Below are 56,527 nucleotides of genomic sequence, written 5' to 3' on the forward strand. Positions count from 1 at the left end.
TCCGCTAGAATTACCGGAGCCTTGTGGGCTAAACCCGCGTTCCGACGCGGGTTTTTCTGTTATCCTCGGGCGCGAACCCACGGTTCGGCTGCCCGCCTACCCGGAGAAATTCCATGGCGCTGGAGCGCACCCTTTCCATCATCAAGCCCGACGCCGTCGCCAAGAACGTCATCGGTGAGATCTACACCCGCTTCGAGAAGGCCGGCCTGAAGGTCGTCGCCGCGAAGATGAAGCACCTGTCGAAGCAGGAAGCCGAAGGCTTCTACGCCGTGCACCGCGAGCGCCCGTTCTTCAGCGCGCTGGTCGAGTTCATGATCTCCGGTCCGGTGATGATCCAGGTCCTCGAAGGCGAGGGCGCCATGCTCAAGAACCGCGAGCTGATGGGCGCCACCAATCCGAAGGACGCCGCGCCGGGCACGATCCGCGCCGACTTCGCCGACAGCATCGACGCCAACGCCGTGCACGGTTCGGACAGCGTCGAGAATGCCGCCGTCGAAATCGCGTACTTCTTCCCGGCCACCAGCGTCTACGGCCGCTGATAGCGACATCGAAAAGGCCATGACCACGCAACGCGACACCATCGAACTCCACCTCGCTGACGCAGGCACCGCGGCGGCGACGGAGTCGGCTGTCGCGACTGCGCCGGTCGTCGCCGGCCGCGCGGTCGAGCCGGGCAAGGCGAATCCGGATCCGAATCCGAATCCGAATCCGGTCCCGACCGGATCGCGGACCAACCTGTTCGACCTCGACCGCGTCTCGCTCGAGCGTTTCTTCGAAGAGACGCTCGGCGAGAAGAAGTTCCGTGCGCACCAGGTGATGAAGTGGATCCATCACCGCTACGTCACCGACTTCAACGACATGACCGACCTGGGCAAGGCGCTGCGCGCCAAGCTCGAGCAGCACGCAGTCGTGCAGGTTCCGCAGGTCGTGTTCGACAAGGCGTCCACCGACGGCACCCACAAGTGGCTGCTGGGCATGGACCCGAAGAACGCCATCGAAACGGTGTTCATCCCCGACAAGGGGCGCGGCACGCTGTGCGTGTCCTCGCAGGTCGGCTGCGCGCTCAACTGCACCTTCTGCTCGACCGCGACCCAGGGTTTCAACCGCAACCTGTCGACCGCCGAGATCATTGGCCAGGTCTGGGTGGCGGCGCGCCACCTGGGCAACGTCCCGCACCAGCAGCGCAAGCTGACCAACGTGGTGATGATGGGCATGGGCGAGCCGCTGGCGAATTTCGACAACGTCGTGCGCGCCATGAGCATCATGCGCGACGACCTGGGCTACGGCCTGGCCAACAAGCGCGTGACCCTGTCGACCGCCGGCATGGTGCCGATGATCGATCGCCTCGGCGAGGAGAGTGACGTGTCGCTCGCGGTCTCGCTGCATGCGCCCAGCGACGAGCTGCGCAACGAACTCGTGCCGCTCAACAAGAAATACCCGATTGAGCAGCTGATGGAAGCCTGCGTGCGCTACGCGCTGCGCAAGCGCGGCAGTTCGGTCACGTTCGAATACACCCTGATGAAGGGCGTCAACGATCAGCCGCAGCATGCGCGCCAGCTGTTGCGCCTGTTGCGCCAGTTCGACAATGCGGTGCAGATGAAGGACGCCGCGAAGGTCAACCTCATCCCGTTCAACCCGTTCCCGGGCACGCGCTACGAGCGTCCGGACGAAGTGGCGATCCGCGCCTTCCAGAAACTGCTCAACGACGCCGGCGTGATCGCGCCGGTGCGCCGCACCCGCGGCGACGACATCGATGCCGCCTGCGGCCAGCTCAAGGGCCAGGTCATGGATCGCACGCGTCGCCAGGCCGAATTCCGCAAGCAACTGCAGGCGCAGGGGCTGGGCGATGAAGCAGCCTGACGTCCGACTCGTAGGCATCACCCGAGGCGGCAGTGGCCGCCGGACGCTTCGTTTTTGCCTGTTTGCCGTGACGGTGCTGGTAGCCTCCAGCGCCTGCAGCCGGCTGACGTTCGTCCGCCAGGACTTCAGTCGCGGCGACACTGAGCAGGTCGCCCGCACGGTCGAGGTGAGCGACGACAAGCGCGACAAGGCCTCCAATGCCCGCGTCTTCCTGCAGCGGGCCCAGGGGAAGTTGATTGCCGGCGACTACCCGGGCACCGAGCGCGATGCGCGCCAGGCCCTCAAGATCGATCCGCGTTCGGTCGACGCCTACACCCTGATGGGGGCTGCCGCCGAGCGCAGTGGCGCGACCGCGCAAGCAGGCGAGCATTACCGTCGGGCGGCCGAACTTGCGCCGACCAGCGGCGGAGCCCTCAACAACTATGGCGTCTGGCTGTGCGGCCAGGGCCAGGCGGCGGAATCGCTGAGCTGGTTCGACCGCGCGCTCGCCGACACCAGTTATCAGACTCCGGCGATGGCCTTGGCCAACGCCGGCAGCTGCGCACTCCGGGCAGGGCAGGACGCACGCGCTGCCCGCCACCTGCGTGACGCCATCGCCCTGGATCCGTCCAACCCGGTTGCATTGGGGGCCCTGGCCGAACTGGAATTCCGCCAGGGCAGGGCATTCGAGGCCCGGGCATTTTCCGAGCGCCGCCTGGCGGCAGCACCGGCAGACCGCAATGCGTTGTTGCTTGCGTCACAGATCGAGCAAAAACTCGGCGACACGGCAGCCGCCGCAAGATACGTTCAGCGAATGAGGGCGGAGTTCCCTGAGACGCAGGGCTCCGGCATGGGGGATGACGGAAGGCGATGATGGGCTCTTCTAATGACACTGCGCCCGAGATGGGCGCCAGCTGCGGCGTGCGCCTGAAACAGGCTCGCGAACAGGCGGGGCTTTCCCAGGAAGAAGTGGCCGCGAGCCTGAAGATTCCGCTGCGGGTGATCCGCCAGCTTGAATCGGGGGATCCGGGCCAGCTCGGGGCGCCGGTGTTCGTGCGCGGCCAGCTGCGCAGCTATGCACGCCTGCTGGGCATCGACCTGGAAGACCAGCTGCGCCAGAACACCGTCGTCGCGGTCGCTCCGTCCGAACTGGTCAGCCATACCTACACGCCGCGGTACCGCCACCTGTTCGAACAGGTCACGCGCCGTGCCATCTACATTGTCCTGACCGCGGCGATCGCCGTGCCGGTCTGGCTGGCGACCCGCTCGCCCCATCAGTCCACCGTCCAGTCGCTGGAAGTGCCGGTGACGCCGGCCTCGCAGGGCGAATTGCCGGCCGCCGCGCCCGCTCCCACGGGCGTGCAGCGCACCCCGCTGATCGCATCGATGGCGCCCATGCCCGCGGCGTCGGCGCAGGCGAACCTGTCGCTGAACTTCACCGGCGACAGCTGGGTTCAGGTGATTGGCAACAACGGCGCCACCCTGGAGCAGGGTTTGCTGGGTGCCGGGCAGCAGCGCAGTTACGGCGCCGGCGAGGTTTCCCGCGTCGTGCTGGGCAATTCCACTGCCGTGGAAGTGCGGCAGGCGGGCAGGACGGTCGATCTGACGCCGTTCAGCCGCGCGAACGTGGCGCGCTTTACGCTATCCTCTGACGGTTCCCTGACGCCGGTCGCTGACTGACTCGCGCGCGGGTCATCCCTCGTCACCGGTCCATGCGGGCCGGTGTTCCTCATTGGGTTCCCGCCGAAGGGCGGGGGCGACACAGCAGCTTTGGAATGGCAGCTCCCGAATGGCAATAGACGACCTTCTCGACGAACACGAACAAAGCGAGCGCGTCCTGCAGTGGCTGCGCAACAACGGAGCCGGCCTGATTGGCGGCATCGTGCTCGGACTGGCGGCCATCGGTGGCTGGAAGTGGTGGGAACATCGCGGCGAGCAGGCCCAGATGGATCTTTCCAACCAGTACCAGGCGGCCCTCGACGCGATCCAGGCGAAGGACAAGTCGGCGGAGGCCAAGGTCAAGGCGCTGGCAGACGGCACCTACCGCGACCTGGCTTCACTGGAACTCGCCCGTTCGCAGGTCGATGCGCGCCAGAACGACGCCGCGATCGCCACGCTGCGCACGATCAAGAGCAACGACCCGGCCATTGCCGAGGTCGTCAACCAGCGCCTGGCGCGGTTGCTGATCGAGGCCAAGCAGGCCGATGCCGCCCTCAAGCTCGTCGCCCAGGGCACCAGTGCCACGGCAATGGAAGTGCGTGGCGATGCGCATTTCGCGCTCGGCCAGCTGGACCAGGCACGTACCTCCTACTCGCAGGCGCTGGCGAAGCTTGATGTCGCCTCGCCGCAACGGCGCCTGATCGAACTCAAACTCAACCAGGCCGGCGGCGCGCCGGCCACGCCCGAGGCCAAGTCCTGATGAAGCACCGCTCGATGCTGCTGCGTACCTCCCTCGTGCTGCTGTGCGCGGCATCGCTCGCGGGCTGCTCGACGGTCAAGGGCTGGTTCGGCGGCGACAAGAAAAAGGACGATGGCAAGCCCAACGAGCCCACCGAACTGACCGACATCACCCCGTCGGTGACCGTCTCCAAGCTGTGGTCGGCCAACGCCGGCAAGGGCGAGGGACGGATGGGCGCGCGCCAGGGGCCGGTCGTCGCCGATGGTCGTGTCTACGCCGCCGCGATCGAAGGCGGCGTGCATGCCTTCGACCTGCAGAACGGCAAGTCGATCTGGGAATACCGCCCGGACAAGAAGGTCGAGCTGGGCGTGTCCGGTGGTCCTGGCGTCGGCGAAGGCCTGGTGGTTGTCGGCGGCCTCAATGGCGAAGTGATCGCGCTCGACGCGACGACCGGCGAGAAGAAGTGGGAGGCCAAGGTCCCCAACGAAGTCATCGCGGCGCCGGCGATCGGCATGGGCGCGGTGTTCGTGCGTTCCAATGACGGTCGGGTCACGGCCTTTGATGCCGCCAACGGCGAACGCCGCTGGTTCTGGGTGCAGGAAGTGCCGATGCTGTCAGTGCGCGGCAACGACGCTCCGCAGCTCGGCCCGGGTTTTGTCTTTATCGGCAACGACGACGGTTCGGTATCGGCGCTGTCGGCAACCGACGGGCGTCCGTTGTGGGAGCAGGCAGTGGGCCAGGGTGAAGGCCGCACCGAGCTCGACCGCATGGCCGACGTCGATGGCACGCCGGTGCTGGAAGGCACCACGCTGTACGCGACCAGCTTCAAGAAGCAGACGCTGGCCATCGATGCGCCGAGCGGCCGTCCGATGTGGCAGAGCGAGCACGGTGGCGCCGGTCGGATCGGCATGGGCAGCGACCGTCTGGTCGTGACCGATTCGGGCAGCATCGTATTCGGCCTCGACAAGTCCGGCGGCAGCGCCCTGTGGCAGCAGCCGGGCCTGGCCCGCCGCAATGTCACCGGCGCGGCGGTGCAGGGCGATTACGCCGTGGTCGCCGACTTCGACGGTTACGTCCACTGGCTCAAGCTCGACAATGGTGAGTTCGCCGCCCGCGAGCGCGTCGGCGGCAAGGCCGTGCGGGCCGCTCCGGTGGTGGCCGACGGCATCGCCATCATCCAGAACGTGTCGGGCGAACTGACGGCTTTCCGCCTCCAGTAAGGCCGACCCGCACCAGCTCGAACCCGGATCGGCCCAGCGCCAGGCGGCGCTGGGCCGTTTCCCTTTTTGCGACCGGGCGGTCATCATGCGCTGCGTACCGACCTGCCGCCGGCAGGCCCAGCAGCGGCGCACCGGCCCGGTATCGTCGCCCGCCTTCCCGGGCATGGCCAGGCCAAGCCATTCCAGGCACGGCCTGGTTGATTGATCGCTTTACCCATTCCATTCCCCATTCGGCTCTCGCCCATGCTTCCGCTAGTTGCCCTCGTTGGTCGCCCCAACGTCGGAAAATCGACCCTCTTCAATGCGCTCACGCGCAGCCGTGACGCCCTGGTCCATGACGAGCCGGGTGTGACCCGCGATCGCCACTACGGTGTCTGCCGGCCGGAGGGCAAGCAGTCGTTTGCCGTCGTCGATACCGGAGGCATCGCCGGCGAAGACGAGGGGCTGGCCGGCGCGACGGCGCGCCAGGCCCGGTCCGCGGCCGAGGAAGCCGACCTGGTGTTGTTCATCGTCGACGGCCGCGAAGGCGCCTCGGCCCTGGATGACGAGATCCTGGCCTGGCTGCGCAAGTCCGCGCGCCCGACCACGCTGGTGATCAACAAGATCGACGGCATCGATGCCCAGGCCGCCCGCAACGATTTCGCCCGCTATGGCTTCAGCGACGTCATCACCGTGTCGTCGGCACACCGCCAGGGCATCGACGAACTGATCGACCACAGCCTGCAGCGGCTGCCGGAAGAGGGTGCGGCGACCGAACTCGATTCCGATCCTTCGCGCATCCGCATCGCCTTCATCGGCCGCCCCAACGTGGGCAAGTCGACGCTGGTCAACCGCCTGCTGGGCGAGGAGCGGATGATCGCCTCCGAAGTGCCGGGCACCACCCGCGATTCGGTCGCCATCGACATGGAGCGCGACGGCCGCCTGTACCGCCTGATCGACACCGCCGGCCTGCGTCGCAAGTCGCGCGTCGACGAGGCGGTGGAGAAGTTCTCGATCATCAAGACCCTGCAGGCGATCGAGCAGTGCCAGGTCGCGGTGATCATGCTCGACGCCGGCGAAGGCGTGACGGACCAGGACGCCAGCGTGCTTGGTTACGCGCTCGACGCCGGCCGTGCCCTCGTCGTGGCGGTCAACAAGTGGGACAACCAGACCGACTACCAGCGCCAGCAGGCCGAGCAGTTGCTCGCCCGCAAACTGGGTTTTGTCGACTGGGCCGAGGCGGTGCGAATCAGCGCCAAGCATGGCTCGGGTCTGCGCGAACTGTTCAAGGCGATCCACCGCGCGCACGCTTCGGCAACGCACGAATTCAGCACCAGCGAAGTCAACAAGGCGCTGGAAGTGGCTTACGAGACCAACCCGCCGCCGGTCGTGCGCGGGCACGTCCCCAAGCTGCGCTACGCCCACCCGGCAGCCAACAATCCGCCGACGTTCGTCGTCCATGGCACGCGCCTGCGCACGCTCAGCGATTCCTACAAGCGCTACCTGGAGAACTTCTTCCGCAAGCGCTTCAAGCTGGTCGGCACGCCGGTGCGCTTCGTGTTCAAGGAAGGCACGAACCCGTACGAAGGCAAGAAGAACGTGCTCAGTGAGCGCCAGGTCGTCAAGAAGCGCCGCATGATCCGGCACGTCAAGCGCGGCAAGTGACGTTGTCGCCCGCGTGGCGCGGGTGCCACGTCCATGGATTGCCGCCTGCGGGGAATGACGGGCGAACGGCTTGACGGGTGTTCACGTGGATGCACGCCACAATAGGGCCTGATCCGCGCGCCACTGGTGGCCAATGAAACCTACGCTTGACCCCGCCCAGGTCACCCTCGGCATCCTTGCCGGTGGCCGTGCCACGCGGTTGGGTGGTGTCGACAAGGCATGGCTCGAGCGCGACGGATTGGCACAGGTGATCCGTTGGCAGCGCCGCTTCTCGGGCGAGACCGCCGCGGTCCTGGTCAGTGCCAATGGCGATACCGGGCGCTATGCCGAGGCCGGGCTGCGCGCTGTCACCGATCGGGTGGCGGGCGGATTGGGCCCGTTGGCCGGCATCGATGCGTTGGCCGCTGCCTGTTCGACGCCGTGGCTGCTCACCGTGCCGGTCGATCTGGTCGGCGTCAACGAATGCCTGCTGCCGACGCTGGCATCGGCGGCCGGCAACGTCGGCGCCTTTGCCGTGGACGACGACGGTCCGCAGCCGCTGGTTGCCCTGTGGTCGCTGGAGGCGCTGCAGCCCGCCGCCAGGGACGCCCTGGCACGCGGCGAGGTGGCGGTTCATGCGCTGCAGGCCTCGCTTGGCATGGCGGCGATACGACTGGACGGCGTACGCTTCGGCAATCTCAATACGCCCGATGACCTGGCCGCGGCCGGCATCAAGCCCCCCAGATGACATTCCCGATTGCATTGCTGTTCGACGACGCGCTCGCCATCGTCCGCGAGGTCGCGGCGGCGCACCGACTCGAAACCGAAACCCTCGCGCTTTCGCGTACGCATGGCCGTGTCCTCGCCAGTGACGTGCACGCGCCGCTGTCACTGCCGCCCTTCGACAACAGTGCGATGGACGGCTTTGCCCTGCGCCACCAGGACCTGCGCGATGGCGAGACGACCCTGCATCTGGCGGGCGAACAGTTCGCGGGACGGTCCCTGGGCCTGCAGGTCGATCCGGGCCAGTGCGTGCGCATCACCACCGGCGCACCGATGCCGGGCGGTGCGGACACGGTCGTGATCAAGGAGAACTGCCGGGTCGATGGCGATCGCATGACGGTTGTCGGCCACGCGGTCATCGGCTCCAACGTCCGCCGCGCAGGCGAGGACGTAGCGGCCGGTGACCAGGTGCTGCGCGCGGGCTCATTGCTGACGCCCGCGCGCGTGTCACTGGCTGCCTCGCTGGGGTTGGCGTCGTTGCCGGTGACGCGGCGACCGACCGTGGCGGTGTTCAGTTCCGGCGATGAGCTGGTCGAACCGGGCATGGCGCTGGCGCAGGGCGAGATCTACGACAGCAACCGTGAACTGCTGATGGGGCTCCTGCGCGCCGACGGCCTTGAGCCGACCGCCTGGCCGCGCCTGCCTGACGACCCCAGGCGGGTCGAGATTGCGCTGCGCGATGCTGCCTGTGCCTTCGATATCGTGATCACCTGTGGCGCGGTCTCGGCCGGCGAGAAGGACCACATCCCGGCGGTGCTGGCGCAGTTCGGCCAGACCCACTTCTGGAAGGTGCGGATGAAACCCGGCATGCCGTTGCTGTTCGGCAGCCTCGACCAGGCACGCGTGCTTGGCCTGCCGGGCAATCCGGTGTCGGTGTTCGCCACGTACCTCTCGTTCGGGCGCGCCCTGATCGACGCGCTGCAGGGGCGCAGCGACCCGCGGCCGGTCGAACGGGCCCAGCTCGTCGCGCCGATCGACAAAGAGCACCCGCGGCGTGAGTTCATGCGCGCGCGCGTGTTCTGCGATGACCATGGCGTGCTGCGTGCGGATCCGAACCCGGCAGTCGGCTCCCACCGCCTGCGCGCGGTGGCCGATTCCAATGCGCTGATCGTGATTCCCGACGGACCGCAGCGGCTGGCCGCAGGCGAGGTGGTCGAGGTGCTGCGCTATGCGTAGTGGCGCCAGTGCCCAGTGGAGCAATAATGCCGGCATGAACATCGAAGAGATCTCCCCGACCGAGGCGCTGCGCCGCCTGCGCGCCGGTGCGGTACTGATCGACGTGCGCGAGTCGCACGAGCGCGCCACCGGTTTTGCCGAGGGCGCCCGCGGTATCGCGAAAGCGGAGTTGGAGGCGAATCCGGGACAGGCACTTCCCGACCTGGATGCCCCCATCGTGCTGATCTGCCAGTCCGGTCGACGTTCGCTGCAGGCCGCGCAGGCGCTGCAGGAGGCGGGCTATGGCCGGCTGTCCTCGGTCGAAGGTGGCACCACGCGCTGGATCGCCGACGGCCTGCCGCTCACCAGGCCCGAGGGCGATTTCGACTTCTACGACCGCTACTCGCGCCACCTGCGCCTGCCGGAAGTGGGCGAGGCCGGACAGCGTCGATTGCAGGCGGCGCGCATCGCGATGGTCGGCGCCGGTGGACTTGGCTCGCCCGCGGCCTACTACCTGGCCGCGGCCGGCATCGGCACGCTGGTGCTGGCCGACGACGACGTGGTCGATCGCAGCAACCTGCAGCGACAGATCCTGCACACCGAGGACCGCATCGGCGTGGCCAAGGTGGAGTCGGCGCGCGTGGCACTGTCGGCGCTCAATCCGACGGTGACGATCGAGGCGTTCCCGGAACGCATCACGGCGGCCAACGTCGAGCGCCTGATCGCCGACGCCGACGTGGTGATCGACGGTGCCGACAACTTCCCGGTGCGCTACCTGATCAACGATGCCTGCGTGAAGCTGGCCAAGCCACTGGTCTACGGCGCCGTGCACCGTTTCGAAGGACAGGTCAGCGTGTTCGACGCCGGGCGCCATCGCGGCCATGCGCCGTGCTATCGCTGCCTGTTCCCCGAGCCGCCTCCGCCGGAGGCCGCACCGAACTGCTCCGAAGCCGGCGTGCTCGGCGTCCTGCCGGGCGTGATCGGCATGCTCCAGGCCACCGAGGCGATCAAGCTGGTGCTGGGGCTGGGCGATCCGCTGGCCGGTAGGCTGCTGAACTTCGACGCGCTGGCGATGAAGTTCCGCGAGACGCGCCTGTCGGCCGATCCGGAATGCCCGGTCTGTGCGGCAGGCCGCGAGTTCCCGGGGTACATCGACTACGTGCAGTTCTGCGCGGGCTAGCCCCGTGGTGGCGCTAGGGCATGAACTGCTGCAGAGCCTGCTCGAATCCCGGATCGGTACCGATCGTGTTGTGGTTGGCCTGGGGCAGGTCGACCACTTGCGGTGGTCGTCCGAGTGCAGCGATCAGGCGATTGGTGCTGGCGGCCGGAATGACCTGGTCGCGTCCGGCGCGAATGACCATCACATCGCCCTGGTAGCGATGCAGGTAGCTGGCTGAATCGAAGCGGTCCTTGACGATCCAGCGCACCGGGAAGATCCGGTAATGCGACTGCGCGACCGCGGCGAGGCTGTCGAACGGCGCCACCAGTACCAGCCGTGCCACCGGCCGCTGCGATGCGACATAGCTCGCAACGCCGCTGCCCAGGCTGGAGCCGATCACCGAGATGGCCTCGCCGGGATGGCGGGTCTGCACTTCGTCGAACACCGCCAGTGCGTCGGCAAACAGTGCCGATTCACTGGGCGCGCCATCGTTCGCGCCATAACCGCGATACGCGATCAGGTAGATGCTGCGCCCCGGCAGCACGCGCGCGAGTTGCTCGCGCCGGTTCTCGACACGCTCGGCATTGCCGCCGAAATAGATCACCGGCTCGTGGCGGGCGGGATTGACGACCCAGCCGCGCAGGCGCACGCCATCGCGCTCGATGGCGAAGTTGGTCTGCGCCGCGTCGACGCGCGTTTCCTGCGGCAGGTAGATCAGCTCGCGCTGCTTGGCGAACAGCCACGCGCAGATACCGGCGTATCCGATTACCGGCAGGGCCGCCCAGCCGAGCAGTTGTTTGCGCATGCTCAGCCCGCGTGCCTGCGCCGCGCCGCCTCGAATGCGGCCAGCTGTTCGGGAGTCGCCTCTTTCTGGTGCTCGGCCTTCCATTGAGCGAAGGGCATGCCGTAGATCGCCTCGCGTGCTTCGTCCTTGGTCATCGTGATGCCGCGTTGCTCGGCGGCCTCGCGGTACCAGTCGGACAGGCAGTTGCGGCAGAAGCCGGCATGGATCATCAGGTCGATGTTCTGCACGTCGGTGCGCTCGACCATCAAGTGCTGGAGAAGGCGCCGGAAGGCGGCGGCCTCGATCTGGGTGGTTTCGAAATCGGTGTCGGTCATGGGACCTCCGTCGGGGGCGGAGCGGGGTGGCTGGGTGCCGTCCAAGGGACGGCTGAAAATGCACGGCTGTCGAATAAGCGATAATGCGCGGCCTCGACTGTAACGCAGCGACCGCATGACCGCCTCGACCCCTACCGCCCGCATCCTCGACGGCAAGCGCATTGCCGACGACCTGCTCGACAACCTCAAGGCCCGGGTCGACGCGCGGGTCGCGGCCGGCAAGTCGCGCCCCGGCCTGGCGGTGGTGCTGGTCGGCAACGATCCGGCGTCCAGTGTCTATGTCCGCAACAAACGGCGGGCCGCGGAAAAAGTGGGCATCCGCGCCATCGACTACGACCTGCCGGCCGACACCGGCAACGACGAGCTGCTGGCCCTGATCGACCGGCTCAACGCCGACCCGGAGGTCCACGGCATCCTGGTCCAGCTGCCGCTGCCCGACCGCCGCGACGCAACCGGGCTGATCCACCGCATCGATCCGCGCAAGGACGTCGACGGCTTCCATCCCGAGAACGTCGGCCACCTGGCCCTGCGCCAGTTCGGCCTGCGCCCGTGCACGCCGCGCGGCATCACGACCCTGCTGGCCTATACCGACAAGGCCGTGCGCGGGCAGAGCGCGACGATCGTGGGCGTGTCCAACCATGTCGGCCGGCCTATGGCGCTGGAGCTGCTGATCGCCGGCTGCACCGTCACCAGTTGCCATAAGTTCACCCCGCCGGAAGTGCTGGAAGCCTCGATCCGCAACGCCGACATCCTGGTGGTCGCGGTCGGTCGCCCGGGCCTGATCCCGGGCGAATGGGTCAAGCCGGGCGCAGTGGTGATCGACGTCGGCATCAACCGCCTCGACGACGGCCGCCTCGTCGGCGACGTCGGCTTCGCCGCCGCGGCTGAACGCGCCAGCTGGATCACCCCGGTTCCCGGCGGCGTCGGCCCGATGACCGTGGCGACGTTGATGCAGAACACGCTGGAGGCCGCGGAGGCCGCCGATTCGGGTCGCGGCTGGTCGCCGGTGTCCTGAGTCGCCCACAGCGTTCCAGTCGCGACATGCGCATTAAGGTGGCCTTCCGGGTTACAATTCCTTGCTTCATCCTCCCGGCCCCTGCCCATGCTGCGCATCCAGGCTGAAGCACTGACCTACGACGACGTCTCGCTCGTCCCGGCCCACTCGGTCGTCCTGCCCAAGGACGTCTCGCTCTCCACCCGCCTTACCCGCGACCTCACCATACGTCTGCCGATCCTGTCGGCGGCGATGGACACGGTCAGCGAGGCACGCCTGGCCATTGCGATGGCTCAGCTGGGCGGAATCAGCATCATCCACAAGAACATGAGCGTGCAGGCGCAGGCGGCGCAGATCGCCTCGGTCAAGAAGTTCGAGGCCGGCGTGATCAAGGAACCGTTCACCGTCGGCCCCGACACCACCATCGCCGAAGTGCTCAAGCTCACCCGCGCCCGCAACATTTCCGGCGTGCCGGTGGTGGAGGGCGGTCATCTGCTCGGCATCGTCACCAGCCGTGACATGCGCTTCGAGAAGAAGCTCGACGATCCGGTCCGCCACATCATGACCAAGAAGGACCGCCTGATCACGGTGCGCGAAGGCGCCACCGACGAGGAAGTCCTGAACCTGCTGCACAAGCACCGCATCGAAAAGGTGCTGGTGGTCAACGACGGCTTCGAGCTGCGCGGCCTGATCACGGTCAAGGACATCCAGAAGAAGTCCGACAATCCCAACGCCGCCTACGACAGCAGCGAGCGCCTGCTGGTCGGCGCCGCGGTCGGCGTCGGTGGCGACACCGAAGCGCGCGTGGAAGCACTGGCTTCCGCCGGCGTGGACGTGGTCGTGGTCGATACCGCGCACGGACACTCGCAGGGCGTGCTCGACCGCGTGAAGTGGGTGAAGAAGAACTTCCCGCAGCTGCAGGTCATCGGCGGCAACATCGTCACCGGCGATGCCGCGCTGGCGCTGATGGACAACGGCGCCGACGCGGTCAAGGTCGGCGTCGGCCCGGGCTCGATCTGCACCACGCGGATTGTCGCCGGCGTCGGCGTGCCGCAGGTCACCGCGGTGGCGATGGTGGCCGAGGCGCTGCAGGATCGCATCCCGCTGATCGCCGACGGCGGCATCCGCTACTCGGGCGATATCGGCAAGGCGCTGGTCGCCGGTGCCTCCACGGTGATGGTCGGCGGCCTGTTCGCCGGCACCGAGGAAGCGCCGGGCGAAGTCGAACTGTTCCAGGGCCGCAGCTACAAGAGCTACCGCGGCATGGGCAGCATCGGCGCGATGGAGCAGGGCTCCAAGGACCGCTACTTCCAGGACGCATCGGACGCCGACAAGCTCGTGCCCGAAGGCATCGAAGGTCGCGTTCCGTATCGCGGTCCGCTGCGCAACGTCGTCCATCAGCTCGCCGGCGGTTTGCGCGCGACGATGGGCTACGTCGGCTGCGCGACGATCGAGGACATGCGCAAGAAGCCCAGCTTCGTGCGCATCACCAACGCCGGCGCGCGCGAGAGCCACGTGCACGACGTGCAGATCACCAAGGAACCGCCGAACTACCGCGCGGGTTGATGCCCGCGCCGTCCGGCGTTTGTTTGCCCAGCGACTTTGCCCTGCCGAAATCCGATGACCGACATCCACAGCGACAAGATCCTGATCCTCGACTTCGGCGCGCAGTACACGCAGCTGATCGCCCGCCGCATCCGCGAGATCGGCGTCTACTGCGAGATCTGGGCCTGGGACCACGACCCGGCCGAGATCGCGAAGTACGGGGCCAAGGGCATCATCCTGTCGGGTGGCCCGGAATCGACGACCGAGCTTGGTGCGCCCGCCGCGCCGCAGGAAGTGTTCGATTCGGGCCTGCCGATCCTGGGCATCTGCTACGGCATGCAGACCCTGGCCGCACAGCTGGGTGGCGCCACCGAGGCCGCCGATGCCCGCGAATTCGGCCATGCCGAAGTCGAGCTGGTCGCGCGTGACGCGCTGCTCGGCGGCCTGTCCGACCACGACGGCGAACCGCGCATCGACGTGTGGATGAGCCACGGCGACCACGTCGCCAAGGCGCCGCCGGGCTGGACCGTCACCGCGGTCACCGACCGCATCCCGGTCGCGGCCATGGCGCTGGAATCCAAGCGCTGGTACGGCGTGCAGTTCCACCCGGAAGTGACCCACACCAAGCAGGGCACGACCCTGCTGCGCCGCTTCGTCACCGACATCTGCGGCTGCAAGACGCTGTGGACCGCCGCGCACATCATCGACGACCAGATCGCCCGCGTGCGCGAGAAGGTCGGCTCCGACGAGGTCATCCTCGGCCTGTCCGGCGGCGTCGACTCCTCGGTCGTGGCCGCGCTGCTGCACAAGGCCATCGGCAACCAGCTGACCTGCGTGTTCGTCGATACCGGCCTGCTGCGCTGGAACGAAGGCGACCAGGTGATGGCGATGTTCGCCGAGCACATGGGCGTGAAGGTCGTGCGCGTGAATGCCGCCGACCGCTACTTCAACGCCCTCAAGGGCGTCGACGACCCGGAAGCCAAACGCAAGATCATCGGCAACCTGTTCGTCGAGATCTTCGACGAGGAGTCGTCCAAGCTCGCCAACGCCAGGTGGCTGGCGCAGGGCACGATCTACCCCGACGTGATCGAGTCTGCCGGCAGCAAGACCGGCAAGGCCCACGTCATCAAGAGCCACCACAACGTCGGCGGCCTGCCCGAGAACATGAAGCTCGGCCTGGTCGAGCCACTGCGTGAACTGTTCAAGGACGAAGTGCGGCGCCTGGGCGTCGAGCTCGGCCTGCCGCGCGCGATGGTCTACCGCCATCCGTTCCCGGGTCCGGGCCTGGGCGTGCGCATCCTCGGCGAGGTCAAGCGCGAGTACGCCGAGCTGCTGGCAAAGGCCGACCACATCTTCATCGAGGAGCTGCGCAAGGCCGACCTGTACGACCGCACCAGCCAGGCCTTCGCAGTGTTCCTGCCGGTCAAGTCGGTCGGTGTGGTGGGTGATGCGCGGGCCTACGAGTGGGTGATCGCGCTGCGCGCAGTCGAGACCATCGACTTCATGACGGCGCATTGGGCGCACCTGCCGTACGATTTCCTGGGCAGGGTTTCCAACCGTATTATCAATGAGTTGCGCGGTGTTTCTCGTGTTGTCTATGACATCAGTGGCAAGCCGCCCGCGACCATCGAGTGGGAGTGATGCCGTCGCTTCAGCCGCCTCCGGAAGCTGATCCCGACGCTGTGGCCGACGAGCGCTGGATGCGGCACGCCCTGGCGCTGGCCGAGCGCGCCGAGCGCGAGGATGACGAGATTCCGGTAGGCGCAGTGCTGGTGTCGGCAGAGGGCGAAGTCCTCGGCGAAGGCTGGAACCGCAACATCACCGAGCAGGACCCGACGGCGCACGCCGAGATCGTGGCGATGCGCCAGGCCGGCCGCCGGCTCGGCAATCACCGCCTGCTCGGAGCGACCCTGTACGTGACCCTGGAGCCATGCGCGATGTGCGCGATGGCGATGGTGCACGCCCGCGTCGCGCGAGTGGTCTATGGCGCGACCGACCCCAAGACCGGAGCCGCCGGCAGTGTGTTCGACCTGCTCGCCGATCCGCGCCACAACCATCGCGTGCAGGTTCACGGCGGCGTGCTGGGTGAGGAGTCCGGCGCGCGGTTGACGGCTTACTTCCGGCGCAAGCGCGGCAAGACTGTCTGACCTCAGTCGTTGCGCAGGTCGATCCTGTCCTTGGCCAGCTGCTCGTTGAGCTCCAGGTCGAGCATGTGCAGGCCGAGCTTGGCCTCGCGCCCCAGGCACAGCGAGGCGGCGAACATCAGCAGCACGCCGATCATGGCCAGGCCGGTCGGCAGCAGGTCGAGCCGGTAGCCCAGGAATGCATCCACGGCGATGCCCAGGCTGGTGCCGACGAAGGCGCTGATCGCTGCGTACAGCATGCGCACCGCTGCCAGCACCAGATAGGAGCGCCGCCGGTGCGTGGCAATGCGCGCCTCCAGCGCGACCCGGGCCGGGCCCTGGTCGGTAGCGCGCAACACCTCGATTTCGCTGCGCATGCGGTCAACGACGCGGGCCAGGCGGTTGTTCGACGAGATCAACAGCGAGCTGGCCGCGGTCAGGAAGAACGCGGGCGTGATCATGGCCGAGACGACGGCGTAGTGCGACGGGTCGATCGCGACGGGTGAGGGCATGCGGTTTCCGTGACTGCGTTGCGGGAGGCGCGGGTGCGGGCTGGCTGTATGATGCTACCGACATCCCTTCAGTGCGAGCCCATGGCTGCGACCAACGACGAGCATCTGATCTGGATCGATCTGGAAATGACCGGCCTGGATACCGACAACGACTCGATCCTCGAGATCGCCACGCTGGTGACCGACAAGCAGCTCAACATCCTGGCCGAAGGGCCGGAGCTGGCGATCGTGCATCCGGTGTCGCGACTTGAAGCGATGGACGAATGGAACCGCAACCAGCACGGCAAGTCCGGCCTGTGGAAGCGCGTGGTCGAAAGCCGGGTGACCCTGGCAGAGGCCGAAGCGAGCACGCTGGCGTTCCTGGCGCACTGGGTGCCGGCCGGCCGTTCGCCGATGTGCGGAAACTCGATATGCCAGGACCGCCGATTCCTGCATCGCCTGATGCCGCGGCTTGAGCGCTATTTCCACTACCGCAATCTCGACGTCAGCACGGTCAAGGAACTGGCCCGCCGCTGGGCGCCCGACGTCCTGGCCGGTGTCAGCAAGGATGCCCGCCATACCGCGCTGAGCGACGTGCACGACTCCATCGCGGAGCTGCGCCACTACCGGACCTCGATGGGAAAGCTCGGCGGTCTGTAAGCCCGCGAAGCGCACCCGGGTTCCCGCGGCGTTGACCGTGCCATGACCCGGGTGCGCTTCGCTTACCCGGGCTACGGTGCCGGGCTCGCCTACTCGGGCTTGGCTGCGGTTGGCGTCACTACCACCTTCACGCCCTGGTCCTGCGCCACGTGGTGGTACATGCGCACGTCGCGCTGGGGGTAGGGGATGCTGATGCCATCCCGGTCGAAGGCGGCCTTGATGCGCTCGTTGAGATCGCATTTGGTGCTGAAATGGTCGGCGTTGCTGACGTGGCAGCGGATGCCCAGCTTGACCGCGCTGTCGGCCAGTTCGTAGACGACCACGTCCGGCGCCGGCTCGGGGAGGATCCGCTTGTCGGCATGCATGATCGCCAGCACCGCGGCGCGTGCCGCCTCGATGCTGTCGTTGTAGCCGATGCCGACGATCAGTTCGATGCGGCGGACCGTGTCGGGCGTGAGGTTGATGATCGGTGCCGTGGTGATCAGGCTGTTGGGCAGCACGATGGTCTGGTTGTCGGCGCCGCGCAGCTTGGTCTGGAAGATGCTGACCGATTCGACCCTGCCGCTCTTGCCGCCGATGTCGACGACGTCGCCGACGCGGAACGGCTTGAGCGTCACCAGCATCACGCCCGAGGCGACGTTGGACAGCGAGTCCTTCATGGCCAGGCCGATCGCCAGGCCGGCCGCGCCGAGCACGGCGAACAGCGATGCCGGCGAGACCTTCAGGAAGATCTGCAGGATCGCCAGCACGAACACCATCAGGATCAGCACGTACGTCACGCGGCTGAGGAACTGCTGCGCGGTGGGTTCGACGTGGGCGCGCGTCAGTGCGCGCGAGACAGCGCGGGCGAGCCACTTGGCGACCTGGATGCCGATATACAGCGCCAGCAGCGCCGCGCCCAGGCGCAGGCCCCATTCGACGGCGACGTCGGTCCAGCCGTCGGCCCGTTGCAGTTCGTTGGCCAGCTGTTCGAGTGTCAAGATTGCCTCCTTCAAAATGCGACGCCCCGCATGAGCGGGGCGTCAGGTTCAGCGCAAGTCTAACTGCACCGGCGTTAGAAGCCCGTCATCAGGCCGCTTTCGACTTGGCTTTGGCCTTGGCCAGGCGCAGCCAGGTGTCGACGACGGTATCGGGGTTCAGCGAGACCGACTCGATGCCCTGTTCCATCAGCCACTCGGCCAGGTCCGGGTGATCGCTCGGGCCCTGGCCGCAGATGCCGACGTACTTGCCCTTGGCGCGCGCGGTCGAGATGGCCATGGCCAGCAGTTTCTTCACCGCCGGATCGCGCTCGTCGAACAGTTTGGCGACGATGGCCGAGTCGCGGTCCAGGCCCAGGGTGAGCTGGGTAAGGTCGTTGGAACCGATCGAGAAACCGTCGAAGATGTCGAGGAACTCGTCGGCCAGCAGCGCGTTCGACGGGACTTCGCACATCATGATGATCTTCAGGCCGTCCTTGCCCTGCTCGAGGCCATTGGCCTTGAGCACTTCGACCACCTTGCGGCCTTCATCGAGCGTGCGCACGAACGGGATCATGACCCAGCAGTTGGTCAGGCCCATGTCCTCGCGCACCTTCAGCACCGCCTGGCACTCCAGCGCGAAGGCGTCGGTGAAGCTCGGGTCGACGTAACGGCTGGCGCCACGGAAGCCGATCATCGGGTTCTCTTCGTGCGGCTCGTAGCGATTGCCGCCGATGAGGTTGGCGTACTCGTTGGACTTGAAGTCCGACAGGCGCACGATCACCGGATGCGGCGCGAACGACGCGGTGATGGTGGCGATGCCTTCGGCGAGGCGGTCGACATAGAACGCGACCGGGTCGTTGCCGTAGCCGGCGATCTTGGCGTCGATCTTCTTCTTCGTATCGGCGTCCTGCTGGCTGTATTCGAGCAGGGCCTTGGGATGGATGCCGATGTGGCTGGCGATGATCATTTCCAGGCGCGCCAGGCCGACGCCGGCGTTGGGCAGCATGGCGAAGTCGAAGGCGCGCTCGGGGTTGGCGACGTTCATCATCACCTTGAGCGGCGCCTCGGGCATCTTGTCCAGATCAGCGGTGTGGCGCTCGAAGGGCAGGGCACCGTCGTAGATGAAGCCGGTGTCGCCTTCGGCGCAGCTGATGGTGACTTCCTGGCCATCCTTGATCGTGTCCAGACCGTTGCCGGTACCCACCACGGCCGGAACGCCGAGCTCGCGGGCGATGATCGCGGCATGGCAGGTGCGGCCGCCACGGTTGGTGACGATCGCCGCCGAACGCTTCATCACCGGCTCCCAGTCGGGATCGGTCATGTCGGCGACCAGCACGTCGCCGGGCTGCACGCGGGCCATGTCGGCCAGCGAGCGCACCACGCGGGCCACACCGGTGCCTACCTTCTGGCCGATCGCGCGGCCTTCACAGATCACCTCGCCACGCTTGGTCAGCTGGTAGCGCTCGATCTGCGTCGCCTTGCTGCGCGACTTCACCGTCTCCGGGCGGGCCTGGACGATGAACAGCTTGCCGCTGATGCCGTCCTTGGCCCACTCGATGTCCATCGGGCGGCCGTAATGCTTCTCGATGACCAGCGACTGCTTGGCCAGTTCCTGCACGTCTTCGTCGCTGATCGAGAACGTGTTGCGCAGCTCGGCCGGCGTTTCCTCGATGCGCACGCGCTCACCGGGGGTGTCGGAATAGACCATGCGCTGCTGCTTGGCGCCGATGCCGCGGCGCAGGATCGCCTTCTTGCCCTGCAGCAGCGTGGGCTTGTAGACGTAGAACTCGTCCGGGTTGACCGCGCCCTGCACGACCATCTCGCCCAGGCCATAGCTGGAGGTGATGAACACCACGTCGCGGAAACCCGACTCGGTGTCGAGGGTGAACAGCACGCCGGAGGAACCGACGTTGGAGCGCACCATCAGCTGCACGCCGGCCGACAGGAACACGTCCTCGTGCTTGAAGCCGTGGTGCACGCGGTAGGCGATGGCGCGATCGTTGTAGAGGCTGGCGAAGACTTCCTTGACCTTGTGCACGACGTCGTCGGCACCGGTGACGTTGAGGAAGGTTTCCTGCTGGCCGGCGAACGAGGCATCCGGCAGGTCTTCGGCCGTTGCCGAGGAGCGCACTGCCACGGCGACTTCACCGCCGCCGTTCTCGTCGCACAGCTGCTTGTAGGCGGTGCGGATGTCGGCATCCAGCTGCGACTGCAGCGGCGCGTCGATCACCCACTTGCGGATCTCGGCACCGGCCGTGGTCAGCGCCGGCACGTCCTCGACATCGAGCGTGGCGAGCTTGTCGTAGATGCGCTGGTGCAGGTTGTTGTGGGCGATGAAATCCTTGAAGGCTTCGGCCGTGGTCGCGTAGCCGCCCGGCACGGAAACACCCAGGCCTGCTAGGTTGCCGATCATCTCGCCCAGCGAGGAATTCTTGCCGCCGACACGTGCCAGATCGGTAAGGCGCAGCGCGTGCAGCCAGAGGATGTTCTCGTTCAAGCGGGCGGTCTCCAGGGGGGCGGGGCGCATGCCTGCGCAGTTATCCGGATATGATCGCCTCTGCGTCGGATGCATACAAGCTTGATTCGACGGGGTTTTTCGTATTGTGAACGGCCAATTCAGACGGAGTGGGACCATGGCAGGCGTGCGACCGGTGTTCTATGTGTCAGACGGTACGGGCATCACCGCCGAAACCATCGGCCACAGCCTCCTCACCCAGTTCACCGATACCCGGTTCGTGACCGACCGGATCGCCTTCGTCGACAGCATCGAGCGGGCCCGGGAGGTGGCGGAGAAGATCCGCGGCGCGGCCGAGACCCATGGCGTCCGCCCGGTCGTCATCAACTCCTGCATGGACGCCGACGTGAGCCTGGCCCTGGCCGAGAGCGGGGCGCTGATGCTGGACGTGTTCGCGCCGTTCATCGAGCCGCTCGAGCGCGAGCTGGAACAGACGCGCCAGCGCCACATCGGTCGCGCCCACGGCATGTTCGACTTCGAGACCTATCACCGCCGCATCAACGCGATGAACTTCGCCTTGACCCACGACGACGGCCAGGCCGTCGACTACGCCGATGCGGACCTCGTGCTGGTGGCGGTTTCGCGGGCGGGCAAGACGCCGACCTGCGTGTACCTGGCGCTGCATTACGGCATCCGCGCGGCCAACTACCCGCTGACCGAGGAAGACCTCGAGCACGACCGCCTGCCGCCGCGCCTGCGGCCGTACCGCAACAAGCTGTTCGGGCTGACCATCGATCCGGTGCGCCTGCAGCAGATCCGCCAGGAAAGACGGCCCAACTCGCGCTATTCGCAGCTGGAAACGTGCAAACGCGAGGTCACGGCGGCGGAAATGATGTTCCGTGCAGAGAGGATTCCGACGCTGAGCACGACCCATACCTCGATCGAGGAGATCTCGAGCAAGGTGCTGACGACGCTGGGGATCCATCGCGAGATGTTCTGAACGCCGTTGCGGCGCAGGAGCCTGGGTGAAAGTGCCCGAAAGCAGCCCGGAAAACAGGCTCGAAAAAGCAACGCGAGGAATGCTTACCGTAGGCCTACCGGGGCAGGGCGTCAACGCTGCCGCGCAGGCGCCATGGCGTGTAGGATCGGGCGCATGATGACGTCCCTGGCCACGCGAACCGCACGCATTCCCCGCCTGAGCCGCTTTGGCTGGCTGATGGGTCTGTACGCGGAAAACCACGAGCGGTTCACGCGGATGTTCCCACCGGCGGGACTGCTGGTCGGAACCTACCGCTCCAGCGCCGGCGACCACCTGGACCTGCAGCTGGACGTGATCGAGCAGCACCGTTACACCACCGAGTTGCGGATGACCTACGCCATGCGCGACCCGGTCACCGGGGAGCCCGATCCCTCGGCGTTTTTGCGCCTTTACCACGACGCCCGCCAGCTCGAGGTCACCCATTGCTACGTCGGGCGGCGCTGGCAGGACGCGATCGGGATGTACCCGCCACCGGCGGAAGTGCTCGACCACCGCACGCAGATGAACACGTTTCTCGGAAAGTGGCTCGAGTATCTAGCGGAGCGGGGACATGGTGTGGCAACATTGCGCCCCGTTGACGCCGGCACAGCCGCTGGCGGACACGACGAAAAAAATCTGGCAGCGAACGCTTGACGACATCGCTGAACGCCCGCTAGAATTTTCGTCTTTCCAGCACACGTGGGGCCATAGCTCAGCTGGGAGAGCGCCTGCATGGCATGCAGGAGGTCGGCGGTTCGATCCCGCCTGGCTCCACCATCTCTCAACGGGATGCGTGCTGAAGAGTGTCAAACCAAAGTTTTGTCCCCATCGTCTAGAGGCCTAGGACATTACCCTTTCACGGTAGCGACCGGGGTTCGAATCCCCGTGGGGACGCCAATTGAAAACATTCAGGGCTGCCGAAAGGTGGCCCTGATTGTTTTTGGCGTTCGCAAGATCGCGAATGCCAGCACTTCCATTTTCCACGCGGCCTGGGTGGTGCGTCCTGCAAACAAGGATGACGCGGTCGAAGCTTGCACCGCGTACAACGTTTTCGCCTTGGTCGGCTAGACGCCGTTGGCGAAGATTTTCAGGAAGGCATCCGCCGTCGTACTGCACGCCGCCCGGCGCATTGGCTGAAGTCCCGTAAACGCGGAGTAGTTGCCGCTGCCGCATGACGCCATACGCAAGCCGTTAACACCGCCCGGGGCATAGTCCGCAGCAATGCCGCGTGTACGTGGTCACGCAGGAAAGCGCCATGCCAGCTGCCGATGTGCCTCCGAGCCCGATGCCTGAAACCATCCTGCCTGCCGGCACGATGGCGCCGGATTTCACCCTCAGCGCCACGCCGGACCAGACGCTGTCGCTCAGCGAGCTTCGCGGCAAGCCGGTCATCCTGGCCTTCTACCCGGCGGACTGGAGCCCGGTCTGTGGCGATCAGATGGCGCTGTACAACGAGGTGCTGCCGGCGTTCAAGAGCGCAGGCGCGACGTTGCTGGGGATCTCGGTGGACAGCGTCTGGTGCCATCAGGCCTTTGCTCTGGATCGCCATCTTCACTTCAACCTGCTGGCCGACTTCGAGCCGAAAGGGGAGGTCGCGCGTCGCTATGGTGCCTACGATGCCCCGCACGGCGTGACCCGGCGGGCGCTGTTCGTCATCGACAAGGAAGGCGTGATCGCCTGGAGTTACCTCTCGCCCACGGCAGTCAATCCAGGCGCCGACGGCATCCTTGACGCGCTGGACAAGCTCCAGGCCCAATCGTCCGCAAAGGCAGGTTAGACGCCATGTCGAGTCTCAGGATTCCGGTAGGACCGGACGATCACGTCCAGGGCAACGAGAACGCGGTGGTGACCCTCGTCGAGTACGGCGATTACCAGTGCCCCTACTGCGGCGAGGCGTATCCCCAGGTGAAGCAGCTCCAGGCGGAGTTCCCACAGGACCTGCGCTTCGTGTTCCGCAACTTCCCGATCACCCAGTTGCATCCCAACGCCGCCAGCGCGGCAGCCACCGCGGAGTTCGCTGCTAGCAATGGACACTTCTGGGAAGCGCATGACGCGCTGTACGAGAACCAGGAAGATCTCGGCGCGCCGTTGTACGTGGAACTGGTCAGTCGGCTGGGGCTGGATCCGGTCGAGCTGCGCGACGCCATCCAGGCCGACGTGTTCGACGAGAAGATCCGCACGATTTCAACGGCGGCGTGCGTAGCGGGGTCAATGGCACTCCGTCGTTCTTCGTCAACTCGGTGCGCTTCGATGGACCTGTCGAGGCATTGCGGGACGTCATCGCCGAGCTGGTAGCGGCTGCGAAGAAGTAAGTGGCCCGCCGGGCCGTGCGTACGGGGAACCAGTGCGTTTCCACGCGCATGCGTACCGGGTGATCTTGCTGCGTGCTTGAATCAGGCGTGGTTCCTGCTGGCTGGTTCCATCAAAGGAGAAGCGCATATGAAGACCCTCTTGGCCGGGCTGGCCCTCGCCGCCGGCACCCTCGCCGGAACCAATGCTTGCGCACAGGAGGCCAGGCCGACCGTGGTCCTGGTGCACGGCGCATTCGCCGACGCGTCGAGCTGGAACCGGGTGATCGAGATCCTGAAGAAGGACGGCTATCCGGTGGTGGCTGTCGCCAATCCGCTGCGCGGTGTCGCCAGCGATGGGCAGTACGTGTCCGATGTCGTGGCGAGTGTGACCACGCCGGTGGTCCTGGTCGGTCATTCATACGGTGGCAGCGTCATTTCCGCGGCGGCGCGCGGCCACGGCAACGTCAAGGCGCTGGTGTATGTCGCTGCGTTCGCTCCCGAAGCAGGCGAGACTGCCGCCGGGCTGTCGGGCAAATTCCCCGGCAGCACGCTGGGTCCGACGTTGGCTCCGCCAGTGAAGCTGGCGAGCGGAGGTGCCGATCTCTACATCCAGCAGGACAAGTTCCACGCGCAGTTCGCCGCGGACGTCCCGGCTGCGGATGCGGCCCTGATGGCGGCTACGCAGCGCCCGATCACCGAGGCTGCGCTCAATGAGAAGGCTGGCACGCCGGCCTGGAACAGCGTGCCTTCGTGGTTCATCTATGGCGACAAGGACAAGAACATCCCGCCGCAATCACTGGCCTTCATGGCCAAGCGAGCCGGGTCGAAGCAGACCGAGGTCGTCGCCGGCGCATCGCACGTGGTGATGGTTTCGCATGCGGGGGCCGTTGCAAAGATGATCGAGCGCGCTGCTGCGGCGCGCTGATCGTCAGTCGGGGCGGGCGGCTGCGCCCGCCGGCCCTTCGTAGGCCGGCCCTTCGTACGCCAGGTCGTCAAGGATGGGGCAATCGGGCCGGTCATCGCCATGGCAACGACGGGCGAGGTCCTGCAGGGTGCGTTGCATCGCCTGCATTTCGCTGATCCTCGCCGTCAGTTCATCGACGTGCGCCTGGGCAAGCTTCTTCACTTCCGCGCTGGCGCGACTGCGGTCGTCCCACAGGCCGAGCAGCACTTCGATCTGTTTCATCGAGAATCCCAGTCGCCGCGCGCGATGGATGAAGCCCAGCCGGTGCACGTCGGCATCGCTGTAGATGCGGTAACCGGCGAAGGTGCGGCCGGCCTGCGGGATCAGGCCGATGCTCTCGTAGTGCCGGATCATCTTTGCGCTGACACCGCTCAGCTGCGCGGCTTCGCCGATGTTGTGCAGGCCCTGCTGGCGGGCATCGGCGAGTTCGGGTCGTGGCGGGCGGGGCATGTCGCGGCTCCTGGGTGGCGTGCTGCTGTTCAATGGCGTGCCGTTCAAGTGTGCCGTTCAAAGGTGGGGGCGCCAGCGCCGCAGCAACAGGGTATTGGACACCACGCTGACCGACGACAGCGCCATTGCTGCACCGGCCACGACCGGATCGAGCAGGCCCAATGCGGCCAGCGGGATGCCGACCACGTTGTAGATGAATGCCCAGAACAGGTTCTGGTGGATCTTGCGGGTGGTGCGGCGGGAAATGTCGATGGCGTCGGCGACCAGCCCGGGCTCGGAGCGCATCAGGGTCACGGCCGCCGCGTGCATGGCAACGTCGGTGCCGCTGCCCATGGCGATGCCGACGTCGGCCGCAGCCAGGGCCGGGGCATCGTTGATGCCGTCGCCGACCATCGCCACCACGCCGTGCTCGCGCAGCGATGCGATCGCCGCGGCCTTGGCGGCCGGCGCGACGTTGGCGCGCACTTCGTCGATACCGATCTGCGCAGCGACCGCATTCGCCGCGCCCTCGTTGTCGCCAGAGATCATCACGGTGCGCACGCCGATGCGATGCAGTTGCTCCATGGCTTCGCGCGCACCTGGTCGCGGCTGGTCGCGGAACGCCAGCAGTCCGAGCAGGCGCGTGCCGTCAGCGTCGCCAAGCCAGGACACGGTGTGCCCGGATCCGGCCAAAGCTCGCGCCTGGTCGCGCAATGGCGTGATGTCGATGCCGGCGTCCTCCATCATCGCGCTGCTGCCGATCAGCAGCGCGCGGCCGTCGACCGAGCCGTGCAGGCCGCGCCCGGGCACGGCACGCACGTCCGTCGCTGTCTGCGTTCGCGGCAGGTCTGCAGAAGCCTCGATCACAGCCTTGGCCAGCGGATGCTCGCTGCCTTCCTGTAGCGCGGCGGCGAGTGCAAGCAGGGCAGGTACGTCGCCATCGACAGCCACGGTATCGGTCAGCACGGGGCGCCCTTGCGTCAGCGTGCCGGTCTTGTCGAACGCCACGGTTGCGATCCGGTGCGCGCTTTCCAGCGCCTGCGCATCCTTGATCAGGATGCCCGCGCGGGCCGCCACGCCGGTGCCGGCCATGATCGCCGTGGGCGTCGCCAGTCCCAGCGCGCACGGACAGGCGATGACGAGTACGGCGACTGCATTGAGGATGGCCTGGTTCCATTCACCCGTTGCCACGCCCCAGCCGAGCAGGGTGGCCAGTGCGATCGCCATGACCACCGGCACGAACACTGCGCTGACCCGGTCGACGGTTCGCTGGATCGGCGCCTTGCCGGCCTGTGCGTCCTCGACCAGGCGGATGATCCGCGCCAGCGCGCTTTCGGCGCCGACCGGGGTCGTTTCCACGACCACCATGCCTTCGCCGTTGACCGCGCCGCCGGTGATGCGGTCGCCTTCGTTCTTCGCCACCGGCAGCGATTCGCCGGTGACCATCGATTCGTCGGCATGCGTGCGGCCTTCGGCGATCACGCCATCGACCGGGAAGCGTTCGCCCGGGCGAACGACCACCAGGTCCGCGACCTGCACGTCGTCGATGCGGACGTCGACATCGCCGTCGGCGCGGCGCACGCGGGCGGTGGTCGGGCGCAAGGCCTGGAGTGCGCGGATGGCTTCGGTGGTCTGGCGCTTGGCACGCGATTCCAGCCATTTGCCCAGCAACACCAGCGTGATCACCACGGCGGATGCTTCGAAGTAGAGCGCGGCAGGGCCGTGGTGGGCGCTTGCGCTGAGGAGGTGATAAAGACTCAGTCCATAGCCGGCGCTGGTGCCGAGCGCGACCAGCAGGTCCATGTTGCCGGTGCCGGCCTTGAGCGCGTGCCATCCGGCCCTGTAGAAGCGCGCACCGAGCCAGAACTGCACCGGTGTTGCCAGGGCGAACTGCAACCAGCCCGGCAGCATCCAGTGCTGCCCGCCGATCATGCCGACCATCGGCAGGATCAGTGGCAGCGACAAGGCGATCGCAAGCAGCAAGTGACGGGTCTCGCGCGGCATCCGGTCGCGCGCGGCTGTCGTGCCAGCGGTTGGCGATGTGTCGGGTTGGCCTGCGCTGTAGCCCGCCGCGCGCACTGCCGCTTCCAGCTGGTCCGGCGTGACACGGTCGATTGCGCGCACCTGGGCCCGTTCCGTCGCCAGGTTGACGCTGGCATCGAGTACTCCGGGCACCGCGCGCAGCGCCTTCTCGATTCGGCCCGCACACGAGGCGCAGGTCATTCCACCGATGACGAGGTCGATGGTGCGGGTCGGCACCGAATAGCCGCTGGCGGCGATCGCGTCGGCGAGGGCCGGCAGCTCGACCGTTCCGTCAGTCAGGACTTCGGCGGTTTCGGTGGCGAGGTTGATCTCGGCGCGGGTCACGCCGGGCAGGGACTTCAGGGCACGTTCGATGCGGCCGGCGCACGAGGCGCAGGTCATGCCGGCGACGCCGAAGCGCCAGTGGCCGGCATCGGCGGTAGCAGGGAGGGCAGGGCTCATGTCGGACTCCTTCCAGATCAATCAGATGGAGCGATCCTGAGGGTTCCCATCATGGGAAGGTCAATTGGGAATGTTCGATGTGGCTTGACACGGGGCATTTAATTCGTAAATTCGCGAATTATGGAAATTACTTCCGCTCTAGCTGCGCTCAACGCCCTTGGCCACGAGACGCGCCTTGCCGCTTTCCGCCAGCTGGTGCAGGCCGGCCCGGACGGCATGTCCGTTGGCGAGCTCCGCGAGCGCCTCGGCCTGGCACCGGCCACGCTCACGGCCCATCTGAACGTATTGCGCGCCGCCGCGCTGGTACATGACCAGCGCGAGGGAAGGGTGATCCGGATTCGCGCCAACTACCTGCAGATGAACGACCTTCTCGCCTACCTCACCGAAAACTGTTGTGCCGGCGTCGCGCAATGCGACCCGGCCGTCACCTGCGCCCCCCGAAACACAGGAGCTTCGAAATGAACCGCTTCCACGTGCATCTCAACGTCGCCGACCTGGCCAGCAGCATCCGTTTCTACACCGAACTGTTCGCCGCGCAGCCGTCCGTGGTCAAGGATGACTACGCCAAGTGGATGCTGGACGATCCGCGCGTCAACTTCGCCATCTCCAACACCGGTCGCGCTCCCGGCGTCGATCATCTCGGCATCCAGGTGGAGCGCGCCGATGACCTGTCCGAACTCGGGCGGCGCCTGGATGCGGCCGGCGGCGAGGTCGTTCCGGAACCCGGCGCGATCTGCTGCTATGCCAACTCCGACAAGATGTGGACACACGATCCGCAGGGCACCCGCTGGGAAACCTTCCACACGCTCGGTGACGCCACGAGTTATTACGCAGCCGACGCCTCCTGCGGCGCTGACGGGGCCAGTTGCAGTCCGTCGAGCACGCAGCCAACGCCCACCGCGCGTGCGAGTGCGGCGGCGTGCTGCGCACCTGCGTCCAGCTGCTGCTGAGCAGGCCACGACATGGACCTGCGCAGAGGTGGTGAATCGGATACAGCGCGCATCAGGGCGCTGCTGGTGGATTGTGGATTGCCGACGGAAGACCTGGATGACACGCCAGTCGACTTCCTCGTTGCCGGAGAGGGTGGCGATACCTTCGGTGTCGTTGGCCTGCAGTCGTTCGGACAGGTCGGCTTGCTGCGATCGCTCGCAGTGCATGCCGACGGGCGCGGCAAGGGCGCCGGCAGCGCGCTGGTCGACGCGCTGGAATCACATGCGCGCGCCGCCGGCGTGCGCCAGCTGGTGCTGCTCACGCAGACCGCGGAACCGTTCTTCGCGGCGCGCGGATACGCACCGATTGCCCGCGCCGCCGCGCCGGCGGCAGTGCAGGGCAGCGCCGAATTCCGCTCGATCTGCCCGGCGTCGGCGACGTGCATGAGCAAGGAACTTCAGCCTCGATGAGCACGACCATGAAACGTGTGTTGTTTGTCTGTGTGGAAAATGCCAACCGCAGTCAGATGGCCGAGGCCTTCGCCCGCATCCACGGCGGCGACGACGTCGAAGCCTTGAGCGCGGGATCGCGGCCATCGGGCCAGATCAACCCCAAGGCCATCCGCTTCATGTCCGAGCTGGGCTACGACCTGGGCGGACATGCCTCCAAGTCGCTGGACCAGGTCGAAGGCGAGTTCGATGCCGTCATCACCATGGGCTGCGGCGACGACTGCCCCTGGGTGCCGGCCAGGCGTCGCGAGGACTGGGCCTTGCCCGATCCAAAGCACATGGACGATGACGGCTATCGCGCCGTGCGCGACGAGATCTCGGCGCGGGTGAAGAACCTGCTGGCACAGCTGTGATGCCGACGCTGCTGCAGAGGCTGACTGCCGAGTTCATCGGCACTGCATTGCTGCTGGCGACGGTGGTGGGCTCGGGGATCATGGGCGTTGCCCTGTCGGCAGGCAACGACGGCATCGCGCTGCTGGCCAATGCCGCCGCCACGGCCGGGGCGCTGTATGTGTTGATCGTGTTATTCGGTCCGATCTCCGGTGCGCACTTCAATCCCGTGGTCACGCTGGCGATGCGCGCACGCGGTGAGCTGCGAAGCAACGTCGCCGCGGCCTACGTCGCGGTGCAGCTTGTCGCGGCGATCGTCGGGGTGGTGCTTGCGCACGCCATGTTCGGGCTGGCGCTGATCCAGCCCGGTGACCACGTGCGCAGCGGACCATCGCAATTGCTTAGCGAAGCTGTTGCGACGTTTGGCCTGCTGTTGACGATCCTGCTCGGCACCCGCCATCGGCCGGCGGCCGTGCCGGCGCTGGTCGCCTGCTACATCTTCGCGGCGTACTGGTTCACCGCGAGCACGTCGTTCGCGAATCCGGCGGTCACCCTGGCGCGGGCGCTGACCCGCACCTTTGCCGGAATCCGGCCCGAGGATGTCCTGGGCTTCGTCGCCGCGCAGCTGGTCGGAGCGCTGGCAGCACTCGCCATCACGCAGGTGCTGATGCCCGTGGACAAGCAGGCGCATCGCATCGAACCTGCCCGCCTGCAACGCTGACCTGCCACGCTGATCCGCGGGTCGGCCCGTCGCCATCGACGGGCCGACCGCATCGACTCAGAACCAGAGGCGAAGGCCCGCGACGAAGCGGGTGTCGCGGGTATCCTCGCCTTCGTCCTGCCGATAGTCCGCCGTGTCACCAAAGGCGCGTTCGTGGCTCACGCCGATGTACGGGGCGAACTTCCGCGTCACCTCATAGCGCAGGCGCACTCCGGCCTCGACCGTGCTCAATCCCGATCCGATGCCACGATCCGGATCGTCCTTGCCGTACAGCTCGATTTCCAGCAACGGCTGCAGGATCAGGCGGTTGGTCAGCAGCACGTCGTACTCGGCTTCGAAACTGGCGGCACTGCGACCGTCTTCGCCCAGGTACGCGGTGGCCTCGATCTCGAACTTGTAGGGCGACATGCCCTGGAAGCCGATCGCGCCCCAGGTCTGCGAATCGCCCGGCTTGAAGTCGTGCTTCACGCCGGCAACGAGATCCCACCACGGCGATACGCTGTGCCCGTACAGCAGCTCTACGTCGGCCGATTCGGTGTGGCCACGTGCGCGTTCGCCCTCGCTGCGGAACCAGAGGCGGTCGATATCGCCGCCGACCCAGCCCTGCAGTTCCCAGGCTTCACCACTGCCCTGATCGAGGTCGACCGCTTCGAGGCGGTCGATCAACACGTAGTGGTTCATCCCGGCCCCATGCTCCATCGAATGCGCCAGATCGGGAAACGCCGCGGCGCGGTCGGCGTCGCTCACGGGCGGGATGGGTTCAGCCGGTTCGACAGGTGTGGCGGTCTGGTCGGATGAGCCGTGATCCATCGCGGCATGATCGTGAACCGGCTCCTGCGCCGGGGCAGGAGCGGCATGGCCGGCATGCGGGTCTTCGACCTTCGGGGCCGGTTGCGCGTGATGCGCATGGTCCTGGGCAAGCGCGGGCGTCGTCAAGGCAAGCGCAAGCGTGGCGGCGAGCATGGACTGCTGCAATGAAGGCCTCATCCTCATTCCTCCACCCGCACTTCGCGCATCATTCCCGCTTCCATGTGGTAGAGCAGGTGGCAGTGGTAGGCCCAGCGACCGAGGGCGTCGGCGCGCACGCGATAGCTGCGCTTGGTGCCCGGAGGCATGTCGATGGTGTGCTTGCGCAGGTGGAAGTTGCCGTGCTCGTCCTCCAGGTCGCTCCACAGGCCGTGCAGGTGGATCGGGTGGGTCATCATGGTGTCGTTGACCAGCACGATCCGCATCCGCTCGCCGTAGTTCAGCCGCAACGGCTCGGCATCCATGAATTTCTGGCCATTGAACGACCAGGCGAACTTCTCCATGTGCCCGGTCAGGTGCAGCTCCAGCGTGCGGCTGGGTTCGCGGCCATCGGGATCGTCGAACAGGCTCTTCATCGCGGCGTAGGTGAGCACCGTGCGACCGTTGTCGCGCAGCCCGATGCCGGGATCGTCCAGTTTCGGCAGCGGCGACATGGTCTGCATGTCGACCAGCGGATTGCCGGTTTCGCTGGCCGGATGCGTCTGCATGCCGCCACCGGAATGATCCATCCCCGGCATGTCATGGCCCATGTTGGCGCCGCAGCCGCCTTCCATGCCTTTCATTCCCGCGCCCATGCCCATGCTGGCGCCACAGCTGCCCTCCATGCCCTTGCCATGGCCACCGTGGCCCATGTCGGACATGGTCAGGATCGGGCGTGGATCCAGCGCCGGCAGCGGCGCTTCAAGACCCTGGCGCACGGCCAGCGTGCCGCGTGCGTAACCGGTGCGGCCCATGTCCTGGGCGAAAATCGCATAGGCATCCTGGCCGCTGGGTTCGACGATGACGTCGAAGGTTTCGGCCACCGCGATGCGGAACTCGTCGACGGTGACCGGATGGATGTACTGGCCGTCGGCGGCCACCACCGTCATCTTCAGCCCCGGGATGCGCACATCGAAGTAGCTCATCGCCGAGCCGTTGATGAAGCGCAGCAGCACCTTCTCGCCGCTGCGGAACAGACCGGTCCAGTTGCCCGCCGGCGCCTGGCCGTTGAGGAGGTAGGTGTAGGTGTTGGCGTTGACGTCGGACAGGTCGGTCGGGGTCATCCGCATCCGGCCCCATTCGCCACGGTTGCGCAGCGTGGCCGACAGGCCGTCGCGATCGGCGTCGCGGAAGAAGTCGCCAACCGTGCGCTTGTAATGGTTGTCGTACTCCGACATCTGCTTCAGTCGCCGGAACAACGCAGCGGGATCCTTGTCGGTCCAGTCGGACAGCAGGATGACGTGCTCGCGGTCGTGCCGGTACGGCGCGGGTTCGCGGGGGTCGATGACGATCGCGCCGTACAGCCCGGCCTGTTCCTGGAACAGCGAATGGCTGTGATACCAGTAGGTGCCCGACTGCTTTATGTCGAAGCGGTAGACGAACGTTTCGCCAGGATGGATCCCGTCGAAACTCAGGCCGGGCACGCCGTCCATGTTGGCCGGCAGCAGGATGCCGTGCCAATGCACGGAGCTGGCCACGTCGAGGCGGTTGGCGACGCGCAGCGTGACCGTGTCGCCTTCGCGCCAGCGCAGGATCGGCGCGGGCAGCGAGCCGTTGACGGTGACCGCGGGCCGGGTATGGCCGGTGAAGTTGACCGGTGCGGTGCCAATGGAGAGGTCGAACTGCGTGCCGGTCAGGACCTGCGGCGCGGAGGCGACGCCCGGGTTGGCCATCGCGGGCAGCCGCCACAGGCCCAGGCCGGCGGCGACACCACCCACCGACAGGCCAGTGACGAAGCGGCGGCGGGACTGGCTCGGCGCCGAATCCGGGGCAGAGGGATCAAAGGACATCAGAGAAAGCTCCGTGCAAAGCGATCGAATGCGGGAGCGAAGTGCCGACCGTGACGCGGGCCCAGCAGGACAGGGCTCCGCAGGACAGGGTCACGCCGGTACGGCATCAACGCCATGGAACGTCGGCACCAGCGGTGCCGTGCACTCAACCAATCGGAGGTCGTATCGGGTTCGCCAGCGCCGGAGCGACGTGGCTGGGACTCAGCGCACGAATCTCCGCGGCACGCTCGATGACGGCGGGCAGGGCCGGTACATCGGCGAGCGTGGCCGTCGCGTACTGCAGGCAATCACAGGCGCAGTGCGAGGACTGGCAGCAGTCGGGCGACGCCTGGCTGCCGTGGCGGTCATCGCAGGCAGCGGACGAAGCCATGTCCCCCATCACGTGTCCCGTAGCTACGGCAGTGCCCTCATCGACCTGCGTATGGCAGGGCGGGGCAACTTGCGCCGCGGCCGCCAACGACGCCTGGGTGGCTGCCATGTGCGTCAGCTGCATCTGCGTGGACGCGACTGCGTAGCCGGATCCATTGAGGACCAGGCTGAGGCAGAGCAGCGCACGGAGCAGGAAGGCACGCAGGGACATGGCCACAGTTTAGCGCGGGTACCCTGTGCATGCGACCGCACCGCGCCAGCGCTTCATCCTGCAGGCAGGCTAGCCCTTGATCCGCACCGACACGCTGTCGGTGCCGGGACCTTCGACGAATACGCCCACGCGCTCGTTCAGGCGCTTGAGGACGAGGTGGACGTGGGTGCCGGCGATCGGTACGCGACGCACTACGATCTCGTCGATGCCGATCGGCAACTGCGGGCGGTCGAGCTGGATTTCCGCGTGCGTGCCGTCGATGGTGATTCCCAGGCAGGCCTGCACCAGCATGAACGCCGAGCCGGCGGCCCAGGCCTGCGGCAGGCAGGCCACGGGGTAGGCAACTGGAGCGCTGCCGTGCGAGCGCGGGAAACCACAGAACAACTCCGGCAGGCGCATGTTGAAGTGCACGGCCGCCTCGAAGGCCCCGCGCAGCACGCGCACCGCGCTGGAGCGCGGGCCATAGGCGGCGATGCCGGCCGCACAGATGGCCGAATCGTGCGGCCACACCGAACCGTTGTGGTACGACATCGGGTTGTAGTGGACCTGGTCCTGCGCCAGCGTGCGGATGCCCCAACCGCTGAAGAACGGTGAATCGAGCAGTTGCGAGCTCACCTGCGCGGCCCGTTGGCTGCCAGGCAAGCCGCTGTAGAGCAGGTGCCCTGCGTTGCTCGAGCGCACCGCGCACAACTCACCGGCGCCGTCGATGGCAATGCCATAGAAGTTGCGGTCGGCCATCCAGAAACGTCGTTCGACTTCGGCACGAAGCCGCTCCGCACGTTGCGACCATGCGGCGGCCTTGGCGTCGTCGCCGCGCATGCGTGCCATCCCTGCCATGGCCCGTAGCGCGGCGAAGGCGTAGCCCTGCACCTCGACCAGTGCGATGGGTCCCTGCGGCGAGCGTCCATCGGCGTGGAACACCGAATCGGAACTGTCCTTCCAGCCCTGGTTGGACAGGCCGCTCGCCTCGCCGCGCGCGTAGTCCAGGAAGCCGGCAGGATTGGCATCGCACACGCGCTCGATCCACGCCGTGGCAGCTTCCAGCGCCGGCCAGATCGCATCGATCAGGATGCGGTCACCGGTACGTTCGAGATAGGCCCCGGCCAGGCCGACAAACAGTGGCGTGGTGTCGACGCCGCCGTAGTAGCGACCGAAAGGCAACTCGCCCAGCGCCGACATCTCGCCCTTGCGTGTCTCGTGCATGATCTTGCCGGGCGAGGAATCCATGAAGGACGACTCTTCCTGCGCCTGGTGCCGGGCGAGGAACGTCAGCACGCCCCGCGCCAGTTCCGGATCCAGCCACAGCGTCTGCAACGCGGTGATGACCGCATCGCGGCCGAATGGCGTGGAGAACCAGGGAATGCCGGCGTACGGGTAGGGCCCGGTATCGAGCTCGCTGGTCAGCATGGTCAGGTCGGCCCGCGAGCGTTCCATCCAGTCGTTGAACAGCGGACCTTCGCTGCACACCCGGGCGCTGCGCCGGTTGCGAAGGCGCATGCGCTTGCGGGCATGCGCGGCCGCAGCGCGGAAACGGCTGCGGTCCGCCGGTGCCTGCTCGCTGCCCACCTCGACGAACATGACCCGTCGCCCACCCGGCGCGAGCACGACCACGAAGTTCGCCGCGGAGGCATCGACGTGGTCCGGCAGATCGGAGAAGGTCACGCATGATGTGCGCAGCTGCTCGTCGAGGCCGCGATAACGGTAGACCTGGCCATGCTCGAGCACTTCCACCGGCAACAGCTCGCCGCGGCGCTGGCGCATGCTGCCGCGAACCTCGAACATGTCGGAAAAATCGGCGGCGACCTCGAAGCACAGGGGGACGTGCGCCGGCGCGCTGCCGTAGTTGAGCAGCTTGATCCGCTCGTACATGCGGTCCTCGTGGAGGAAGCGCACGCGCTTGACATAGACCAGGCCTTCGCCGGTGGACGTGCCGCCAAGCGGCGGCAACAGGCGGTTCGTCATGTGCGCGACGAAGAAGACGTTGTCGCGCGTGACGTAGGAGCTCAGCAGCACCGGGCTGGTATCGCCCAGGCGAAGCCGGAAGCGCGAAAGCAGTCGCGTGTCATTGTGGAAGTGCCCGTCGGCGCCGCCCTCGATGTCGCCCTGGCGGTTGGCGACGACGAACGTTTCGCCCTCCTTGAGGACATAGCCGGTGTTGAGCGAAGCAGCGGCCGCAGGATCCATGCCCATCCCTCAGCCGGCGCGACGATGCTGTGCGGCCTCCCGCAGCAGGCGCCAGTAGACCTCGACGTATGCGCGGGCCATCACTGCAGAGGTGAACTTGCGCTCGAAGCTGTCGCGGATCGCGCGCCGATCCAGTGCGAGCAGGGCGGGCAAGGTCGCGATCGCGTCCTGCTCGCAGTCCACGATGAATCCCGACAGGCCCGGCTCGATGACCTCCGGAACCGACCCGCAGTTCCAGGCCAGCACCGGCGTCCCGCAGGCCATGGCTTCGATCATCACCAGGCCGAACGGTTCGGGCCAGTCGATCGGGAAGAGCAGGGCGAGCGCGTTACCCAGGAACCGGTTCTTGTCGACGTCGGAGATCTCGCCGATGTACTCGATGCCAGGTGAGTCCAGGAGTGGCTCGATCTGCGCGTGGAAATAGGCCAGGTCGACGGCATCGATCTTTGCGGCGATGCGCAGCGGCAAGCCCGCCGCCAGGGCTATGGCGATCGCGCGATCGACGCGTTTCTCGGGCGAGATCCTGCCCAGGAAAGCGAGATAGCCGCCATGCGGACGCGGTGAGTAGTCATACAGCCCCGCCGGCAATCCGTGATGGATGGTGTCGACCCAGTTCAGGTCCTCCATCGAGTGGCGTTGGCTGTCGGAGATCGACACCAGCGGAAACTGCGGCCAGCGGCCGTGGGCGTTCGCCAGGTCCTTGAGGTCGAGGCGACCGTGCAGCGTGGTCACGGTCTTGTCCGCACAGCGTTCGAAGAACGGGTAGTGCAGCAGGTCGACATGGAAGTGCAGCACGTCGAACTCGTCGGCGCGCCTGCGTACTTCGTGGAGCATCGAAAGGTGCGCGGCCAGGTCCGACTTCAGGGGCGCCGGGTCCAGTCGAATGGCCTGGTCGCGCATGGCTGCAAGCTTGGCACGGGTGCAGGTGTCGGCCGAAGCGAACAACGTGACTTCATGGCCCTCGTCGACGAGGGCATCGGTGAGGTGTGCCACCACCCGCTCGGTTCCGCCGTAGAGCAGGGGCGGCACGGCCTCGTAAAGAGGGGCGATCTGGCCGATGCGCATTGCGGAAAATCTACTCCGTGCAAAGTAAACGCAGCGTGGTCCCATGAATGCGTTGAATCCATCGACGTGGCGTTGCAGCAGGCTTAACAGGCATTGGGGCGTATCGGGGGAAGCGTCATGCGTCGACCATGATGGCTTGCGGCGTTAGGACACCAGCCTTCGACCCGATGCCATTGCGCCCGGGCCCTGCCGCAATCCTTCGTCAATGGCGCCCAGGATCTCGGTTAGCGTCGCCGGCTTGACCAGGTGCTGCTGGAACCCGGCCAATCGCGTGCGGTCACGGTCGCTTTGCTGGCCGTAGCCGCTGTAGGCGATGAGATAGGGCGCCTCGCCGTAGGACTGCAGCATCCGTGCCACGTCGTAGCCGGACATTCCGTCCTTGAGCTCCAGGTCGCACATGACGATGTCGACCGGATCCTCGCGCGACAGCCGCAGTGCGCTTTCGGCATCGGTCGCGATGCTGGCGCGGTGCCCCTCGAGCTCAAGCAGCGTCTGCAATGCCTCGGCGTTCTCGAGTTCATCTTCGACGATCAGTACGTGGGCGCGGATGGCGGGCGCGATCCGGACGGGGCCTTCGTCGCACTCGCAGCCGTCGGTCACCGATTCGCACGGCAGCTTCAGTGTGAAGGATGCGCCACGCGCCGGGCCATCGCTGTGCACGCTGACCTGGCCCCCGTGCAGTTCGGTGATGTGCTTGACAATGCTCAGCCCCAGCCCGAGTCCGCGCGACTGCCAGGCCGGCGATTGCACGAACGGGTCGAACATGCGGGCGACGAAGTCCTGGTCGAGCCCCTGGCCTTCGTCGCTGACGGTGATAGTCGATTCGCCATCGCTCTCGACCACCGACATGAAGACGCGCTGCCCGGGTTCGCAGGCCTTGATGGCGTTTGACACGAGATTGTCGAGCACCTGGCGCAGGCGGGCATGATCGCCGCGGACATGGCATTTCCCTTCGCGGTCGGGCGGCACCAGCACGACGCCGTACTGCTGTGCGACGGGCAGATTGTCGCGGTGGACCTCGTCGAGGAGTTCGCCGATCTCGACCAGGCTTCGGCGCAGTTCGACCTTGCCCTGGGTGACGCGCGAAATGTCGAGCAGGTCATCGACCATCCGCCGCAGGTGCTGGCTCTGACGATGCAGCGTGGCCAGAGCCTGCTTCCGTTGCTCAGGGCCGGTGCCCTGGTGGTGGAGCAGGTCGCTGGCGGTGGTCACGCCGGCGAGCGGATTGCGCAGCTCATGGCTGAGCACGGCCAGGAACCGGCTGATGCGCTGGTTGGCGAGCGCCAGCGTCTCCATCGCCCGCTTCTGGTCCTCGATGTCGGTGCTGGCGCCATACCAGCAATGCACCTTGCCGTCGGCACCGATGATGGGAACGCCCTTGACCAGATGCCAGCGGTAGCTGCCATCGGCGCGGCGGAACCGCATTTCAAGGTTCAGCGGTTGTGCGGTCGCCATGGAATTGCGCCACGCATCGGTGCCCGCATCCATGTCCTCGGGATGGACGATGGCCTGCCAGCCTTCGTCGCCGCTCAGTCCGGTGTACTCGTACCAGTACCGGTTGTGGTAACGCATTGTGCCGTCGGGCTCGGCGATCCAGACCATCTTGGGGAGGTGGTCGAGCAGGGCGCGTTGTTCCCGGTCCGCCTGGAAACGTTTGAGCACGTCGCCCGGCCTGCGGCTTGAGCGCACTTCGGCGGCAAGCCAGGCGAGGATGCCGGCGATCGCGGCAAAGGCGGCAAAGTCGATCGGACCGGCACCGGCTTGTCCGCGTACGACCACGGCGCCGATGATTGCGGCGATCGTGAGGAATCCGCATCGCCGCCCGAAGATGGCGGCGGCGAGCAGCACGGCCGCGTAGCCGAACGTCATCGGCAACTGTTGCGAGGGCAGGCCATAGGCAAGCGACGACAGCGCGCCCAGCAGCAGCGCGACGACGACATCGCCCACGAGAATGGCGATATGGGCAGGCATGCTCAGCCGTCGTCCGGCCAGTCCCGGACCAGATCGGCACAACGCCGGCAGGCGGCTTCGGCCCGGGCCAGGTGCTGGCGGACCCGGTCCAGGCCCTCTCCGTGCTCGATCAGGCTTGCCGCAGTGGCAGTGGCCATCGTGATGACGTTCAGTTCATTGCGCAGGCTGTGGCGCCAGCGGCGGGTGTCCTCGCTGAGCGGAACGTCGTTCACGTCGGAAGACTCTCGCTGCGGCGCAGGCGCGCAAGCTGGTTCTGCACGGTGCGGACACTGACACCCAGCGCGAGCGCCGTCCGTGCACGGTCATTGTCGAAGTGCGCGAGGGTCCGCAGCAACATCTCCTGTTCGACCTCGGCGTAGCTCATGCCGATGTTGAATCCGACCGCGCCGCCGCCCATCGGGACCGGGCGCGGCCGGTGCCCGAGCGGTCGTACGCGCACCAGCGGCCCGTCGCTGGACAAGTAGCAACGGTGGATCGTGCTGTGGAGCTCGCGAACGTTACCCGGCCAGGCATGGCGCATCAGGATGCGGTCGCTGCCATCGGCAAAGCGTCGGCTGGTGCCATGGCGGGCATTGAGGCGGTCGAGGAAGTGCTGCGCGAGGAGCACGATGTCGTGGCCACGCTCGCGCAGCTCCGGCATGGCGATCTGGTAGTCGGCGAGGCGATAGAAGAGGTCTTCGCGCAGGGTTCGTGCCTCGACTGCCAGGTGCGGATCGCGATTGGTGGCAGCCACCACGCGTACGTCGGTGGCAATGGCTTCGGTGCCGCCGACGCGGGTGACGGCACCAGTCTCGAGCACGCGCAGCAGGTATACCTGCAACGCCAGCGGCATTTCGGTGATCTCGTCCAGCAGCAGCGTGCCGCCGTTCGCCTGCTCGAAATAGCCGGCATGGCGATGATTGGCGCCGGTGAAACTGCCACGCTCGTGACCGAACAGATGGCTTGCCAGCAGCTCCGGCGCGACGGCTCCGGCATTGACCGCGACGAATGGTCCGCTACGGCCGCTGGCATCGTGGATGGCCCTTGCCACCAGCTCCTTGCCGGTGCCACTGGCGCCAGAGATCAGCACCGACGCATCCGAAGGCGCGACGCGGTCGATCGCGTCGTGGACGCGGCACATCGCCTCGCACCGTCCGATCATTCCATGGCGGAGATGCTCGGCCGACAGGCTGGCGCGTGCCGCTGCGGCCTGCTTCAGCAGCGCATCGAACTGAACCGGGCACAGCGGCTTGAGCAGGTAGTCGACCACCGGCCTGGACACTGCCTGGATCGCAGTTTCCACCGAAGGCTGGCCGGTGACGATGATGGCCTGGCCATGCTCGGGCATGGCTGGATCGTCGAGCAACTCCAGCCCGCTGCCATCCGGAAGCTCCAGGTCAAGCAGGAGGAGGTCCAGTGGCGGAAGATGCGCGAACTGACGCGATTGCTCCAGTGAATGCGCAACGTAGGGGCGGAAACCCCGCAGCCGGGCGAAGTCGGAAGCAGCCTCGGTGAAATCGCGGTCATCATCGACGATCAGCAGTGATGCGGGCATGGAGGTGCTCCGGCATACGGTCGTCCGGAGACTATGCCGTTCGCGGTGAACGCGCATTGAAGGGGGCGCCGGGGCGCAGTCAGGAAACTATTTCCGCGTGACGGAAACATGTTCCGTCGATCACAACGGGGAGTGAACCATTCGGTTCCCAGGCCTCGCCTGCGGCGCTGTTTCGATGGCACGGTAGTTGCGTACTGCCTCATACCGGCCTCGTGGACTCTCCACGCCGGGATGAAAGCAGCCCGAAACAGGAGTCAGGATGAACACCAATCTGTTCTATGGGACACGTTCCAACGTTGTCGAAGTCGTGGACATCGAGCGCGAGATCGCTTCATGGATGCGCCACTACCGCCAGTACGTTGTCGTCTTCCGAAGCGATGACTACCTGCCCGCAGTCAAGTTGGGTCTGAGCGCGTACCTGCGCGGCCAGTCCTTCGATGATTGCCTGGAGGAGCTCGAGAAGAGCTACCTGCGCGTGCGCGGCGAATCGCGCCTGGACTGGTACGAGGCGCTTCCGGTCGCCCGTGCTTCATGGACGCGGCTGGCGGAACAGCAGTCGGGCGGCGCCGCGGGACGGCAGCCGGAGCTTTGCGGCCTGGGCAACGCGGCCTAGCAGGAGGTTTGCCGAAGTTGTGGGGTGGGTGCAGTTGTGGGGTGGGTGCATGCGGCGGCTTCGGCCGCCGCATGCATCGTCGAACGTCGTCAGACTCCTCAATGCGGCTTGGCAACACCCTTGAGCAACTCTTCCGAAGATTCCTCATCGCCGCTGTAGGCGAAGTCGGCGAGGGACACGAACCCGACCAGCTGGCGCTGGCGGTTGATGACGGGAAGCCGCCGGACCTGCAGGTCGGCCATGTTGCGGGCGACGTCGTCGACGTCGTCATCGTCGTAGCAGTAGTGGATCGCCTCGCTCATCACTTCACGTACCAGGGTTTCGGCGCCGAGGCCATTGGCGACCGCGCGAACGGTGATGTCGCGGTCGGTGACGATGCCGATGATCCTGTCGCCATCGCCCACGGGCAGGCTGCCGATGTCCATGCGCTTCATCGTTTCGGCGGCTTCGCGGATGCTCTTGGCCGGGTCGGTCAGGAACACGTCGGTGGTCATGATCTGGCCTACTTTCATGGGTGCACTCCTAGCGTGGCTTGGTGTGCATCCAGCCTGCTCGCGCGTTCGTTGCGTGACCGTCAACGGAAGGTGTGGTCACGGCAAACGCAGCGACATGAACCGGTGATTCGATCCGGCTTTGTCACGTCGGCCTAACGGCTGGCTGAACTCCACGTAGCTGGAGCGTCGATGGGTTCGCGGATGCCTAGAGCAACCCGTGCTCGCGTGCGTAGGTATACAGGTCGATGTCATTGCCGATGCCGAGCTTGGCCATGGCATCGACCTTCTGCCGGCTCACGGTCTTGACGCTGCGGTTGAGCTGCCGGGCGATCTGCGACACGGTCAAGCCGGACGAAAAGAGGCGGAACACTTCGGCTTCGCGAATGGACAGGCTGACCTTTTCGTCCATTGCCTCGGAGGCCTGCAGGGCCTGCTCCATGGCCGCACCGACATAGTTGCGCCCCTGTGCGACGGCTTCCACCGCCTGCGGCAGCTCACTCAGCGCCTCGGACTTGTTCACCAGCCCGCGTGCGCCCGTCGTCATGATCGAGCGGAGTACGCCCGGATTGCTGACGATGGTCAGCACGATGACCGGCAACGCCGGCCACTTGCGATGGAGCATTCCGAGCAGGCTCAGGCCATCGGACATGCGGCCACCGGGCATGTTGAAGTCGGTGATGATCAGGTCACACGGCACCGCATCGAGAACGCGGTGCAGGTCATCCGCGGTGGCGGCCTCGGCGACCACTTTCAGCTTGTGATCGCTCCAGCAAGGTGCGCACACCGTTGCGAATGATCGGATGGTCGTCGGCCAAGACGATGCGCATGTTCGCCTCGGATGGCTTGGGGGAGCGACCGAAAGGATAAGACATTTCCTCGTAAGACGTGTGTGGCTTTTGCAAACCTTGGCCGCGGCCTTGTTCAGAATCGGCAAATAGCGGAGGCATTCGCCAGGTCCGCTATGCAGGCTCCTTCTCCGGCGTGACGGGTACCAGCGTGACGCGCTGGATCTCCGCATCCAGCAACTGCGGGTGCAATTGGAACTGATCGCTCTCCAGCAGGGCGCGGCCGGCATCGCGCACCACCACCCGTTCGAGCTGCAACAGCGATCCGTCGCGGAACAGTTCGATGTAACTGTCGAGCACGCCGCTGAGCGTGCCCTGCGCGGTGTCGGGCGCCGCCACGATCAGCTGCAGGCCGAGCGAGCGCAGGTAGTTGGTGGTGGCGCGTGCGTTCTGCGCATCGATCTTGTCGCCGAACTCGTCGAGCATGATGACGCCCAGGCCACCGTGCTGCCCCTCGGCCTTGCCATAGGCGGCCGCCAGCGCGGCACCGGCGATGACGTAGAGCGGCGCGCGGTGCTCGCCGCCGGAGCCCGAGCGCATGCGCTCGCTGAGCGTGCCGATGACGGTCTCCTCCTGCTTGATGACCACCTCGAAGCTGAAGAACCGGCGGTAGTCGTCGAGCGGGGAGGGCGAGGTCGCTCCCTTGCTGCCGACTTTGTCGTCGATGATGTCGCGGAACGCCGCCGGAACTTCGCCGGCACTGCCGAACAGTGTGTCGGTCTGGCCGACATCGGCCGCCTTGTTGATGAAGCGGTGCAGCTCGCGGAACTCCGGCGCGACGTCGTACTTGAACTGGTAACGCTCGTTGTTGGAGAACGCCGGGCTGCGCTGCAGCGTCCGGTTGAGCGTGTTGATCTGGTGCCGCAGGCGGGTGAAGTTGTCGTACAGCGCCGAGGCCACGTTCGAACGGAACGTCTCCACGGCGGTGGTGTAGGCCTCGTCGGCGGCGGCCTGGTGCTGCACCAGTTCGGTGCCCTTGAGGTGGTCGATTTCCTTGTGCAGCAGCGCATTGGCCTGTCGCCACTGGCCGGGCTCCATGTCGAGCACCAGGGCATGGTCCTTGCCGTACTGGGCCAGGCCGCGCCAGGCCTCCGGCAGCAGGCCGTTGAGGATGCGGTCGCTTTCATCGGCGCGGGCCTGGCAGCGTTGCACGCGGCCGGGCAGGTCGGCGATCTTCTCGTCGAGTTCTTCGCGCTGGTGTTCGACCAGGTTGGCGTCGACATCGGCGTGGCTGAACGCTTCGCTGGCGCGCCGGGCGATCACGTCGCTCTGTTCGCGCAGCGCCTGCAGGGCGGATTCGGCTTCGGCGCACTTGCCCGTGGCGACGGCCTCTTCACCGACCAGTCGTTCGACCAGCGCTTCCAGTTCCTGGCGACGGCGATCGGATTGCTGCGCCTGCTCGCTCAGGCGGATCAGGTCCGGGTCGCTGGCGGCGTCCTGGTTGTCCTTGAGGGCACGGTAGCGCGCGGCCGCCTGGCGGTGCTTGAGCAGCAGCTCATGTGCGTCGCGAGCCATGTCCTCGGCACTGCCGATCCGGGCCAGGCCCGTCGCGCTGGCATGCACGGGACGCCACTGCGCCTCGAGTTCGCCGATGCGCCGTTCGGCGACGTCGAGCTCCTCGCGCAGCAGCTTCTGCCGCTCGCGGCTGCTGGACGCACCGATCTTCAGTTCGCTGGCAGCAGGCAGGCGCAGCCGTTCGACGCCGCCGCCCTTGGCGACCAGGCCGTCCTGGCTCAGGCCGTGGCGGCTGCGCACGACTTCGGCTTCGGTGGCGACGCAACGCAGGTCACTCAGTTGCCGGCGCAGGTAGGCCAGCGCGTCGCTATTGTCGCCGGCGAGCAGCGCGGACACCTGGCCGGCCGCGGGCGTGGCATCGCCGCGGGACTGGCGCGCGTGGCTGCACAGCGCCAGCTTGACCCCGTAGACCGAGCGCGCGCCCTGCAGGGAGCGGTACAGGCGCACTGCCTGCTCCTCGTGCTCGGGTGCGATCAGCAGCGCTTCGACATGGGTGCGCAGATAGCCTTCGATCGCCCGCTGCCAGGCCGGATCGGCTACCTGGACCAGGTCGCAGACCGGCCGCGCTTCGACGCCGGCATCGGCGAGGTAGCTCATCAGCCGGGCCACGTCCGGGCGCAGTTCCGATTGGCCGGCGTTGAGGCGGGCAAGGTTCTGGCGAGCAGTCAGCGCGCCCTGGCGGGCCTGGTCCAGCGCGTTGTGGCGCTCGCGTTCGTAGGCGCTGACGGCGGCGATGATCGGCGCAGCGTGCGCCGTCGCCTGGCGCAGTTCGTCGTGCAGCGCTTCCGGCGATACCAGGATGTCGGCATCGGCCACCAGCGCAGCCAGCTGGTCATACAGCGACTGCCACGGAGCCAGGGCGGCGGTGAGCAGATGCGCATCGACGCCGGGCAAGCCGAGCTTTCCGGCCGCCTGTAACTGGTCGCGGACGAAGCCGGCGCTGCGCATGAGCTCCTTCTTCAGGCGCGCGAGTTCTTCCTGGTAAGGCGCGGCCAGTTGTTCGAACGAGGCCTGCTCGTGATACCCGCGCGTGCCCTGCAGCCGCTTGCTGGCTTCGTCCGCCGCCAGGCGCGCGTTCTCGCGGTCGCTGCGTGCCTGCGCCAGAGCGAGGCGCTTGCCGCGCAACGCGTCCTGCGAGGCGGCCAGTGCATCCTCGCCGGAGTCGACCAGCTCGGAATGGAGATCACGCTGATACTCGGCGCCCAGTGCCCGGTACGAGGCGGCCCGCGTGGCCTGGTGGGCGACCTTCCTGTACTGCTGCTCGACCAGTTCGGCCTCGTCGATCCTTCGCGCCACCTGCTCGATCTTCTCCTTGATCAGCCGGAAACCATCGAGCAGTGCACGGAACTTGCCGATCTCGGTGGGGCGCTCTTCGGCCACCAGCGTGCGCACGAACAGATCGACGTCGCTGACGCGTTGCAGGTTGAGGGCGTTCTGGAAGGCCTTGCGGTAGGCCACGGCATCGAGCTGCGCGGTCGGGCCCGGTCGCAGCCGGAACAGCAGGTCCTTGACGAAGCGGTCGCTGCTGCTGTGCAGCTCGGCCTTGCTGCCGGCCTGCTTGCAACGTTGTGCGATCAGCTCGCGGAAGCGCGCCCATTCCTGCGGCAGCTGCTCGCCCTTGACCGTCTCCAGATGGTCGTCCAGCGACAACGCCACGCGCGGCAGCAGGTACAGGCCGTTGACGCGATGGTCGGGTTCGGCCGCCGATGCCGCCAGGGCGATACCCGCGGTCAGCGTTTCGCCGCTCTCCTGGTCCTGGAACACCAGGCTCAGGTAGGTCGTCGCCGTTTCGCGATCGCGGCCGTCATCGCCGGAGCGGTACACGCCCAGGCAGTAATCGCGGATCGTGCGGGCGCGATGGCTGCCGCCGGCCTGGGCGTTGAAGCGGATCTGGTTGCGGTCGCCGCCGAGCATGACGATCTGCAGGGCATCGAGCAGTGCGCTCTTGCCTGCGCCGTTGGGCGCGATGATCGCCGTGCTCAGGTCCAGCTCCAGCGTCTGCGCCTGGAACAGGAAGAACTGGACGAGGTGGGCGTGCTTAAGCTGATACATCGTCTGGCTCCATGGTCTCGTCGCTGGCGCTGTAGTCGCTGGCGCTGTCGCTGTCGTTGATGCTGCCGTCGACATCGTCGTCCTGGTTGTGCTGGTCCAGGCGTTGCAGCCAATGCGCGCCGACGATCTCCACGATCGCCGGTCGCACGAGGATGCGGAACGGTTGCGGGTCACCCAGCTCACTGTCGGTGGTGCGGCACACCGACCAGCGCTTGAGCGCCCGCAACTGGCTGCGCAGGGCGCCGGTCTCGGGCAGTTCGCGGCCGGTCAGCGTCTGGTAGGCGTCCTGCAGCTCTGGCAGTTCGACCAGCACATCGCCTTGGTCCTCAACCTGGCCCTGGCGCATCGCCTCGTCGTAGCGTTGGCGCAGCACCAGGATCAGCAGCGTTTCGTCCAGGCTCACCGCGGTGCCTTCACCGTGGGTGGGCAGGGCGGTGACGTAACGGAAGTGCGCATTGCGCTCCAGGCGGATACCCAGTGGTTCCAGCGCGGCAGCGAAGTCGGCCAGATAGGTTTCGACCAGGTGGTAGGCGTTGCGCGACGTGCGGTCGGCGCTGTAGAGCACCTGTTCGGTGACTAGGCGGTAGGCCGCCCGTTCGAAGTCCTGCGCGGTGTACATGCCGCCGGAGAGTTGGCTCAGCGTGGGCCAGGAGCGTTTCATGCGGCGTTCCTCGTGCGATGCAGGACGAAGCGGGGCGATTCCAGGAAGTCGTTGGCGGTGTGCTCGCCATCGCACAGCTGGATGCGGAAGCCGCGCAGCATCCGGTGGATCGGATCGTCGCGACGCAGGCCGCCCTCGCGGCGGCTGCGCAATGCGAGCGTGATCAGGGTCTGGTAGGCACGGAAATCCTCGATGCTTTCGATTTCCATGGCATCCGAGTCGACGCGGTCGGTCGCGCCGAGATGGCGATCGACGTAGCGCAGCAGATCCTCGGGCTTGACCAGGCGCGCACGCGTCATCTGCCGCAGCAGGTTCAGTCGCGCCAGCTGTTCGGGAGTGGGCTCGCGGCTGGTGTTGGCGGTGCGCGGAATGGGTTTTTGCCGCTGCTGCGGCGCGCGCAGGCGCTGCTCGTCCATCAGCGGCCCGGGCGCGACAGGCAGGCGCAGTGCGTCCTGCGGTGCCGTCAGTACGCCCCGGCAGGCGCGGCGCAGCAGCACGTCGAGCTTGTCCGGCGCGCGCAGGCGGTAGTCCAGGAAGGCCAGGGCGCGTCGGTTGGCCTGGCGGATGTCATCGTCCAGGCGCGCCAGGTACTCGTCGATGCGATCGATCTCGTACAGCCGGCGCAGGCTGCGCTGCAGGCGCTGCTCCGCGCGGTCGCGGTCGCCGCCGGTGGCGCGGTCCTGGTACCAGGCAACCAGCTGGCCGCGGACCTCGCCCTGCTCGATGTCGCGCACCATGCTCAGGATCGAAGTGCGGCGGGCGAGGGGATGGTCGGCGTTGTGAAGTTGTGCGTAGTCGCCGACGAACAGTTCGCCGACGTAGCGTTCGAACAGCTGGCGGGCGAACTGCGCGGTGCTCTCGGCCTTGATCAGTTCCGGCATCAGGTCACGCACCTGCACGCTGATCGCCGAGACGTACGACAGCAGCTGTCGCGACTGTTCTGCGGCCTCGTCCAGGCTGTCGCCACCGGCGTTGCCGGCCACGACCTGCTGCAGCTGCAGCTCGATCGAGCGGACCTTGGCACCGAAGAAGGCCGGCCCGCGCTCGGCGAAATCCATCAGCGCCGAGAGCAGCTGCGCCACGGCGTGGGTCATCGACACCATCTCGCGGGCGCCAACGCGCTCCTGGCGCAACCAGCCGGCTGCGCGGAATCGCTCATGGATCGCATTCGCGCGCATGGCCAACGGAGCGTCAGGCGCTTGCCCGTCGTCTTCCCACGGGTCGTCGGTCAGCAGGTAGCGCTCGATGGCCGAGGTGATCTCGCGGCGCGGGAAGCCGACGCTCGGCGGCATCGGCGCGTCCGGACCGAAGAACTCGGCGAACAGCTGGCACAGCAGCTGCCAGTAGTGGAGCCGGTTGGAGGAGGCGAGGGGTCCGAAGAGACCGTCGGGAACAACAGCGAACAGCGGCGGTGCCGGCGAACTGTACTCAGTCAAAAAACGCTCCGATGCCGGTCCTGGTTGCTGTTGCTGGGTCCTGTCGCGGGCGGTCCGAGGTGATGGCCGGTGGATCGGGCGCCGCGTGGAAAGAAATGTATCCCGGGACCGGTTGGGTGGGAATCGGCAGCCGCGCCAGCTTCGGGCAAAGCCTGAGGATAACCGTGTAAGTCTTTGATAGGTGGTGACTACGCGCCGCCATCGGAACGTTCCACGGCCTGCGCGCGGGCCGCATCCCTCACGTCACCGTTATCGATGCGCGACAAGACTCCAGATCGGTTCGCCCAAGTGCGGGAGCGAGGTTCGCTGACACCGATGGCCGATGCCTCCCTGTTCTTCAGTCTGTTCTCGACCTTGCTGGCCATCATCAATCCGCTGGAGGCCATACCGGTCTTCCTCAGCCTGATGGATGGCAAGGGCGATGAAGAGCGGCGGAAGACGGCGCGCAAGGCATGCTTCAACGTGCTGATGCTGTGCCTGTTCTTCCTGGTGTTCGGCAATGTCCTGCTGCGGTTGTTCGGCGTCCCACTGAGCATGGTGCGGGTGGTCGGCGGCGTGATCCTGATGCGGATCGGGTTCGATCTGTTCTCGCCGAGCCAGAACAGCATGGTGTCCGGCGGTGCGGGCAAGAACGGCGACGTGTCCTTCATTCCGCTCGCGATGCCGATCATGTTCGGCCCGGGCGTGATCGCCACCGTCATCGGCTTGACCTCGGTGATCCGCAAGTCCGACCACCTGGTCGTTTCCTTCGGCGTTGTCACCGCGGCCATCGTGGCGGCGGTGCTGTGCACGTACGTGTCGTTGATCTACGCCAGGAAGATCCTCAGCAGGATCGGCCCGCAGGGCGTGGATGCGGCCACCAGGATCGTCGGGTTCTTCGTGGCGGCGATGGGGGGGGGCCTGATATTCCACGGCACGGTGGAGTTCCTGCAGTCGTATGGCGTGCTGCTGGGCGGGCCGGCGGCGAGCTGACAAGCGCGGCTACGCGACGCAGGCGGCGTTGCCGGATCATGTTGAGTGCGTCGGCGATGCAGTCGGCGTGGCCTGTTTGGCGGGCTCTGCACGTACGCGGCTGATAGCGCTCCCAGAAATTAACGAGCGCCGGGGGAAGTTACGAATGCAACTATCGCTACCACGTCCTACGGGCGTGCGTTATGGCGCTGCGTGGCGAATTACCAGCCAGATTTTGCTGCACTGCACGGTGACATGTATGGAAACTTAATGTTTAGTCTGCGGCCAGATGATAGCGCTATCACTTCTGCCCGCCACTGGCGGGTCCCGGAGGCCCACCGCACCACCACCGACCCACGCGAACTTGAATCGAACACGAAAGCCACGCCAAAGCACTGCTGCACGGGCGGTCCGTTGAACGCTCGTAATTGAGATCAAGCAGGCAGCCGCCTGCAGCCGCCCTCCAAGGGGCGATACATCAATCGATCGAAGTTGAGGGGGTAAGGCCTTATGAGTCGGTATCGGTGCCACGTTCTGTGGGCGTCCTTGGCGCAGGCGACAGCCGGGCGTCGTGCCGTGGGTACGGCAATGGACGGTTCTCCTTCTGCCGGGAGGAACTTGCAATGAGCCAGCTGTCCAAGCGCTTCAGGAAGCAGATCAAGTCCACGGCCATGTTCACCTTCGTCGGTGGCGTGCTGGTCATCAATCCCGCGTACGCGCAGGATGCCGCCGCAGCGACGACGCAGGCGACGACAGCCCAGACCACCACTGCACAGACAACGGCCGTGCCGACAACGGCGGCGCAGGCCACCACCGCCCAGACCACTGCCGCACAGGCCACGACCGCGCAAACGTCATCCGACCAGGCGACGACGCTGGACACCGTCACGGTGACCGGCATGCGCAACAGCCTCAATCAGTCGATGGAGATCAGGCGCAATTCGGCCGGCGTGGTGGATGCGATCAGCGCCGAGGACCTCGGCAAGTTCCCTGACACCAATCTTGCCGAATCGTTGCAGCGCATCACCGGCATCTCGATCGAGCGTCGCGACGGCGAAGGCGCCCAGATCACCGCGCGCGGCTTCGGCCCGCAATTCAACATGGTCACCCTCAACGGCCGCACCATTCCGGGCGCGGACGCATTCGGTGCGCCTGGCCAGGTGCCGATCGGCGGTGTGGACGGCGGCACGCGCGCGTTCAACTTCGCGCAGCTGGCGTCGGAAGCGATCAGCACGCTGCAGGTCTTCAAGACCGGCCAGGCCAGCGTGCCCAGCGGCGGCATCGGCGCGACCATCGACATCGAGACCGATCGTCCGTTCAACCACCAGGGCATCGTCGCGACTGCCGGCGCCAAGGCGGTCTACGACGAATCGCAGCCTTTCGACACCGACCTGACGCCGGAAGTGTCCGGCATCTTCAGCTACACAAACGACGACAAGACCTGGGGCGTCGGGATCTCGGGCAGCTACCAGAAGCGCCACGGCGGTTCGGTGCAGGCAACCGAGAACGCCTGGAACATGCAGCGCTGGACCGGTACCGACCCGGCCCTGCGTTCGGACGCCACGGTGACCAATGCGCCGGCGATCGGCCAGCTGTACGGCATGCCGAACGATCTGCGCTATGCGTTCGCGGACTTCGAGCGTGAGCGCATCAACGGTCAGGCGGTACTGCAGTTCGCGCCCATCGATTCGTTGACGTTTACCCTGGACTACACGTACTCGACCAACGAGATCATCGAAGACCGCGGCGAGCAGACCATCTGGCTGCAGCGCGCCAACAGCTTCACCGACCTCACGTTCGACACCGGCCAGGCGGTGGCCACGCCCATCTACATCCGCGACATCGTCGGCACCAAGGACTTCGGCTACGAGCAGCAGCACCAGGAGCAGGAGTACAAGCTCGATTCGCTGGGCTTCAACGCCGCCTGGGACGTCACCGATCGCTTCCGCCTGACGTTCGACGCCCACAACACCACCTCCGAGAGCGTGCCCAACGATCCGGTCACCGGCGGTGGCTCGACGTTCTTCAGCATCGCCGGCACCAACAACTGCACCGTCGGTCCTTACTGCGGTGGCAACTGGGCGCAGGAACTGAGCTTCAACAGCGGCCTGCCGATCGGCGCGCGCACGTGGTACCCGAGCTCGGCGGACGCCGTCGCGGGCACCAATGGAACGCTGAACCCGGACTTCCCGACCGGACAGATCGGCTCGCAGGTGCTGCGCATCAACTACCAGCGCCAGGAAACCGAGATCAAGCAGGGCCGCATCGACGGCGAGTACGTGTTCGACGACGGCCGCTTCCAGTTCGGTCTCGACTCGTCGGAAACGACGATGACGCGCAAGCAGGCCACCGAGGCCTACTCGACCCTGGGCGACTGGGGCGTGGCCAACACCGGCAACGAGCCGGGCCTGGCAGAGCTGATCCGTCCGATCGACATCGTCGGCATGTTCGACGACTTCAGCGCTCCCGGTGCAGCCCACGGTGCGTGGCAGGGCAGTGCCACGGCCGGTGCCTTGTGGGCAGGCGACTTCTACGGCGCGGCTACCCGCTTCAACCCGCAGCTGGCCGCCGACAACCGCGTCAAGGAAGACACCGACGCCGTGTACGGCCAGGTCGACCTGGAAGGCACGCTGGGTGGCTTCCCGACCCACACCCGCATCGGCGTGCGCTACGAGAAGACGTACCTGACCTCGACCTCGCAGGTTGCCTTGCCCAGCGCCATCCAGTGGCAGGCAAACAACGACTTCCGCATCCTGCGCTCGGACGACCAGGTGCCCTTCAGCGAGACGCACAGCTACGATTTCGTCCTGCCGAACCTGGACTTCGCACTTGATCTCACCGATGAGATCAAGGCACGCGCATCGTTCAGCAAGACCATCGCACGCGCGCCTTACGGCAACCTCTACTCGGGCCCGACGCCGAACCAGCCGACCGGTTCGATCCTGATCAACCCGTCCACCCGCGCCAACGGCGAGGCGCAGAACCCCGCGCTGGATCCGCTGGAATCGGACAACCTCGACCTTGCGGTGGAGTGGTACTTCGCCGACGCCAGCTTCGTCTCGGTGACGTTCTGGAACAAGGACGTGAAGAACTTCATCGGCACCTCGGTGGTGCGTGAGCCGCTGTACGGGCTGACCGATCCGACCTCCGGACCCGATGCACAGGCCGCGCTGGACTTCCTGCTCAGCCCGACGTGCAGTGCCCAGGTGACCACCGCCGGCAACGACGTCGACCAGGCCTGCTCGGCCAACGACACCGCACTGTTCGCCGCACTGGCAATGCTGCGCAATCCTGAAACCGGTGGTCTGGCGGCCTACGACGGCAGCTCGGCGCAATCGCTGGCGATGGAGAACAACTACGACCTGGTGGGCGAGGCCGACGATCCGCTGTATGAGTTCGACGTCAACCGTCCGGTCAACCAGAACGACGCCAACCTGCACGGTTGGGAAATGGGTGGCCAGTACTTCTTCGGCGAGACCGGCTTCGGCGTGTACGCGAACTACACCCTGGTCGACGGCGACGTCGCCTTCGACAACACGGTGATCGAACGCGACCAGTTCGCCCTGCTGGGCCTGAGCGACACGGCCAACGTGATGCTCATGTACGAGAAGTACGGCTGGTCGGTCCGCCTGGCCTGGAACTGGCGTGACGAGTACCTGATCGCGGCGAACCAGAACGGTTCCAACCGCAACCCGTACTACGTCGAGGAATACGATCAGTGGGACATGAACATCGGCTACGAGTTCACCGACCACTGGTCCGCCAGCTTCGAGGCGATCAACCTGACCGGTGAGGACGTGCGCTGGCACGGCCGCTCCGACAAGCAGATCATCAAGCTCGTGGACCAGAGCGCCCGCTACATGCTGGGGGTGCGCTACAAGTTCTGAGGACCCTCCCAGGGCTTTGAACCAGGGCAGGGCCGCTGCGAGAGCAGCTGTCCTGCCCGTTTTTTTTTTACCACCGGGGCGCCCCCGGGACGCTGTGGGCAGGACCGGAACCGGGGCCTTTCCTTATTCGCCCGGCAAGCGCATAACATCATCCGAACCCGTCCTCGTACCGGCCATGTCCCAATACGAACTGCTCAACAACATCAAGCACAAGGACCTGCGGGTCGTCACCCGTTTCGGCCGCGAGTTCGGCGACGACATCGGCATGGTGGTGGCCTTCCCGACGGAATTCGCCGAGTTGCAGCGCGAGTACCCGATCTTCTTCCGCAAGGACGGCGAAAGTGGGCAGTGGCAGGCGGTGGCGCTGCTGGGTTTCGAGCGCAACGAGAACCTGTTCCTGCACGACGGCCGCTGGAACGCCAGCTACCTGCCCGGAGCGGTCGCCAAGGGGCCGTTCCTGATCGGCTTCCAGGAACAGCGCATCGAGGGCGAACTGCGCCGCGAACCGGTGGTCCACGTCGACCTCGACAACCCCCGGGTCAGTTTCGCCGAGGGTGAACCGGTGTTCCTCTCGCACGGTGGCAACAGCCCATACCTGGAGCACATTTCCGCGGTCCTGCGCGGTATCCGCGACGGCGTGGAAGCGGGCGCGGCGATGTTTGCCGCCTTCGACGCACTGGGCCTGATCCAGCCGATGAAGCTGGACCTGCAACTGGACGAGCAGCATCGCGTCAGCCTGGCCGGGCTGCATGGGATCGACCGCGAACGCCTGGCCGCGCTCGACGCGCAATCGCTGCACGGGCTGCATAGCGCAGGCTACCTGGAGGGCGCATACCTGGTGCTGTCATCGCTGCACAACCTGCGCCGGCTGATGGCCGAGAAGCAGCGCCGCCTGCGACTGGCGGCGGAGATCGGGTGATGGGCGAAGCAGTCGACGTGGCTGCGCGGATCCGCGTGATCGACTGCGCGGGGCCCGGTTCGCTGCCGATCGACGAACTGCTCGCATCCGGGCAACCGGCGGTACTGCGCGGACTGGCGGGAGAGTGGGGACTGGTGCAGGCGGCGTCGCGCTCGATGCACGATGCAATGGATTACCTGCGCGGTTACTACAACGGCCAGCCGGTGACCTATTCCTGGGGCGGTCCCGAAGTGGCCGGCAGGCCGTTCTACAACGCCGGTTTCACCGACTTGAACTGCGAAGTGCGGCGCAGCGATCTGGGACAGGTGCTCGACGAGATTGCCGCGCACGCGGACGATCCGCGCCCTCCGACCTATTACGTCGCGTCATTGCTGATCGATTCGCGCCTGCCCGGCATGCGCGACGACAACGACCTGGGCCTGGCCGCGCATGGCATCCAGGCTGCGCCGAGCATCTGGATCGGCAACCGCGTCACGGCCTCGTGCCACTACGACGCCCTCAACAACATCGCCTGCTGCGCGGTCGGTCGCCGACGCTTCACGCTGTTCCCGCCCGGGCAGATCTCCAACCTGTATCCGGGGCCGCTGGAACCGACGCCAGGTGGCCAGGCGGTCAGCGTGGTCGACTTTGCCGCCCCGGATTTCGAGCGCTATCCGCGCTTCCGTGACGCGCTCGCCGCTGGACAGAGCGCGGTCCTCGAACCAGGCGATGCGATCTTCATCCCGAGCCTGTGGTGGCACCACGTGCAGGGTCTGGAGCCGTTCAACGTGCTCGTCAACTACTGGTGGAGCAGTGCGGCGGCCTACGTGCCCACGCCGATGCACGCGCTGTACCACGCCCTGTGGACGCTGCGCGACCGACCCGAGCGCGAGAAGCAGGCGTGGCGCGACATCTTCGACTATTACGTCTTCGGTCCGGCCGATCGTGCCGGCGAGCATCTGCCTGAAGCGGCCCGCCAGGTGCTCGGACCGGTTGATGAAAACCTCGCGCGGCAGCTGCGCGCGATGCTGATCGGCAAGCTCAATCGTTGAGCCGGCAACGCCGGCGTCCATTGCAGAGCAGGGGATAGAAATGCAGAAGGGCAGGATTCGCAAGGTGGTGATCGCAGGCGGCGGTACCGCAGGCTGGCTCGCAGCGACCGCGCTGACGCACCAGTTCCGCGAGCAGCTGGAGGTGGTCCTGATCGAATCCGAGCAGATCGGCACGGTCGGCGTCGGCGAATCGACCGTGCCGCCGATCCGCAACTTCCATCGCTTCCTGCAGATCGACGAGCAGGAGTTCCTGCGCTCGGTCGCCGGCACGTTCAAGTTGTCGATCTCGTTCGAGAACTGGCGTCGCCATGGCGAGCGTTACATCCACCCGTTCGGCATCACCGGGCAGAGCACGCTGGTCTGCGGCTTCCATCACTTCTGGCTCGACAGCCTGCGCCGTGGCATGACATCGGAGCTGGGCGACTACTGCCTGGAAACCGTGGCCTCGCGCGGTGACCGCTTCGCGCTGCTGGAGTCGCCGCAGGTCAACTACTCCTACCACCTCGATGCGGGTCTGTATGCGCGCTTCCTGCGCGGCAAGGCCGAGAGCTACGGGCTCAAGCGGGTCGAAGGCAAGATCCGCGAGGTCAGGCAGGACGGCGAATCGGGTTACGTCGAATCGCTGGTGCTGGAAGACGGGCAGGTGATCGAAGGCGATCTGTTCATCGACTGCACCGGCTTCCGCGGCCTGCTGATCGAGCAGACGCTCAAGACCGGTTACGAGGACTGGAACAACTGGTTGCCCTGCGACCGCGCAGTCGCGCTGCAGACCGAATCGGTGGGGGCGCCGGTGCCCTACACGCGGGCCATCGCCCACGAGGCTGGCTGGCGCTGGCACATCGCGCTGCAGCACCGGGTGGGTTGCGGCCTGGTGTATTCCAGTCGCCACATGTCCGACGACGAAGCCCGCGACAAGCTGCTGCGCGACGCGGCTGCACCGGTGATCCGCGAGCCATGGCCGGTGCAGTTCCGCACGGGTCGACGATTGAAGGCGTGGAACAAGAACGTGGTGTCGCTGGGCCTGGCCAGCGGCTTCATCGAGCCGCTGGAATCGACCAGCCTGCACCTGTCGATGACGTCGATCGTGCGCCTGATCGAATCGTTCCCGCTGGAGGGCATCCCGCAGTCGCTGGTGGACCTGTACAACGCGACCGGTCGTGCCGAGATGGAGCATGTGCGCGACTTCATCATCCTCCACTACCACGCCAACCAGCGCGACGAAGCGATGTGGAAGCAGTGCCGCGAGATGGAGATTCCCGACTCGCTGGCGATCCGCCTGCGCGCCTGGCGCGAGCGCGCGCACGCCTGGCAGGGTGCGAACGAGCTTTTCCGGGTGGATTCCTGGACGCACGTGATGCTGGGGCAGGGCATCGTGCCCGGGCAGCATCATCCGCTGTCGAGCGGGCTGTCCGACGACGACATGCGCAGGCTGTTGCCGGGGATCCGCAGACCCATCGACGAGGCCGTCGCGCGCATGCCATCGCAGCAGGAGTTCATCGACCGGTACTGCAAGGCCTCGCCCGAGGTCTGGGCGGCTGGCAGGCCGAAAGTCCCGGCCTGACGGCACGCCGCGCGGCGTGTGTCGCGCCGAGGTTGGCCAGGAGCGAAGCCGTCGGCACGCCCTGGCCGGCGAAGCGCGATTTCAGAAAACGAAGCCGAAGCCGACCATCGGTCCGCTCATGGTGAGGTCGATCTTGCGGCGCTCGTCCTCGACCTCGACCGACAGGTACCGGTAGCCGAGCAGCCACTGGCCGTACTTCACGTGGTACTGCCCGACGATGCTGGCGTTCCATGT

52 protein-coding genes and 2 tRNA genes (1 of these 54 only partly in view) are annotated in these 56,527 nt (G+C 66.6%); 33 read left to right on the forward strand and 21 right to left on the reverse strand.

Annotated features, from left to right (window positions below; all coding sequences use genetic code 11):
* Positions 1 to 113: 113 nt before the first annotated feature.
* From ndk to moeB, 10 genes are all read left to right on the forward strand, one after another.
* Positions 114 to 539, forward strand: a complete 426-nt coding sequence (gene ndk / locus MNR01_RS01535) for a nucleoside-diphosphate kinase (protein WP_200605329.1) — start codon at positions 114 to 116, stop codon at positions 537 to 539.
* Positions 540 to 558: 19 nt separating this feature from the next.
* Positions 559 to 1,860 carry a 23S rRNA (adenine(2503)-C(2))-methyltransferase RlmN gene (gene rlmN, locus MNR01_RS01540; protein ID WP_241919233.1) on the forward strand — a complete coding sequence of 434 codons (1,302 nt, stop codon included), beginning with the start codon at positions 559 to 561 and terminating at the stop codon, positions 1,858 to 1,860.
* Positions 1,847 to 2,713: a type IV pilus biogenesis/stability protein PilW gene (gene pilW, locus MNR01_RS01545; protein WP_241919234.1), complete on the forward strand. Its 867-nt coding sequence runs from the start codon at positions 1,847 to 1,849 to the stop codon at positions 2,711 to 2,713. The genes rlmN and pilW overlap by 14 nt, the downstream gene beginning before the upstream one ends.
* A complete protein-coding gene (locus MNR01_RS01550; RefSeq protein WP_241919235.1) occupies positions 2,710 to 3,519 on the forward strand; it encodes a helix-turn-helix domain-containing protein in 810 nt (269 codons plus the stop codon). Before pilW ends, MNR01_RS01550 begins: the two co-directional genes overlap by 4 nt.
* Positions 3,520 to 3,628: 109 nt before the next feature.
* Positions 3,629 to 4,258, forward strand: coding sequence for a tetratricopeptide repeat protein (locus tag MNR01_RS01555; protein WP_241919236.1), 630 nt, complete (start codon positions 3,629 to 3,631; stop codon positions 4,256 to 4,258).
* Complete coding sequence (bamB, locus tag MNR01_RS01560; RefSeq protein ID WP_241919237.1) at positions 4,258 to 5,457, forward strand: outer membrane protein assembly factor BamB; 1,200 nt, start codon at positions 4,258 to 4,260, stop codon at positions 5,455 to 5,457. Before MNR01_RS01555 ends, bamB begins: the two co-directional genes overlap by 1 nt.
* A gap of 243 nt (positions 5,458 to 5,700) precedes the next feature.
* The gene (gene der, locus MNR01_RS01565) at positions 5,701 to 7,101 is read left to right on the forward strand and encodes a ribosome biogenesis GTPase Der (protein WP_241919238.1); all 1,401 of its coding nucleotides are present in this window, start codon (positions 5,701 to 5,703) and stop codon (positions 7,099 to 7,101) included.
* 133 nt (positions 7,102 to 7,234) lie between these two features.
* Positions 7,235 to 7,828, forward strand: a complete 594-nt coding sequence (locus tag MNR01_RS01570; RefSeq protein ID WP_241919239.1) for an NTP transferase domain-containing protein — start codon at positions 7,235 to 7,237, stop codon at positions 7,826 to 7,828.
* On the forward strand, positions 7,825 to 9,039 hold the full coding sequence (gene glp / locus MNR01_RS01575) for a gephyrin-like molybdotransferase Glp (protein WP_241919240.1): 1,215 nt from the start codon (positions 7,825 to 7,827) through the stop codon (positions 9,037 to 9,039). Before MNR01_RS01570 ends, glp begins: the two co-directional genes overlap by 4 nt.
* 34 nt (positions 9,040 to 9,073) lie before the next feature.
* Positions 9,074 to 10,198: a molybdopterin-synthase adenylyltransferase MoeB gene (moeB, locus tag MNR01_RS01580; RefSeq protein ID WP_241919241.1), complete on the forward strand. Its 1,125-nt coding sequence runs from the start codon at positions 9,074 to 9,076 to the stop codon at positions 10,196 to 10,198.
* A gap of 13 nt (positions 10,199 to 10,211) precedes the next feature.
* Here moeB and MNR01_RS01585 read toward each other — a convergent pair whose 3' ends face one another.
* Positions 10,212 to 10,982, reverse strand: a complete 771-nt coding sequence (locus MNR01_RS01585) for an alpha/beta hydrolase (protein WP_241919242.1) — start codon at positions 10,980 to 10,982, stop codon at positions 10,212 to 10,214.
* A 2-nt stretch (positions 10,983 to 10,984) separates the two neighbouring features.
* Positions 10,985 to 11,296 (reverse strand): DUF1244 domain-containing protein, encoded by a 312-nt coding sequence (locus MNR01_RS01590; RefSeq protein WP_241919243.1) that lies wholly within the window; start codon positions 11,294 to 11,296, stop codon positions 10,985 to 10,987.
* A 115-nt stretch (positions 11,297 to 11,411) separates the two neighbouring features.
* Here MNR01_RS01590 and folD point away from each other — a divergent pair, with 115 nt between their 5' ends.
* From folD to tadA, 4 genes are all read left to right on the forward strand, one after another.
* Positions 11,412 to 12,311: a bifunctional methylenetetrahydrofolate dehydrogenase/methenyltetrahydrofolate cyclohydrolase FolD gene (folD, locus tag MNR01_RS01595; RefSeq protein WP_241919244.1), complete on the forward strand. Its 900-nt coding sequence runs from the start codon at positions 11,412 to 11,414 to the stop codon at positions 12,309 to 12,311.
* Between the two features lie 87 nt (positions 12,312 to 12,398).
* Complete coding sequence (gene guaB, locus MNR01_RS01600) at positions 12,399 to 13,856, forward strand: IMP dehydrogenase (protein ID WP_241919245.1); 1,458 nt, start codon at positions 12,399 to 12,401, stop codon at positions 13,854 to 13,856.
* A 54-nt stretch (positions 13,857 to 13,910) separates the two neighbouring features.
* Entirely contained in the window at positions 13,911 to 15,476 is a 1,566-nt protein-coding gene (gene guaA, locus MNR01_RS01605) for a glutamine-hydrolyzing GMP synthase (protein WP_241919246.1), read from the forward strand.
* Positions 15,476 to 15,982 (forward strand): tRNA adenosine(34) deaminase TadA, encoded by a 507-nt coding sequence (tadA, locus tag MNR01_RS01610; RefSeq protein ID WP_241919247.1) that lies wholly within the window; start codon positions 15,476 to 15,478, stop codon positions 15,980 to 15,982. Before guaA ends, tadA begins: the two co-directional genes overlap by 1 nt.
* Positions 15,983 to 15,984: 2 nt before the next feature.
* Here tadA and MNR01_RS01615 read toward each other — a convergent pair whose 3' ends face one another.
* Complete coding sequence (locus MNR01_RS01615; protein ID WP_241919248.1) at positions 15,985 to 16,470, reverse strand: DUF2721 domain-containing protein; 486 nt, start codon at positions 16,468 to 16,470, stop codon at positions 15,985 to 15,987.
* Positions 16,471 to 16,551: 81 nt separating this feature from the next.
* On the opposite strand from MNR01_RS01615, the gene orn reads away from it, so the two are divergent.
* Entirely contained in the window at positions 16,552 to 17,109 is a 558-nt protein-coding gene (gene orn / locus MNR01_RS01620; protein WP_241919249.1) for an oligoribonuclease, read from the forward strand.
* Between the two features lie 89 nt (positions 17,110 to 17,198).
* Here the strand turns inward: orn and MNR01_RS01625 are convergent, their stop codons facing one another.
* Together MNR01_RS01625 and ppsA are read right to left on the reverse strand one after the other, a co-directional pair.
* Positions 17,199 to 18,089: a mechanosensitive ion channel domain-containing protein gene (locus MNR01_RS01625; protein ID WP_241919250.1), complete on the reverse strand. Its 891-nt coding sequence runs from the start codon at positions 18,087 to 18,089 to the stop codon at positions 17,199 to 17,201.
* A gap of 88 nt (positions 18,090 to 18,177) precedes the next feature.
* On the reverse strand, positions 18,178 to 20,565 hold the full coding sequence (gene ppsA / locus MNR01_RS01630) for a phosphoenolpyruvate synthase (protein WP_241920692.1): 2,388 nt from the start codon (positions 20,563 to 20,565) through the stop codon (positions 18,178 to 18,180).
* A gap of 136 nt (positions 20,566 to 20,701) precedes the next feature.
* Here ppsA and MNR01_RS01635 point away from each other — a divergent pair, with 136 nt between their 5' ends.
* The 7 genes from MNR01_RS01635 (at position 20,702) to MNR01_RS01665 (ending at position 24,757) form a co-directional block, all read left to right on the forward strand.
* Positions 20,702 to 21,523 carry a pyruvate, water dikinase regulatory protein gene (locus tag MNR01_RS01635; RefSeq protein WP_241919251.1) on the forward strand — a complete coding sequence of 274 codons (822 nt, stop codon included), beginning with the start codon at positions 20,702 to 20,704 and terminating at the stop codon, positions 21,521 to 21,523.
* 156 nt (positions 21,524 to 21,679) lie between these two features.
* On the forward strand, positions 21,680 to 22,195 hold the full coding sequence (locus MNR01_RS01640) for a DUF1249 domain-containing protein (RefSeq protein WP_241920693.1): 516 nt from the start codon (positions 21,680 to 21,682) through the stop codon (positions 22,193 to 22,195).
* Positions 22,196 to 22,242: 47 nt separating this feature from the next.
* Positions 22,243 to 22,318: transfer RNA gene (locus MNR01_RS01645), tRNA-Ala, on the forward strand.
* Between the two features lie 44 nt (positions 22,319 to 22,362).
* Positions 22,363 to 22,438: transfer RNA gene (locus MNR01_RS01650), tRNA-Glu, on the forward strand.
* Positions 22,439 to 22,769: 331 nt separating this feature from the next.
* Positions 22,770 to 23,318 (forward strand): redoxin domain-containing protein, encoded by a 549-nt coding sequence (locus MNR01_RS01655; protein ID WP_241919252.1) that lies wholly within the window; start codon positions 22,770 to 22,772, stop codon positions 23,316 to 23,318.
* Between the two features lie 5 nt (positions 23,319 to 23,323).
* Complete coding sequence (locus tag MNR01_RS01660; protein WP_241919253.1) at positions 23,324 to 23,836, forward strand: thioredoxin domain-containing protein; 513 nt, start codon at positions 23,324 to 23,326, stop codon at positions 23,834 to 23,836.
* Between the two features lie 144 nt (positions 23,837 to 23,980).
* Positions 23,981 to 24,757, forward strand: a complete 777-nt coding sequence (locus tag MNR01_RS01665; RefSeq protein ID WP_241919254.1) for an alpha/beta hydrolase — start codon at positions 23,981 to 23,983, stop codon at positions 24,755 to 24,757.
* Between the two features lie 3 nt (positions 24,758 to 24,760).
* Here MNR01_RS01665 and cueR read toward each other — a convergent pair whose 3' ends face one another.
* Both cueR and MNR01_RS01675 read right to left on the reverse strand, forming a co-directional pair.
* Positions 24,761 to 25,246 (reverse strand): Cu(I)-responsive transcriptional regulator, encoded by a 486-nt coding sequence (cueR, locus tag MNR01_RS01670; RefSeq protein WP_241919255.1) that lies wholly within the window; start codon positions 25,244 to 25,246, stop codon positions 24,761 to 24,763.
* 57 nt (positions 25,247 to 25,303) lie between these two features.
* On the reverse strand, positions 25,304 to 27,709 hold the full coding sequence (locus tag MNR01_RS01675; RefSeq protein WP_241919256.1) for a heavy metal translocating P-type ATPase: 2,406 nt from the start codon (positions 27,707 to 27,709) through the stop codon (positions 25,304 to 25,306).
* A gap of 120 nt (positions 27,710 to 27,829) precedes the next feature.
* On the opposite strand from MNR01_RS01675, the gene MNR01_RS01680 reads away from it, so the two are divergent.
* From MNR01_RS01680 to MNR01_RS01700, 5 genes are read left to right on the forward strand one after another with little or no spacing between them, the layout of a single operon-like run.
* The gene (locus MNR01_RS01680) at positions 27,830 to 28,171 is read left to right on the forward strand and encodes a metalloregulator ArsR/SmtB family transcription factor (RefSeq protein WP_241919257.1); all 342 of its coding nucleotides are present in this window, start codon (positions 27,830 to 27,832) and stop codon (positions 28,169 to 28,171) included.
* Positions 28,168 to 28,659, forward strand: coding sequence for an ArsI/CadI family heavy metal resistance metalloenzyme (locus MNR01_RS01685; RefSeq protein WP_241919258.1), 492 nt, complete (start codon positions 28,168 to 28,170; stop codon positions 28,657 to 28,659). Before MNR01_RS01680 ends, MNR01_RS01685 begins: the two co-directional genes overlap by 4 nt.
* Before the next feature lie 12 nt (positions 28,660 to 28,671).
* Positions 28,672 to 29,109, forward strand: coding sequence for an arsenic resistance N-acetyltransferase ArsN2 (arsN2, locus tag MNR01_RS01690; RefSeq protein WP_241919259.1), 438 nt, complete (start codon positions 28,672 to 28,674; stop codon positions 29,107 to 29,109).
* Positions 29,110 to 29,117: 8 nt separating this feature from the next.
* The gene (locus MNR01_RS01695; RefSeq protein WP_241919260.1) at positions 29,118 to 29,501 is read left to right on the forward strand and encodes an arsenate reductase ArsC; all 384 of its coding nucleotides are present in this window, start codon (positions 29,118 to 29,120) and stop codon (positions 29,499 to 29,501) included.
* Entirely contained in the window at positions 29,501 to 30,199 is a 699-nt protein-coding gene (locus MNR01_RS01700; protein ID WP_241919261.1) for an MIP/aquaporin family protein, read from the forward strand. Before MNR01_RS01695 ends, MNR01_RS01700 begins: the two co-directional genes overlap by 1 nt.
* A 57-nt stretch (positions 30,200 to 30,256) precedes the next feature.
* Here MNR01_RS01700 and MNR01_RS01705 read toward each other — a convergent pair whose 3' ends face one another.
* From MNR01_RS01705 to MNR01_RS01740, 8 genes are all read right to left on the reverse strand, one after another.
* Positions 30,257 to 31,186: a copper resistance protein B gene (locus MNR01_RS01705; RefSeq protein WP_241919262.1), complete on the reverse strand. Its 930-nt coding sequence runs from the start codon at positions 31,184 to 31,186 to the stop codon at positions 30,257 to 30,259.
* A gap of 2 nt (positions 31,187 to 31,188) precedes the next feature.
* Positions 31,189 to 32,994, reverse strand: a complete 1,806-nt coding sequence (locus tag MNR01_RS01710; protein ID WP_241919263.1) for a copper resistance system multicopper oxidase — start codon at positions 32,992 to 32,994, stop codon at positions 31,189 to 31,191.
* A gap of 145 nt (positions 32,995 to 33,139) precedes the next feature.
* On the reverse strand, positions 33,140 to 33,574 hold the full coding sequence (locus MNR01_RS01715; protein WP_241919264.1) for a CopL family metal-binding regulatory protein: 435 nt from the start codon (positions 33,572 to 33,574) through the stop codon (positions 33,140 to 33,142).
* A 69-nt stretch (positions 33,575 to 33,643) separates the two neighbouring features.
* Positions 33,644 to 35,758 (reverse strand): amylo-alpha-1,6-glucosidase, encoded by a 2,115-nt coding sequence (locus MNR01_RS01720; RefSeq protein ID WP_241919265.1) that lies wholly within the window; start codon positions 35,756 to 35,758, stop codon positions 33,644 to 33,646.
* Between the two features lie 9 nt (positions 35,759 to 35,767).
* Positions 35,768 to 36,823 carry a glycosyltransferase family 4 protein gene (locus MNR01_RS01725; RefSeq protein ID WP_241919266.1) on the reverse strand — a complete coding sequence of 352 codons (1,056 nt, stop codon included), beginning with the start codon at positions 36,821 to 36,823 and terminating at the stop codon, positions 35,768 to 35,770.
* A 144-nt stretch (positions 36,824 to 36,967) separates the two neighbouring features.
* A complete protein-coding gene (locus MNR01_RS01730; RefSeq protein ID WP_241919267.1) occupies positions 36,968 to 38,794 on the reverse strand; it encodes an ATP-binding protein in 1,827 nt (608 codons plus the stop codon).
* 2 nt (positions 38,795 to 38,796) lie between these two features.
* Complete coding sequence (locus MNR01_RS01735) at positions 38,797 to 39,006, reverse strand: hypothetical protein (RefSeq protein ID WP_241919268.1); 210 nt, start codon at positions 39,004 to 39,006, stop codon at positions 38,797 to 38,799.
* A complete protein-coding gene (locus tag MNR01_RS01740) occupies positions 39,003 to 40,328 on the reverse strand; it encodes a sigma-54 dependent transcriptional regulator (RefSeq protein ID WP_241919269.1) in 1,326 nt (441 codons plus the stop codon). Before MNR01_RS01740 ends, MNR01_RS01735 begins: the two co-directional genes overlap by 4 nt.
* A 259-nt stretch (positions 40,329 to 40,587) precedes the next feature.
* On the opposite strand from MNR01_RS01740, the gene MNR01_RS01745 reads away from it, so the two are divergent.
* Entirely contained in the window at positions 40,588 to 40,941 is a 354-nt protein-coding gene (locus MNR01_RS01745; protein WP_241919270.1) for a hypothetical protein, read from the forward strand.
* Positions 40,942 to 41,039: 98 nt separating this feature from the next.
* On the opposite strand, the gene MNR01_RS01750 is transcribed toward MNR01_RS01745, so the two are convergent.
* The 5 genes from MNR01_RS01750 to MNR01_RS01770 form a co-directional block, all read right to left on the reverse strand.
* On the reverse strand, positions 41,040 to 41,453 hold the full coding sequence (locus MNR01_RS01750) for a CBS domain-containing protein (protein ID WP_241919271.1): 414 nt from the start codon (positions 41,451 to 41,453) through the stop codon (positions 41,040 to 41,042).
* 187 nt (positions 41,454 to 41,640) lie between these two features.
* A complete protein-coding gene (locus MNR01_RS01755) occupies positions 41,641 to 42,219 on the reverse strand; it encodes a response regulator transcription factor (RefSeq protein ID WP_241919272.1) in 579 nt (192 codons plus the stop codon).
* Positions 42,220 to 42,394: 175 nt separating this feature from the next.
* Positions 42,395 to 45,847, reverse strand: a complete 3,453-nt coding sequence (locus MNR01_RS01760) for an SbcC/MukB-like Walker B domain-containing protein (RefSeq protein WP_241919273.1) — start codon at positions 45,845 to 45,847, stop codon at positions 42,395 to 42,397.
* Positions 45,834 to 46,508 (reverse strand): DUF4194 domain-containing protein, encoded by a 675-nt coding sequence (locus MNR01_RS01765; protein ID WP_241919274.1) that lies wholly within the window; start codon positions 46,506 to 46,508, stop codon positions 45,834 to 45,836. Before MNR01_RS01765 ends, MNR01_RS01760 begins: the two co-directional genes overlap by 14 nt.
* On the reverse strand, positions 46,505 to 47,944 hold the full coding sequence (locus MNR01_RS01770; RefSeq protein ID WP_241919275.1) for a Wadjet anti-phage system protein JetA family protein: 1,440 nt from the start codon (positions 47,942 to 47,944) through the stop codon (positions 46,505 to 46,507). Before MNR01_RS01770 ends, MNR01_RS01765 begins: the two co-directional genes overlap by 4 nt.
* A 315-nt stretch (positions 47,945 to 48,259) precedes the next feature.
* Here MNR01_RS01770 and MNR01_RS01775 point away from each other — a divergent pair, with 315 nt between their 5' ends.
* The 5 genes from MNR01_RS01775 (at position 48,260) to MNR01_RS01795 (ending at position 56,293) form a co-directional block, all read left to right on the forward strand.
* On the forward strand, positions 48,260 to 48,916 hold the full coding sequence (locus MNR01_RS01775) for a MarC family protein (RefSeq protein WP_241919276.1): 657 nt from the start codon (positions 48,260 to 48,262) through the stop codon (positions 48,914 to 48,916).
* Positions 48,917 to 49,518: 602 nt separating this feature from the next.
* On the forward strand, positions 49,519 to 52,782 hold the full coding sequence (locus tag MNR01_RS01780) for a TonB-dependent receptor (protein WP_241919277.1): 3,264 nt from the start codon (positions 49,519 to 49,521) through the stop codon (positions 52,780 to 52,782).
* 175 nt (positions 52,783 to 52,957) lie between these two features.
* Entirely contained in the window at positions 52,958 to 53,701 is a 744-nt protein-coding gene (locus MNR01_RS01785; protein ID WP_241919278.1) for a SapC family protein, read from the forward strand.
* A complete protein-coding gene (locus MNR01_RS01790; RefSeq protein ID WP_241919279.1) occupies positions 53,701 to 54,732 on the forward strand; it encodes a cupin-like domain-containing protein in 1,032 nt (343 codons plus the stop codon). The genes MNR01_RS01785 and MNR01_RS01790 overlap by 1 nt, the downstream gene beginning before the upstream one ends.
* 40 nt (positions 54,733 to 54,772) lie before the next feature.
* Positions 54,773 to 56,293, forward strand: a complete 1,521-nt coding sequence (locus MNR01_RS01795; RefSeq protein ID WP_241919280.1) for a tryptophan halogenase family protein — start codon at positions 54,773 to 54,775, stop codon at positions 56,291 to 56,293.
* An 81-nt stretch (positions 56,294 to 56,374) separates the two neighbouring features.
* Here the strand turns inward: MNR01_RS01795 and MNR01_RS01800 are convergent, their stop codons facing one another.
* Positions 56,375 to 56,527, reverse strand: the final stretch of a protein-coding gene (locus MNR01_RS01800) for a hypothetical protein (protein ID WP_241919281.1). 591 nt of this gene lie beyond the right edge of the window; the window shows 153 of its 744 coding nt (coding positions 592-744); its start codon lies beyond the right edge, outside the window; the stop codon is at positions 56,375 to 56,377.

This window comes from Lysobacter sp. S4-A87, from assembly GCF_022637455.1.
In the GTDB taxonomy this organism is placed as follows: Bacteria; Pseudomonadota; Gammaproteobacteria; order Xanthomonadales; family Xanthomonadaceae; genus Lysobacter_J.

Bases quoted from the DNA above. Each gene is read 5' to 3' on its own strand.
- ndk (WP_200605329.1), top strand. From the start codon at position 114: ATGGCGCTGGAGCGCACCCTTTCCATCATCAAGCCCGACGCCGTCGCC.
- rlmN (WP_241919233.1), top strand. From the start codon at position 559: ATGACCACGCAACGCGACACCATCGAACTCCACCTCGCTGACGCAGGC.
- pilW (WP_241919234.1), top strand. From the start codon at position 1,847: ATGAAGCAGCCTGACGTCCGACTCGTAGGCATCACCCGAGGCGGCAGT.
- MNR01_RS01550 (WP_241919235.1), top strand. From the start codon at position 2,710: ATGATGGGCTCTTCTAATGACACTGCGCCCGAGATGGGCGCCAGCTGC.
- MNR01_RS01555 (WP_241919236.1), top strand. From the start codon at position 3,629: ATGGCAATAGACGACCTTCTCGACGAACACGAACAAAGCGAGCGCGTC.
- bamB (WP_241919237.1), top strand. From the start codon at position 4,258: ATGAAGCACCGCTCGATGCTGCTGCGTACCTCCCTCGTGCTGCTGTGC.
- der (WP_241919238.1), top strand. From the start codon at position 5,701: ATGCTTCCGCTAGTTGCCCTCGTTGGTCGCCCCAACGTCGGAAAATCG.
- MNR01_RS01570 (WP_241919239.1), top strand. From the start codon at position 7,235: ATGAAACCTACGCTTGACCCCGCCCAGGTCACCCTCGGCATCCTTGCC.
- glp (WP_241919240.1), top strand. From the start codon at position 7,825: ATGACATTCCCGATTGCATTGCTGTTCGACGACGCGCTCGCCATCGTC.
- moeB (WP_241919241.1), top strand. From the start codon at position 9,074: ATGAACATCGAAGAGATCTCCCCGACCGAGGCGCTGCGCCGCCTGCGC.
- MNR01_RS01585 (WP_241919242.1), bottom strand. From the start codon at position 10,982: ATGCGCAAACAACTGCTCGGCTGGGCGGCCCTGCCGGTAATCGGATAC.
- MNR01_RS01590 (WP_241919243.1), bottom strand. From the start codon at position 11,296: ATGACCGACACCGATTTCGAAACCACCCAGATCGAGGCCGCCGCCTTC.
- folD (WP_241919244.1), top strand. From the start codon at position 11,412: ATGACCGCCTCGACCCCTACCGCCCGCATCCTCGACGGCAAGCGCATT.
- guaB (WP_241919245.1), top strand. From the start codon at position 12,399: ATGCTGCGCATCCAGGCTGAAGCACTGACCTACGACGACGTCTCGCTC.
- guaA (WP_241919246.1), top strand. From the start codon at position 13,911: ATGACCGACATCCACAGCGACAAGATCCTGATCCTCGACTTCGGCGCG.
- tadA (WP_241919247.1), top strand. From the start codon at position 15,476: ATGCCGTCGCTTCAGCCGCCTCCGGAAGCTGATCCCGACGCTGTGGCC.
- MNR01_RS01615 (WP_241919248.1), bottom strand. From the start codon at position 16,470: ATGCCCTCACCCGTCGCGATCGACCCGTCGCACTACGCCGTCGTCTCG.
- orn (WP_241919249.1), top strand. From the start codon at position 16,552: ATGGCTGCGACCAACGACGAGCATCTGATCTGGATCGATCTGGAAATG.
- MNR01_RS01635 (WP_241919251.1), top strand. From the start codon at position 20,702: ATGGCAGGCGTGCGACCGGTGTTCTATGTGTCAGACGGTACGGGCATC.
- MNR01_RS01640 (WP_241920693.1), top strand. From the start codon at position 21,680: ATGACGTCCCTGGCCACGCGAACCGCACGCATTCCCCGCCTGAGCCGC.
- MNR01_RS01660 (WP_241919253.1), top strand. From the start codon at position 23,324: ATGTCGAGTCTCAGGATTCCGGTAGGACCGGACGATCACGTCCAGGGC.
- MNR01_RS01665 (WP_241919254.1), top strand. From the start codon at position 23,981: ATGAAGACCCTCTTGGCCGGGCTGGCCCTCGCCGCCGGCACCCTCGCC.
- cueR (WP_241919255.1), bottom strand. From the start codon at position 25,246: ATGCCCCGCCCGCCACGACCCGAACTCGCCGATGCCCGCCAGCAGGGC.
- MNR01_RS01675 (WP_241919256.1), bottom strand. From the start codon at position 27,709: ATGAGCCCTGCCCTCCCTGCTACCGCCGATGCCGGCCACTGGCGCTTC.
- MNR01_RS01680 (WP_241919257.1), top strand. From the start codon at position 27,830: ATGGAAATTACTTCCGCTCTAGCTGCGCTCAACGCCCTTGGCCACGAG.
- MNR01_RS01685 (WP_241919258.1), top strand. From the start codon at position 28,168: ATGAACCGCTTCCACGTGCATCTCAACGTCGCCGACCTGGCCAGCAGC.
- arsN2 (WP_241919259.1), top strand. From the start codon at position 28,672: ATGGACCTGCGCAGAGGTGGTGAATCGGATACAGCGCGCATCAGGGCG.
- MNR01_RS01695 (WP_241919260.1), top strand. From the start codon at position 29,118: ATGAAACGTGTGTTGTTTGTCTGTGTGGAAAATGCCAACCGCAGTCAG.
- MNR01_RS01700 (WP_241919261.1), top strand. From the start codon at position 29,501: ATGCCGACGCTGCTGCAGAGGCTGACTGCCGAGTTCATCGGCACTGCA.
- MNR01_RS01705 (WP_241919262.1), bottom strand. From the start codon at position 31,186: ATGAGGCCTTCATTGCAGCAGTCCATGCTCGCCGCCACGCTTGCGCTT.
- MNR01_RS01710 (WP_241919263.1), bottom strand. From the start codon at position 32,994: ATGTCCTTTGATCCCTCTGCCCCGGATTCGGCGCCGAGCCAGTCCCGC.
- MNR01_RS01715 (WP_241919264.1), bottom strand. From the start codon at position 33,574: ATGTCCCTGCGTGCCTTCCTGCTCCGTGCGCTGCTCTGCCTCAGCCTG.
- MNR01_RS01720 (WP_241919265.1), bottom strand. From the start codon at position 35,758: ATGGATCCTGCGGCCGCTGCTTCGCTCAACACCGGCTATGTCCTCAAG.
- MNR01_RS01725 (WP_241919266.1), bottom strand. From the start codon at position 36,823: ATGCGCATCGGCCAGATCGCCCCTCTTTACGAGGCCGTGCCGCCCCTG.
- MNR01_RS01730 (WP_241919267.1), bottom strand. From the start codon at position 38,794: ATGCCTGCCCATATCGCCATTCTCGTGGGCGATGTCGTCGTCGCGCTG.
- MNR01_RS01740 (WP_241919269.1), bottom strand. From the start codon at position 40,328: ATGCCCGCATCACTGCTGATCGTCGATGATGACCGCGATTTCACCGAG.
- MNR01_RS01745 (WP_241919270.1), top strand. From the start codon at position 40,588: ATGAACACCAATCTGTTCTATGGGACACGTTCCAACGTTGTCGAAGTC.
- MNR01_RS01750 (WP_241919271.1), bottom strand. From the start codon at position 41,453: ATGAAAGTAGGCCAGATCATGACCACCGACGTGTTCCTGACCGACCCG.
- MNR01_RS01760 (WP_241919273.1), bottom strand. From the start codon at position 45,847: ATGTATCAGCTTAAGCACGCCCACCTCGTCCAGTTCTTCCTGTTCCAG.
- MNR01_RS01765 (WP_241919274.1), bottom strand. From the start codon at position 46,508: ATGAAACGCTCCTGGCCCACGCTGAGCCAACTCTCCGGCGGCATGTAC.
- MNR01_RS01775 (WP_241919276.1), top strand. From the start codon at position 48,260: ATGGCCGATGCCTCCCTGTTCTTCAGTCTGTTCTCGACCTTGCTGGCC.
- MNR01_RS01780 (WP_241919277.1), top strand. From the start codon at position 49,519: ATGAGCCAGCTGTCCAAGCGCTTCAGGAAGCAGATCAAGTCCACGGCC.
- MNR01_RS01785 (WP_241919278.1), top strand. From the start codon at position 52,958: ATGTCCCAATACGAACTGCTCAACAACATCAAGCACAAGGACCTGCGG.
- MNR01_RS01790 (WP_241919279.1), top strand. From the start codon at position 53,701: ATGGGCGAAGCAGTCGACGTGGCTGCGCGGATCCGCGTGATCGACTGC.
- MNR01_RS01795 (WP_241919280.1), top strand. From the start codon at position 54,773: ATGCAGAAGGGCAGGATTCGCAAGGTGGTGATCGCAGGCGGCGGTACC.